Annotated in this window: 43 protein-coding genes and 1 pseudogene; 22 read left to right on the forward strand and 22 right to left on the reverse strand. The window is 72.5% G+C overall.

What is annotated here, in order from left to right; translation table 11 throughout:
• Positions 1–146: 146 nt before the first annotated feature.
• Positions 147–1427 carry an ABC transporter substrate-binding protein gene (locus V1633_RS34420; RefSeq protein WP_331218480.1) on the reverse strand — a complete coding sequence of 427 codons (1281 nt, stop codon included), beginning with the start codon at positions 1425–1427 and terminating at the stop codon, positions 147–149.
• Between the two features lie 549 nt (positions 1428–1976).
• Between V1633_RS34420 and V1633_RS34425 the strand changes: the two genes are divergently transcribed.
• Positions 1977–4937, forward strand: a complete 2961-nt coding sequence (locus V1633_RS34425) for a M36 family metallopeptidase (RefSeq protein WP_331218481.1) — start codon at positions 1977–1979, stop codon at positions 4935–4937.
• Positions 4938–5027: 90 nt separating this feature from the next.
• On the opposite strand, the gene V1633_RS34430 is transcribed toward V1633_RS34425, so the two are convergent.
• Positions 5028–5975: a hypothetical protein gene (locus V1633_RS34430; protein WP_407952161.1), complete on the reverse strand. Its 948-nt coding sequence runs from the start codon at positions 5973–5975 to the stop codon at positions 5028–5030.
• A 251-nt stretch (positions 5976–6226) separates the two neighbouring features.
• Here V1633_RS34430 and V1633_RS34435 point away from each other — a divergent pair, with 251 nt between their 5' ends.
• Together V1633_RS34435 and V1633_RS34440 are read left to right on the forward strand one after the other, a co-directional pair.
• Complete coding sequence (locus V1633_RS34435; protein WP_331218483.1) at positions 6227–6922, forward strand: class I SAM-dependent methyltransferase; 696 nt, start codon at positions 6227–6229, stop codon at positions 6920–6922.
• A gap of 9 nt (positions 6923–6931) precedes the next feature.
• Positions 6932–8095, forward strand: a complete 1164-nt coding sequence (locus V1633_RS34440) for a cytochrome P450 (protein ID WP_331218484.1) — start codon at positions 6932–6934, stop codon at positions 8093–8095.
• 42 nt (positions 8096–8137) lie between these two features.
• Here the strand turns inward: V1633_RS34440 and V1633_RS34445 are convergent, their stop codons facing one another.
• Positions 8138–8677 carry a signal peptidase II gene (locus V1633_RS34445; RefSeq protein ID WP_331218485.1) on the reverse strand — a complete coding sequence of 180 codons (540 nt, stop codon included), beginning with the start codon at positions 8675–8677 and terminating at the stop codon, positions 8138–8140.
• Between the two features lie 236 nt (positions 8678–8913).
• Between V1633_RS34445 and V1633_RS34450 the strand changes: the two genes are divergently transcribed.
• Both V1633_RS34450 and V1633_RS34455 read left to right on the forward strand, forming a co-directional pair.
• Positions 8914–9867 carry an ATP-binding cassette domain-containing protein gene (locus V1633_RS34450; RefSeq protein WP_331218486.1) on the forward strand — a complete coding sequence of 318 codons (954 nt, stop codon included), beginning with the start codon at positions 8914–8916 and terminating at the stop codon, positions 9865–9867.
• Complete coding sequence (locus tag V1633_RS34455) at positions 9864–10742, forward strand: ABC transporter permease (protein WP_331218487.1); 879 nt, start codon at positions 9864–9866, stop codon at positions 10740–10742. Before V1633_RS34450 ends, V1633_RS34455 begins: the two co-directional genes overlap by 4 nt.
• 108 nt (positions 10743–10850) lie before the next feature.
• On the opposite strand, the gene V1633_RS34460 is transcribed toward V1633_RS34455, so the two are convergent.
• The 4 genes and pseudogenes from V1633_RS34460 to V1633_RS34475 form a co-directional block, all read right to left on the reverse strand.
• Positions 10851–11486, reverse strand: coding sequence for a response regulator (locus V1633_RS34460; RefSeq protein WP_456238653.1), 636 nt, complete (start codon positions 11484–11486; stop codon positions 10851–10853).
• Between the two features lie 88 nt (positions 11487–11574).
• Positions 11575–13491, reverse strand: a complete 1917-nt coding sequence (locus V1633_RS34465) for a sensor histidine kinase (protein WP_331218489.1) — start codon at positions 13489–13491, stop codon at positions 11575–11577.
• A 64-nt stretch (positions 13492–13555) separates the two neighbouring features.
• Entirely contained in the window at positions 13556–14260 is a 705-nt protein-coding gene (bioD, locus tag V1633_RS34470; RefSeq protein WP_331218511.1) for a dethiobiotin synthase, read from the reverse strand.
• Positions 14261–14484: 224 nt separating this feature from the next.
• Positions 14485–15618, reverse strand: a pseudogene (locus tag V1633_RS34475) (8-amino-7-oxononanoate synthase); the annotation flags it as partial.
• 379 nt (positions 15619–15997) lie between these two features.
• Here V1633_RS34475 and bioB point away from each other — a divergent pair.
• The 3 genes from bioB to V1633_RS34490 all read left to right on the forward strand — a co-directional run bounded on the left by bioB (position 15998) and on the right by V1633_RS34490 (position 19642).
• Positions 15998–16993 (forward strand): biotin synthase BioB, encoded by a 996-nt coding sequence (gene bioB / locus V1633_RS34480; RefSeq protein WP_331218490.1) that lies wholly within the window; start codon positions 15998–16000, stop codon positions 16991–16993.
• An 11-nt stretch (positions 16994–17004) separates the two neighbouring features.
• Positions 17005–17220: a biotin synthase auxiliary protein BsaP gene (bsaP, locus tag V1633_RS34485; protein ID WP_331218491.1), complete on the forward strand. Its 216-nt coding sequence runs from the start codon at positions 17005–17007 to the stop codon at positions 17218–17220.
• A 457-nt stretch (positions 17221–17677) separates the two neighbouring features.
• Positions 17678–19642 (forward strand): lectin, encoded by a 1965-nt coding sequence (locus tag V1633_RS34490; protein ID WP_331218492.1) that lies wholly within the window; start codon positions 17678–17680, stop codon positions 19640–19642.
• A 53-nt stretch (positions 19643–19695) separates the two neighbouring features.
• Here the strand turns inward: V1633_RS34490 and V1633_RS34495 are convergent, their stop codons facing one another.
• The 5 genes from V1633_RS34495 to V1633_RS34510 form a co-directional block, all read right to left on the reverse strand.
• Positions 19696–20292, reverse strand: a complete 597-nt coding sequence (locus V1633_RS34495) for a GNAT family N-acetyltransferase (RefSeq protein ID WP_331218493.1) — start codon at positions 20290–20292, stop codon at positions 19696–19698.
• 186 nt (positions 20293–20478) lie between these two features.
• The gene (locus V1633_RS34500) at positions 20479–22938 is read right to left on the reverse strand and encodes a M14 family zinc carboxypeptidase (RefSeq protein WP_331218494.1); all 2460 of its coding nucleotides are present in this window, start codon (positions 22936–22938) and stop codon (positions 20479–20481) included.
• Positions 22939–23051: 113 nt separating this feature from the next.
• Positions 23052–23132, reverse strand: coding sequence for a putative leader peptide (locus V1633_RS37110; RefSeq protein ID WP_407952162.1), 81 nt, complete (start codon positions 23130–23132; stop codon positions 23052–23054).
• 106 nt (positions 23133–23238) lie between these two features.
• Positions 23239–24066, reverse strand: coding sequence for an alpha/beta fold hydrolase (locus tag V1633_RS34505; protein WP_331218495.1), 828 nt, complete (start codon positions 24064–24066; stop codon positions 23239–23241).
• Positions 24067–24151: 85 nt separating this feature from the next.
• Positions 24152–24736, reverse strand: coding sequence for a TetR/AcrR family transcriptional regulator (locus V1633_RS34510; RefSeq protein WP_331218496.1), 585 nt, complete (start codon positions 24734–24736; stop codon positions 24152–24154).
• 163 nt (positions 24737–24899) lie between these two features.
• Between V1633_RS34510 and V1633_RS34515 the strand changes: the two genes are divergently transcribed.
• From V1633_RS34515 to V1633_RS34525, 3 genes are read left to right on the forward strand one after another with little or no spacing between them, the layout of a single operon-like run.
• Positions 24900–25427 (forward strand): PadR family transcriptional regulator, encoded by a 528-nt coding sequence (locus V1633_RS34515; RefSeq protein ID WP_331218497.1) that lies wholly within the window; start codon positions 24900–24902, stop codon positions 25425–25427.
• Positions 25424–26170: an ABC transporter ATP-binding protein gene (locus tag V1633_RS34520; protein ID WP_331218498.1), complete on the forward strand. Its 747-nt coding sequence runs from the start codon at positions 25424–25426 to the stop codon at positions 26168–26170. The genes V1633_RS34515 and V1633_RS34520 overlap by 4 nt, the downstream gene beginning before the upstream one ends.
• Positions 26171–26174: 4 nt before the next feature.
• A complete protein-coding gene (locus V1633_RS34525; RefSeq protein ID WP_331218499.1) occupies positions 26175–28004 on the forward strand; it encodes an FtsX-like permease family protein in 1830 nt (609 codons plus the stop codon).
• Here the strand turns inward: V1633_RS34525 and V1633_RS34530 are convergent.
• Complete coding sequence (locus tag V1633_RS34530) at positions 28001–28435, reverse strand: ribosomal maturation YjgA family protein (RefSeq protein WP_331218500.1); 435 nt, start codon at positions 28433–28435, stop codon at positions 28001–28003. The genes V1633_RS34525 and V1633_RS34530 overlap by 4 nt on opposite strands.
• Before the next feature lie 272 nt (positions 28436–28707).
• Between V1633_RS34530 and V1633_RS34535 the strand changes: the two genes are divergently transcribed.
• The 3 genes from V1633_RS34535 (at position 28708) to V1633_RS34545 (ending at position 33117) form a co-directional block, all read left to right on the forward strand.
• Entirely contained in the window at positions 28708–30708 is a 2001-nt protein-coding gene (locus tag V1633_RS34535) for a glycoside hydrolase family 3 protein (protein ID WP_331218501.1), read from the forward strand.
• A gap of 170 nt (positions 30709–30878) precedes the next feature.
• Positions 30879–32600 (forward strand): CocE/NonD family hydrolase, encoded by a 1722-nt coding sequence (locus V1633_RS34540; RefSeq protein WP_331218502.1) that lies wholly within the window; start codon positions 30879–30881, stop codon positions 32598–32600.
• Between the two features lie 139 nt (positions 32601–32739).
• Complete coding sequence (locus V1633_RS34545) at positions 32740–33117, forward strand: hypothetical protein (protein WP_331218503.1); 378 nt, start codon at positions 32740–32742, stop codon at positions 33115–33117.
• Positions 33118–33251: 134 nt separating this feature from the next.
• Here V1633_RS34545 and V1633_RS34550 read toward each other — a convergent pair whose 3' ends face one another.
• On the reverse strand, positions 33252–36089 hold the full coding sequence (locus V1633_RS34550; RefSeq protein ID WP_407952163.1) for a glycoside hydrolase family 9 protein: 2838 nt from the start codon (positions 36087–36089) through the stop codon (positions 33252–33254).
• Positions 36090–37075: 986 nt separating this feature from the next.
• Between V1633_RS34550 and V1633_RS34555 the strand changes: the two genes are divergently transcribed.
• On the forward strand, positions 37076–38650 hold the full coding sequence (locus V1633_RS34555; protein ID WP_331218505.1) for an aldehyde dehydrogenase family protein: 1575 nt from the start codon (positions 37076–37078) through the stop codon (positions 38648–38650).
• A 179-nt stretch (positions 38651–38829) separates the two neighbouring features.
• On the opposite strand, the gene V1633_RS34560 is transcribed toward V1633_RS34555, so the two are convergent.
• Positions 38830–39984, reverse strand: a complete 1155-nt coding sequence (locus tag V1633_RS34560; protein WP_331218506.1) for a GNAT family N-acetyltransferase — start codon at positions 39982–39984, stop codon at positions 38830–38832.
• A 37-nt stretch (positions 39985–40021) separates the two neighbouring features.
• Positions 40022–40813 carry an ACT domain-containing protein gene (locus tag V1633_RS34565; RefSeq protein ID WP_331218507.1) on the reverse strand — a complete coding sequence of 264 codons (792 nt, stop codon included), beginning with the start codon at positions 40811–40813 and terminating at the stop codon, positions 40022–40024.
• A 226-nt stretch (positions 40814–41039) separates the two neighbouring features.
• Between V1633_RS34565 and V1633_RS34570 the strand changes: the two genes are divergently transcribed.
• Complete coding sequence (locus V1633_RS34570; protein WP_407952160.1) at positions 41040–42152, forward strand: phosphotransferase family protein; 1113 nt, start codon at positions 41040–41042, stop codon at positions 42150–42152.
• 53 nt (positions 42153–42205) lie between these two features.
• On the opposite strand, the gene V1633_RS34575 is transcribed toward V1633_RS34570, so the two are convergent.
• From V1633_RS34575 to V1633_RS34600, 6 genes are all read right to left on the reverse strand, one after another.
• Positions 42206–43249 carry a LacI family DNA-binding transcriptional regulator gene (locus tag V1633_RS34575; RefSeq protein WP_331218508.1) on the reverse strand — a complete coding sequence of 348 codons (1044 nt, stop codon included), beginning with the start codon at positions 43247–43249 and terminating at the stop codon, positions 42206–42208.
• 82 nt (positions 43250–43331) lie between these two features.
• A complete protein-coding gene (locus V1633_RS34580; RefSeq protein ID WP_331218509.1) occupies positions 43332–44765 on the reverse strand; it encodes a GH1 family beta-glucosidase in 1434 nt (477 codons plus the stop codon).
• On the reverse strand, positions 44762–45637 hold the full coding sequence (locus tag V1633_RS34585; protein ID WP_331218513.1) for a carbohydrate ABC transporter permease: 876 nt from the start codon (positions 45635–45637) through the stop codon (positions 44762–44764). The genes V1633_RS34580 and V1633_RS34585 overlap by 4 nt, the downstream gene beginning before the upstream one ends.
• Before the next feature lie 26 nt (positions 45638–45663).
• Positions 45664–46641, reverse strand: a complete 978-nt coding sequence (locus V1633_RS34590) for a carbohydrate ABC transporter permease (protein ID WP_331218510.1) — start codon at positions 46639–46641, stop codon at positions 45664–45666.
• A gap of 163 nt (positions 46642–46804) precedes the next feature.
• Complete coding sequence (locus V1633_RS34595; protein WP_331217845.1) at positions 46805–48118, reverse strand: extracellular solute-binding protein; 1314 nt, start codon at positions 48116–48118, stop codon at positions 46805–46807.
• Positions 48119–48692: 574 nt separating this feature from the next.
• Entirely contained in the window at positions 48693–49238 is a 546-nt protein-coding gene (locus tag V1633_RS34600; RefSeq protein ID WP_331217846.1) for a plasmid pRiA4b ORF-3 family protein, read from the reverse strand.
• A gap of 149 nt (positions 49239–49387) precedes the next feature.
• Here V1633_RS34600 and V1633_RS34605 point away from each other — a divergent pair, with 149 nt between their 5' ends.
• The 6 genes from V1633_RS34605 (at position 49388) to V1633_RS34630 (ending at position 57619) form a co-directional block, all read left to right on the forward strand.
• Positions 49388–50149 (forward strand): pyrimidine reductase family protein, encoded by a 762-nt coding sequence (locus tag V1633_RS34605; RefSeq protein ID WP_331217847.1) that lies wholly within the window; start codon positions 49388–49390, stop codon positions 50147–50149.
• Positions 50150–50287: 138 nt separating this feature from the next.
• Positions 50288–52045 (forward strand): ATP-binding protein, encoded by a 1758-nt coding sequence (locus V1633_RS34610; RefSeq protein ID WP_331217848.1) that lies wholly within the window; start codon positions 50288–50290, stop codon positions 52043–52045.
• A 16-nt stretch (positions 52046–52061) separates the two neighbouring features.
• Positions 52062–53207 (forward strand): exonuclease SbcCD subunit D, encoded by a 1146-nt coding sequence (locus V1633_RS34615; RefSeq protein ID WP_331217849.1) that lies wholly within the window; start codon positions 52062–52064, stop codon positions 53205–53207.
• Positions 53207–55690, forward strand: a complete 2484-nt coding sequence (locus tag V1633_RS34620) for an SMC family ATPase (RefSeq protein ID WP_331217850.1) — start codon at positions 53207–53209, stop codon at positions 55688–55690. Before V1633_RS34615 ends, V1633_RS34620 begins: the two co-directional genes overlap by 1 nt.
• Positions 55687–56697, forward strand: a complete 1011-nt coding sequence (locus V1633_RS34625) for a hypothetical protein (protein WP_331217851.1) — start codon at positions 55687–55689, stop codon at positions 56695–56697. The genes V1633_RS34620 and V1633_RS34625 overlap by 4 nt, the downstream gene beginning before the upstream one ends.
• A 64-nt stretch (positions 56698–56761) precedes the next feature.
• Positions 56762–57619, forward strand: coding sequence for a spermidine synthase (locus V1633_RS34630; protein ID WP_331217852.1), 858 nt, complete (start codon positions 56762–56764; stop codon positions 57617–57619).
• The last annotated feature ends 52 nt before the right edge of the window (positions 57620–57671 follow it).

Consider the following 57671-nt stretch of genomic DNA (forward strand, 5'->3'; position numbering starts at 1 on the left):
GGTGGGGGTGGGGGGGGGGGGGCCCCCCGCGGGGGGCCCCCCCCCCCGTCGTCGCGGCACCGGCCGTCGGCACCGTGGCCCGACCGTCCCGACCCGACCGACCGCACACGGCAGGGCCGGGATCCGGGCGCGCCACGGCGCCAACCTCAGCCGAGCTGGCTGGCAGCCTCGGCGATGACCCGCTTGGCACCCTCGGCGGCCGGGATGCGGCCGAAGATGACCTCGTCGTAGACCCGCTGGAACTCGGCCTTGACCGCGCCGCCGCCCTTCGGCTGGGCCGGCGGGGTGGGCAGCAGCAGGCTCGCCACCGAGCTCTCGAACTCGTACACCTTCTTGTCGTTCTCGGTCAGGCTCGGCGCGATCGCGTCCCGGACCTTGGCGTTGGCGGGCATACCCCGGGCGACGCCCTGCGCCTTGCCGGCCTCGACGTCGTTGACCAGGAAGTCGACCAGCATCGCGGCCTCCTTCGGGTGCTCGCTGCGCTGGGCCACGCTGTACGCCATCGACATCGAGGCGATCATGCCCCGCTTGGCGGTGTCGCTGGGCATCGGCGCGATGGCCAGCGGTGCGCCGTACGCGCCGACCAGGCCGGTGTAGCTGGAGTCGTAGTTGACCTCGCCGACGACGCCCTTCTTGATCAGCGACGAGTTCTGGATCGAGCCGTCGAGCTGGGTGGTCAGCGCCGCCGGGGCGAGTGCGCCCGCGTCACGCATCTGGCCGGTCATCGTCCAGAAGGCGGTCAGGTCGGCCTCGGTGAAGCCGAGCTTGCCGTCGTCGGTGTAGATCGCCTTGTCCCGTTGGCGCAGCCAGATGTCGAACCAGTCGATCGCGAAGCCGAAGTCGCCGAAGCCGGCCACCTTGCCCCCGTTGGCCTGGCTGATCTTCTGCCCGGCGGCCTGCATGTCGGCCCAGGTCCAGGTCGGGGTCGGCGCGGCGACACCGGCCTTCTCCCACAGCGCCGGGTCGTAGACGATGCCCTGGGTGTTCTGGGCGATCGGGACGGCGTACGTCGCGTCGCCGACCTTGCCGGCCGGCAGCAGGGTCTGGGTCAGGTCGGCGACCTTCAGGGTGCCGTCCTCGACGTACTCGGTGAGGTCGCGCAGCGCGTTGCGTTCGGCGTACTCACGCAGGTAGGCGCGGTCCATCTGCACCACGTCCGGGGCGTCGCCGCCGGCGATCTGGGTGGAGAGCTTCTGGAAGTACGCGTCGAAGGCCCCGAACGAGGTGTTCACCTTGATGTTCGGGTGCTTCTGCTCGAACAGGTCGATGGCCGCCTCGGTGACCTTCGCCCGGTCGTCATTGCCCCACCAGGTGAAATCGAGGGTTACCGTGCCGTCCGAGCCGCCGTCGTCGCCGCCGCAGGCGGCCAGCGGCAGCACGAGCAGCGCGGCCGCGGCGAGGGTGGCGACCCGCGCTGCGCGGGGCATGCGCCGGGTGTGCACCATGGAGGTTCTCCTTCCCGGGGCGCCCAGGTCCGACCGTCGTCACGGCGGATCGGCGGGACGTCTGGAGTGCCGGTAAGCGCTTACCCAGGACGGGCAGGGATCGCGCTCGCCGCCGGGGAACTCGCCGACGTCGACGTGGACCTGGTCGCGGTGTGGGGTGTGTATGTCGATGCTGTCAGTTGCGGGGATGAAACGATTTAACTAGTCCGGACGGTAGGGGGGCGCCCGCCGGTTGTCAAGGGACCGGGACCTCCCCCCACCAGGGGTTCCGCTGCCGCCCAGCGACCCTCCCGACCGGACCACCCCCCGTCGTCGCGCCCCCGGAAATCCCGACCGGTCCGCGATCACTTCTTGCTTTCCGCTCCCACCTGCTGATATCCACGTATCTACACGCGCTCATGATCCATCTTCGGGCCGGGCCGACCCCGGTCGGCTCCGCCGTACCCGCATCACGGACCACCCCGGTCCGCGAGCGCTCCGTCCCTCCCCGCTCACCCCCGTTCCCCGTACCCGAAGTCCAAGGAGGACCCCTTGCCACGATCCGGGTGGAGATCACCGCTCCGGAGCCGACGACGGCTCGTACCGGCGTTCACCGCGGCCGTACTGGCCGCCGCGCTGCTGCCCGTCGCCACCTCGGCGAGCGCGGCACCAACCGGCCCCACCGGACCGGTCACACCGGCGGAAGAACCCGAGTCGTACGGCGGCAGCCACGCCCACCGGGACGTCGACAACCGGGGCGGCGCGGCCGCCCCGGACGCCCGGCAGCGCGGACTGGCCAGGCAACTGGCCGGCACCGTCCGCTGGAACGCGCTCGGCACCCCGCACGCGCTGACCGCCACCGACGGCCCGCTCGCCAGCGGGCTGGACGCCGACCCGGAGACGGCGGCCCGGCAGTACCTGAGCGCCAACCGGGACCTCTTCGGGCTGGACCCGGAGGCGGTGGCCGGCCTGGAACGACTGCTGGTCCGACAGATCGGCACCGGCGCCGTGGTCACCCTGCGGCAGCGCTTCGGCGACCTGCCAGCCGGCCACGACGGCCTGGTCAGCATCGCGGTCAGCGACGGCAGGGTGCTCAACGTCAGCTCCTCGCTCTCCCGGTACACCGGGGCGCCGAGTCCGGTCACCATCTCGGCGGAGCAGGCGTACGCGGCCGCGCTCGCCGACGCCGGGCTGACCGCGGCACAGGTCACCCGGCACGAGACGCGCCAGGTGGCCGTCCCGGTCCCGGACGGTCCGGCCCGGGCCGCCTGGGAGGTCACCCTGATCTCCGCCGACAGCGCGCACCCGACCGCGTTCACCACCTTCGTCGACGGCGAGCACAGCAGCGTCCTGGTCCGGGAGGACCTCGTCGACTTCGACTCGGACAACCCGCAGTGGGCGGTCTTCCCGGCCACCCCGCCGAGCCGGGTGAAGCCCGGCCGGGAGGATTCCCGGGTGCGCTGGTGCCTGACCTGGGAGCGCGGCTGCGAGCGTACGGTGAAGGACCCGGTCAGCGGGCAGGCCTGGGACGTCGACCTGGCCACCGGCGAGCCGACGCTCACCTCGCGGGGCAACTCGGCCAACACGGTCGTCTCCTGGGGCGCGAACACCCCGGTCGTACCCGCGCCGACCAGCGAGACCCGGGACTACGTCTACCCGTTCAGCGACCCGTGGCGGACCTCGAAGTGTGACCCGGCGGTCTTCAGCTCCGCCCACCGCAACGACGCGGACGCCGCGATCGCCAACCTGTTCGCGATGCACAACCGGATGCACGACTGGACGTACCACCTGGGCTTCACCGAGTCGTCGTGGAACCTGCAGGCGGTCAACCTGAGCGGGCAGGGCCTCGGTGGCGACGCCGAGCAGGGTCGCGCCCAGCAGGGCGCGCTCAGCGGCAACCGGAACAACGCCAACCAGGGCACCCCGCGCGACGGCCTGCCGCCGACCACCAACATGTACCTGTGGCAGCCGGCCGCGGGTGGGCCGTACCCGCCCTGTGTGGACGGCGACTACGACATGACGGTGATCGGGCACGAGTACATGCACGCGGTGACCAACCGCATGATCGGCGGCCCGGACAGCGGCATCAGCGGCCACCAGGGCGGCGCGATGGGCGAGTCCTGGGGCGACCTGATGGGTGCCGAGTACCTCTTCCAGCACAACCTGCGGGCACCCGGCGAGACCCCGTTCATCACCGGCGGCTACGTCACCGGCAACCTGGTCAGTGGCATCCGCAACTACGACCTCAGCCGCAGCCCGCTGAACTACTCGGACATCGGCTACAACACGGCCGGTCCGGCGGTGCACGCCGACGGGGAGATCTGGGGCGCGACCAACTGGCGGGTCCGGTCCGCGCTGGTCGAGCGGTACGGCCTCGGCACCCCGTCCCGACAGCTCGACTGCGCCAACGGGAAGGTGCCGGTGGAGAGGTGCCCGGGCAACCGGCGCTGGTCGCAGCTGGTCTTCGACTCGTACCTGCTCCAGGCGGCCAGCTCGGTCAGCATGATCGACATGCGGGACAACATGCTCGCCGCCGACCAGCTCCGGTTCGGCGGACGCAACGCCGACATCATCTGGCGGGCCTTCGCCGAGTCCGGCCTCGGTCGGGACGCCGTGACCAACGGCGCGGCGGACACCGACCCGACCCCGAGCTTCGCCTCCCCGCACGGTCGCAACGTCACCGTCACGCTGCGCCCCGAGGGCGAGAGCGCGGCCGCGCCGGTCCGGCTCTACCTCGGCGAGTACGAGGCCCGGGCGGTACCGGTCGCGGACACCGACCCGGCGACACCGCTGCCGGACACCTTCGAGGTGGTCCCGGGCACGAGGTTCTCCTTCGTGGCGGTGGCGCCCGGGTTCGGGCACACCCGGTTCAGCAGGGAGTTCAAGGTGGGCAAGGGCCGGCACGGCGACCAGCCCCAGAAGCTGGAGCTGGAACTGCGTCGCAACCTCGCCTCCGGTGCCTCCGGGGCGGCGGTGACCGGTGACGGCGTCAACCTCGACCAGGTTGTCGACGACACCGAGGCGACCAACTGGGCGTCCCTGGACGGGGTGGCCGGCAAGCGGATCACCGTCGACCTCGCCGGGGACCGGCCGCAGACCGTCCGGCGGGTGAACGTCAGCGGGTACCTGCGTCCGTCGGTCACCACCGGCCCGGACACCGGTTCGCAGAACGCCCTCTCCGCGTTGCGGTCGTTCGCCGTACTGGCCTGCGACTCGACCCGGCGGGACTGCACCGACGACGCGAACTACCGGCGGGTCTACACCAGCAGGTCGGACGCGTTCCCCGGTGGGGCGTACCGGGCGTACTCCCGGGACATCAACCTCCGGTCGTTCGACATCCCGACCACGGTCGCCACCCACCTTCGGCTGGAGGTGCTGACCAGCCAGTGCACCGGTGGGCCGAACTACGCCGGTGAGCAGGACAACGACCCGGCGACCAGCACCGACTGCACCACCGCGAGCCCGGCCCGTAACCAGGTGCGGGTCGCGGAGTTCCAGGCGTTCGGCCGGTAACCGCCGGTTCCGCCGCACAGCGCCACGCCGCCGTCCGTCCCGGGTCGTCCGCCCGGGTCGGGCGGCGGTGCGCTGTCCGAAGTGGTCGGTTCACCAGTCGGGGAGATGGGCGGCGCGGCGCCGTCCCGTCGTCCGGGGCGGGTAGCCGGACCGGCCGCGCCGCGCCGGCGGTACCGGTTCCGGCACGGTCTCCCTGTTCCGGCTGAGTACCCGCAGCAGCAGCCCGACCCCGAGGAAGAGCAGCACGCCACCGACGGCGAAGCCGACCTGGACCGGCCCGATCCGGTCCGGCCCGGTGACCGCGCCGGCCCGGTCGGCACCCCGGGCGTCCCCGTCCCGGGGGGTGTCCGCTCCGGCCAGCCCGGCCGCACCCTCGGCCGGTTCCTCCGACCCGGTGTCGTCACCGGGCGTCGCTTCGGCCTCCTCGGCCGGCCCGGTGGCGGTCGGTGTCGCGGGGGTCGGCCGGGCGGAACGGGACGGGGTCGGTGCCGCTTTCGACGGTTTCGGGGTGGCCCGGCCGCCGCGAGCGGCCCGGGCGCCGGTCACCTCCCGGGTGGCACCCGCCTGGTCGAGCAGCCGCCCCTGTGCGTCGTACGCCTCGACGGTGAGGCTGATCCGGCCCTCCGGCGCGTCCCCGGCGACCGCGATCCGGTACTGGGCGGTGACGGTCCGGTCCCGGCAGAGGGTGCCCGGGTCCAGGTTCCGGTCGGTCAGCCGGGCGCTGTCGCCACCGGCCCGGACCGCCGTCGGAAAGGATCCGGTCTCCTCGACCCGGTCGACTCCGACCTGGTCGAGTCGCAGGCCGGACACCTGGAGCAGCAGCGCCCAACGAACCTTGCGGCAGCCGTCGTCGAGGGTGGTCGACACGACCGCGGTGACGGTACGGATGTCGCCGCCGGCCGGGAAGGCGTCCGGCACCGCCGTCAGCACGGTACGGAACCCGGGCGCCGCCGCGGCCGGCACGGCCGGCAGCAGCGTCAGGCCCACGGTCGCACCGGCCAGTACGAGCCCGAGCCGGAACACACCGCACCGCCGCATCGCCACCACCGCCTCGTCGTCGCCGGATCTCGTCGGTCGGGTCCGCCGGACGCCTGACGGACGGCACACCGACGAATCTGTGCGGAACCGACGCTATGGGCGCCGGCCGGGTGGCGGAAGAGTGGCGTATAGGCACCTTTCAGCAATCAATGGGGCAGAATTCACGGACAGTGGTGAACCGGTTACCGACACGTCGCGACACGCCGCCCCGGCACCGGACCCGGGTGTCCCGCCGGGCACAATCTGCGGTTGTGTCGGAGAGCGTCGCTGAATTCGTCCGGGCCTACGCCGGGCTCGCCCCGGTCGCGGCGGTACCCGAGATCCGCCTGCACCAGGCGGCCGAGCCGATCGGGCTGTGGGAGCTGACCGAGGGCGAGTTCCGCAGCGAGCAGCCGCCGCCGTTCTGGGCCTTCGCCTGGGCCGGCGGCCAGGCCCTGGCCCGGTACCTCCTCGACCACCCGGAGACGGTCAGTGGCCGTCGGGTGCTCGACCTGGCGTCCGGCTCCGGCCTGGTCGCGGTCGCCGCCGCCCGGGCCGGTGCCGCCCAGGTCCGGGCGGTCGACGTCGACCCGACCGCGGTCGCCGCGATCGAGGTGAACGCCCGGGCCAACGGGGTGGTCGTGGAGACCCGACTCGGCGACATCCTCGACGACGACGCCGGAGACGCCGAGGTGGTGCTGGCCGGCGACGTCTTCTACAGCCAGGCGATGGCCAACCGGATGCTCCGGTTCCTGCTCCGGGCCGCCCGGGACGGTGGCGCCCGGGTGCTGGTCGGCGACCCGGAACGGGCGTACCTGCCCCGGTCCCGGTTCCGTCGGCTGGACGGCTACGACATCCCGGTCTCGCCCGCCCTGGAGAGCGTCCGGGTCAAGCACGGCACGGTCTGGGAGTTGATCTCCGCCACCCCGGGGCCGGGGCGTACCGACCCGGATCCGCGTACTGACTAGCGTGGTGGCGTGCTGTTTCGCAGTTGGCAGGAGCCGGTCGAGCAGACCTGGCCGGACGTCGTCACCGTGCCCGACCACCTCGGGGTCGACCACCTGGTGGTGACCCGGCACGCCCTGGTCCGCCAGGTGCTCGCCGACCCCGACACGTTCCGCCCGGACAACGCGCTGGACGCGGTCACCCCGATCCCGGTCGCCTCGCTGCGGGTACTCGCCGGACACGGTTTCCGACTGCCGCCGACCCTGGCCAACAACGGCGGAGCCAGCCACCCGGAGATCCGGGGCATCGTCGCCGACGCCCTGCATCCGCACCGGGTCGCCGCACTGCGCCCCTGGCTGACCACCCTGGTCCGCGAGCGGGTCGACCGGCTGCGCGCCGCGCTCGACGCCGGCCACCCCGTCGACCTGTACGCCGATCTCGCGGCCGACCTGCCGCTGCTCGTGCTGGCCCGACTCGTCGACCTGCCGGAGGCGCCCGCCGCCACCGTCAAGGAGTTCACCCGGGCCGCCCTCGAACTGTTCTGGGCCCCGGTCGACACCGGACGGCAGCGTGCGCTGGCCGACACCGTCGGGCGGTTCCACGCCGTACTGCGGGAGTTCGCCGGGACCGGGGACGGGATGGTCGGCCGGCTACGGACCGCCGGGCACCCGCCGGAGGTGGTCGTCGGCGCGCTGTTCTTCCTGCTGGTCGCCGGCCAGGAGACCACCTCGCAGTTCCTCACCCTGCTGCTGCACCGGCTCACCCGGGAACCGGCGGTGCTCGCCGGGCTGCGCGACGGCACGGTCGGGGTCGAGGACGTGGTGGAGGAGGGGCTGCGCCTGGAACCGCCGATCGTCACCTGGCGCCGGGTGGCGGTCCGGGACACCACGTTGGCCGGCACCGCCGTACCGGAGGGAGCCAGCCTGGTGCTCTGGCTGGCCCGCGCCGGTCGCGACCCGGCGGTGGTGGCCGCGCCGGAGGAGTTCGCTCCCGGTCAGCGCGGTTCGCGGCGGCACCTGGCGTTCGGGGCCGGCGCGCACCGCTGCGTCGGTGCCCAACTGTCCCGGTTGGAGGCGGCGGTGGTGGTGGCGGAAACCGCGCCGCTGCTCACCGACGTCGCGGTACGGCGTGCCCCCTGGTGCCCGGACAATCTCTCGTTCCGGATGCCGGACGCGTTTGTGGTGGCCCGCCGCTGAGCCGTCACCCGGACCGGACCAGCCCCGGGCCGGCAGCCGGGTTCAGTGCTCGCCGCGCCGGCCGTCCAGGTCGATGCCGCGCAGGTAGAGCAGGACGATCAGCACACCACCGACCACCAGGCAGATGTCAGCGACGTTCCCGACAAAAAACCCGGCGTAGTCGATGAAGTCGACAACGTGTCCCCGGGCGAAACCGGGTTCCCGGAACAACCGGTCCGACAGGTGGGTCGTGGCGCCGCCCAGCATCAGGCCGAGGGCGAGCGCCCAGGCGCGGGAGCGCACCCGCCAGGCGGCCCGGGTGATCGCGACGACGGCCACCGCCGCGATGATCGCGAAGACCCAGGTGTGCCCGGTGCCGATCGAGAAGGCCGCCCCCGGGTTGTAGAGCAGCCGCAGGCTGAGCAGGTCACCGAGGACCTCGCGGGACCGGCCGCCGGAGAGCGCCGAGGTGGCCCAGAACTTCGTGAGCTGGTCGACCACGACGATCAGGAGCGCCAGGACGACGATCCGGGGAAACCATCGGGTACGTCCCACCGCGGTCGTCTCCTCCGGAGTCGACGAATCCGCCTCGACCTGCTGCATGACACGCTCCTCCAGCACCGCGCCGTCCACGGACCGGACCAAGCGTACGACCCCCGGCGGGTGCGGGCCGTGATCCACCCCCCGCGATTGCGACACCGTGCCCGTTACCGCCCGAGCGGGTTGACGAAAGTGGGGCCGGGTGGCCGTCGATCGTCCGCTGCGCCGCCCCACCCCGGATTCCTAGCGTCGGGGACGGCCGGATGACCGGATTCCGGACGAGTGCCCGGAAGGGATTCATGATCACGTTAACCGAACTCACCAAACGCTTCGGCACGACAACCGCGGTCGACGCGCTGACCCTGGAGATCGCGCCGGGCCGGGTAACCGGCTTCCTCGGGCCGAACGGGGCGGGCAAGTCCACCACGATGCGGATGATCCTCGGCCTGGACCGGCCGGACTCCGGAACCGCGCTGGTCGACGGGCGGCCGTACCTGACGCTGCGGCACCCGCTCCGGGTGGTCGGCGCGCTGCTCGACGCCCGGGCCGTGCATCCGGGGCGGAGCGCCCGGGCCCACCTGACCGCGATGGCCCGCAGCAACGGCATCCCGACCGGCCGGGTGGACGAGGTGCTGGCCACCGTCGGCCTGACCGAGGTCGCCGGCAGACGGGCCGGCTCCTTCTCCCTCGGCATGGGACAGCGGCTCGGCATCGCCGGCGCACTGCTCGGTGATCCCGGGGTGCTGATCTTCGACGAGCCGGTGAACGGCCTCGACCCGGACGGGGTGCGGTGGATCCGCGAGCTGATGCGGTCGCTGGCCGCCGAGGGACGTACCGTCTTCGTCTCCAGTCACCTGATGAGCGAGGTGCAGCTCACCGCCGACCAGCTCGTGGTGATCGGCCGCGGCCGGCTGATCACCGACGCGCCGATCGCCGAGGTGATCGCGGCCAGCTCGCTGACCGCCGTCCGGGTCCTCAGCCCGGAGCCGGCCGCGCTCGGCCGACTCCGGGACCGGCTGGTCGCCCGACGCCGCACCGTCGAGCCGGTCGGCGTGGACGAACTCGTGGTCACCGGTACGACCGTCGCCGAGGTCGGCGACCTGGCCCACGAACTCGGCGTACGGCTGCACGGGCTGAGCGTCCGGGAGGCCTCCCTGGAACAGGCCTACCTCGAACTCACCGACAACAGCCTGCAGTTCACCGGCTCCCCCGTCGGCGCCGCCACCCACCCGACCCGGATCGAGGCCCGATGAGCACGCCGACCGCCCGTACCACGCACCGCCCGGACTTTCCGGGACGGCCGGACTTTCCGGGACGGCCGGACTTTCCGGGACGGCCGGACTCCGCGGGGGCCCGGCACCCCGGGGGTGGACTGCCCGGTGCGATCGCCAGCGAGTGGACCAAACTGTGGTCGGTCCGCTCGGTGTGGTGGTGTCTGCTCTCCAGCGTCGTACTGATGGCCGCGACCGCCGGTCAGCTCGCCATCTACGTGCAGAACAGCAACACCAACCCCGAACCGGTCGACGACCGTGGCGTGGTCGCGATCGGCCGGATGGCGATCGACGCCGTCGAACTGACCCAGTTCGCGGTGCTCGCGCTCGCCCTGCTCGTCATCACCAGCGAGTACGGCACCGGGATGATCCGCAACACCCTGCAGTGGACGCCGTCCCGGTGGCGCCTGCTGCTGGCCAAGACCACGGTCGTCGCCGGGGTCACCTTCGCCGTCGGCACCCTGCTGGGTGTGCTCGGTGCCGTGGTCGCCGCGCCGGTGCTCGGTGAGTGGGGACGGTTCGAGGGGCCCGAAGCGGTCGGTGACGCGCTCGGCGTCGGGGCGTACCTGGCGCTGGTCAGCGTCTTCACCCTGGGCCTCGGCGCGGCGTTGCGGGGACCGGTCGGCACCCTGGTCGCGGTCTTCCTGACGCTGATGGTGGTGCCGACCATGCTGCGGCTGCCGGACCTGGCGGTGTTCAACACCATCGCCGACGTACTGCCCGGCAGCGCCGGACTGCACTTCCTGCGCGGCGACACCGACCCGTACCCGCCGGCCGTCGGTCTGCTCCTGCTCACCGGATGGGCGGGCGCGACCCTGATCGCCGGCCACACGGTGCTCCGCCGCCGCGACGCCTGAGGAGTAAGGAAGGGCCCCTTCCTATCGCTTTCCGCATATGAGGGGCCCCTTCTTAACCACTCCCCCGGTCACCGCTCCCGCGCGCCGAGCCGGGGTGCCCGACCGACGTCAGGCGGAGGCGTTGTCGTCCCCGGTCAGGCCGGCCTCGTACGCGATGATCGCCGCCTGCACCCGGTTGCGTACCCCCAACCTGGTGAAGATGCTGCTGAGATAGCTCTTCACGGTGCCCTCCACCAGAAAGAGCCGCCGACCGATCTCGGCGTTGGAGAGTCCGGCGCCGACCAGCGTCAGCACCTCGCGCTCCCGGTCGGTGAGCGCCTCGATCCGCTCCCGGGCGGCCGGGCCCCGGGCCAGCAGTCCGCCACCGAGCTCGATCACCCGCCGGGCGACCTGCGGCGACAGGTACGCCGCACCGTCCGCCACCGCCCGCACCCCGGCGATCAGCTCCCGCGGGTCACCCGACTTGAGCAGGAAACCCGCCATGCCCTCGCCGAGCGCCCGGGCGATGTAGTCGTCCTCGCCGAAGGTGGTGAGCATGATCACCGCCGTCTCCGGTACGAGTCGACGGATCTGCGCACCGGCCGCGAGTCCGTCGAGCCGGGGCATCCGGATGTCCAACAGCGCGACCCGGGGCCGGTGGGACCGGACCAGTTCCACCGCCTGGTGCCCGTCGGCCGCCTCCGCCACCACCTCGATCTCCGGGTCGGTGGCGAGGATGGCCCGTACCCCGGCCCGGATCATCATCTCGTCGTCGGCCAGTAGGACCGGAATCACCGTCGTACCCTGCCCATCCCCGTACGCGGATCGTCCGCCCCGGTCACGGCGTCCCGGCTCAGCCGGGTACGCGGTCCTTGGTCACCAGTCGCCCGTCGAGGAAGCAGAGTCGGTAGACGATCCGCCCCGTCGGGAAACTGCCGTCCGTGTAGTGCTCGCAGACCGCCCCGGCCGGCACGTGTTCCCCGGCTGGTTGGGCGGGTGGGGTGATCTGCCGCCGGGGCAGCTCGTCGCGCAGTTCGGCGCGCGGTTGCCCGAGGCGCATCCGGTCGAACTCGGCCGAGTCCAGCACGGCACCCATGGTCGCGATCGGATAGTACGCCAGGGTCAGGCCGGCGGCGATCACCGCCGGCACCGCGACCACCGCCAGCAGGCTGCGTCGCACCTGCCGACGTGCCCGCCGGAGCCCCTGCGTCGCCCCGGTGAGGGACGGGGACGCCGAAGCGACGCCCGGGTCCCGCTCCCAACCGGACAGCTCCCCGACACCGTCGGCGGCGGTGCCCGGCACATGCGGCAAATCCACCGTGACCTCGAAGCCGCCGGCCGCCGGTCCCGCCCGCAACGTCCCGCCGGCCAGGCGCACCCATTCCCGCAGACCGAGCAGCCCGGTCCCACTGCCGGGGGTCACCGGCAGCGGGCCGGCGGGCGGCAGGTCGTTCACCACCCGCAGCAGCGTCCGGTCCGGGGCGGTGCCGAGCCGTACGGTCACGGCGGCACCGGGCGCGTGCCGGTTCGCGTTGGTCAGCGCCTCCTGCACGACCCGGTAGACGGTCCGATCGACCAGCGGCGGTACGCCGGCCGGCAACCGCACCTCCACCCCGGTCGACGGCCCGGCCACGGTGCCGTTCCCCGATTCCCGGTCGGACGGCGGGAGGGCCTCCTGGCCCGGATCGAGGGGCGACCCCGGGCACTCACGTTCCGGAGTGACCGGCTGCGGAGCAGCCCGTTCCGAAAGCCTCCGCCCCGCAGCCACCACCTGCGGCTCGGCCCGCTCCGAAAGGTTCCGTCCCGCACCGACCGGCTGCCAAGCCACCTGCTCCGAAAGGTCCCGTCCCGCACCTACCGCATGCGGACCGGCCCGTTCCGAAAGGTCCCGTCCCGCACCTACCGCATCCGGACCGATCAGCAGCCGTACCGACATGCCGGCGGCGCGAGACCGCTCGACGAGTTCGGCGATCCCCTCGCCCACCGGGCGGGTGGGCGCCGGCTCGGCGTCCTCCCGGAGCACGCCGATCACCTGCCGCAGCCGCTCGGTGGCCAGCGTGACGCTGGTCCGCACCTCACCGGCGGCCCGCCGGTGCCGCTCGTCGAGATCCGCGGCGAGTTCCAGCGCACCGGCCCGGAGTGCGATCAGACTCAGGTCGTGCCCGAGCGAGTCGTGGATGTCCTGGGCGATCCGCGCCCGCTCCCGCATCCGGATCCGCTCCGCGACACCGCGTTGCTCCCGCTCCAGCAGCTCCGCCTGTTCCCAGCCGGCGAGCACCAGTGCCTGATGCTGACGCCGGTAGCGCCCGAGCAGCCAGGGCAGAACTCCCCCGAACACCAACGTGGTGGCCAGGAAATACCACATCTCGGCATCGCTGCGAAGCGGTCCGAGGTTCAGGAGCGTGCCGCCGAGGGCGATCGCGCCGAACGTGAACGCCGCCGGACCGGCCCTGGACATCCGCCGACCCACCAGGTAGCTCATCACCGGGATGGCGAAGACGAAGTTGCCGTCGACGAGGGTCGACACAATGACGATGACCAGGGAGAACAGCGGTGCCCGGCGACCCGCCAGCACCGCGACGGCCATCACCAGCAGTCCACCGCCCAGCCGGACAGCCGTCCACGACCCGTACGGCGGAGACAGCAGCGCCCAACCGATCGGCGCGCACAGCACGGCCCAGAGGAACGTGTCCAGGAGCAGGTCGCGCCGCTCGCGTACCAGCTCCAAAACGCGACGACGCCGGGCGGTGCTCCCCAGCCTGGCCAGCATCCGGCCAGGTTACCCAGCGGCCGGACGGGGCGTTACCGACGAAAGTCAGGTCCCGCGCCCCGGGTCAGCTGACCTCGTCGGCCCAGGTCCGCCAGTCGTCCAGCACGCCGTACAGGGCGGGGGTGAGCCAGCCCGGCGCGGACCTGCGGAACACACCCGGCTCCATGGTCCCGGCGCCGTCGGGCAGCGCACCGACCATGTTCGGAACCAGTTCGGTGAGGTTGGCCCAGTGCACCAGCTCCGGCTCGGCCGGCCAGGCGCCGAGGACCACCCCGGCCGGCACCGCCCGGCGGTCCAGCGCCTCCAGGGTGAGCGCGGTGTGGTTGAGGGTGCCGAGACCGGCCCGGGTCACCACCACGGCGGGGGCGCCGATGGCCACCGCGAGGTCGGCGACGGTCCACGCGTCGCCAGAGGGGCGCAGCCCCATCGGGACCAGCAGACCGCCGGCACCCTCGACCAGCACCAGGTCGTGCTTCTCCGCCTCGGCGCGTACCTCGTCGACGACCGTGTAGAGCTCCAGCGGCTCCGCGTTCGCCACCCGGGCGGCGGCCAGCGGTGCCAGCGGGTCGGGATAACTGATCAACGTGCGTGCCGTCATCGGGGCCGCCAGCCGGTTGACGGTGTCGATGTCCGAGGGGCCGCCGGTCGCCGTACCGGTCTGGCCGGGCTTCAGCACCGCCACCCGCAGGCCGGCCGCCTGGGCCGCGGCGGTGATCGCGGCGGTGACCACCGTCTTGCCCACGTCGGTGTCGGTGCCGGTGACCAGGATCGGCCCCCGCCAGCCCGTGCCCGTCACCGGAGCTCACCTCCGGCCGGTACCGCCGTCGTCGTCGGTCGCGGGGCCGTCACCACCGCACGCCCGGAGGCGGACGCCAGGGCCGCCGTACCCACCGACGTCGGGGGCGTCGCGGACGCCAGCGTCGCCGTAACCGCCGTACTCGCCGACGTCGGAGGCCTCGCGGACGCCAGCGTCGCCGTAACCGACGCCGCGGTCGGTGCGCACTCCACGATCACCTCCAGGGCCCGGTCGAAATCCGCCCTCGTCACCCCGACGTTGATGGTCAGCCGCAACCGGGAGCGGGTGTCCGGTGTCGACGGCGGCCGGAAGCAGCCGACGGCGACCCCGTGCTCCAGACAGTCGGCCGCCCAGGCCACCGCCGCCTCGGGGCCGGGCGCGGTCACCGAGACCACTCCGGCGACCGGGGTGGAGACCACAAGTCCGGCCGCACCGAGCCGACGGGCCGCGGTGCCGGCTCGGTCGACAAGTTCGGCCCGCAGCCGGGCACCGGACCGGGCGCGGCCGGTGGCGGCGAGGACTCCGGCGGCCACCGCCGGCGGCAGGGCGGTGTCGTAGATGAAGGTCCGGCCGGTGTCGATCAGATGCCGGACCAGTTCGGCCGGGCCGGCGACCACACCGCCGGCGCCGCCGAGCGCCTTGGAGAGGGTCGCGGTCACCACCACGTCCGGTTCACCGGTGAGCCCGGCGTCCGCGACGGCACCGGCCCCGTCGGGCCCGAGTACGCCCAGCGCGTGCGCGTCGTCGACCAGCAGCAGCGCCCCGTACTCGCGGGTGACCTCGTGCAACCGGGCCAGCGGCGCCAGGTCGCCGTCGACGGAGAAGACCGACTCGGTGAGCACCACCGCCGGCCGCCCCGGTGCGGCGGCCAGGGCAGAGGCGACCGCGTCGACGTCGAGATGCGGGGTGACGACCGTCTCGGCACCGGAGAGGCGGCATCCGTCGATCAGCGAGGCGTGGTTGTGCGCGTCGGAGACGAGCAGGGTACGGGGGCGGGTGAGCGCGCGTACCGCGCCCAGGTTCGCCAGGTAGCCGGAGGAGTAGACCAGCACCTGCCCGACACCCAGCCAGTCGGCGAGCGTGCGCTCCAACTCGTGGTGCGCTCCGGTGCTGCCCCGGACCAGCCGGGAGCCGGTGGCACCCAGGCCGTACCCGGTCAGTGCCTCGGCCGCGGCCGCCGTCACCGCCGGGTCCCGGGACAGCCCGAGGTAGTCGTTGCCGGCGAGGTCGACCACCTGGTCGTCGGCGGCACGCGGACGCAGCCGGCGGCTCAGACCCGCCCTGGCGCGCAGCTGGGCCCGGCGTTCCAGCCCCTCCAGCCAGCCTGACACGGTCGTCACTCCCCACGTCGTCCGCGTCCGGACCCGACGCTGTCGGGCGGAGACGCTCGGCGGAACCGTCGGATGGTGGCCCCGCAGGGGCCTCGGCGGAGACTTCCGCCGCCGTGCGATCGACGGCCCCGACCGGCGAAAATACCACCCTCGGCGGCTCCGGTAGAGGCCGCCGGGCCGGCAGCCACCGCCGGTTGTCCCGGTCGGGCCGGCGGCCCCACCCTGGCCGAGCCCTCGCCCCGACCTCGCCGAGCCCCCAGGCCGAGCCCTCGGCCGGGCCGCCGGCCCCGTGCTCCTCGGCCGGGCCGCCGGCCCAGTGGTCAGGGATCCGTCGGGTCGGCAACCATCGACGGCTGATCCGCCTTGTAGGGTACGACCCATGCCAGACATCCTCGACCAGGCACGGACCCAGGTCCTCGACGGCGGTGTCGGTCTCGACGAGGCCGGGGTGCTCGCCGTGCTCCAGCTCCCCGACGAGCGGCTCTCCGCCGCCCTCCAGCTCGCCCACGAGGTACGGATGCGCTGGTGCGGCCCGGAGGTCGAGGTGGAGGGGATCGTCTCGCTAAAGACCGGCGGCTGCCCCGAGGACTGCCACTTCTGTTCCCAGTCCGGTCTGTTCGCCTCACCGGTCCGGTCGGTCTGGCTGGACATCCCGTCGCTGGTGGAGGCGGCGAAGCAGACCGCGGCGACCGGTGCCACCGAGTTCTGCATCGTGGCCGCGGTACGGGGTCCGGACGCGCGGCTGATGAAGCAGATGCGCGAGGGTGTCGCCGCCATCAGGGCCGAGGTCGACATCCAGGTCGCCGCCTCGCTGGGCATGCTCAGCCAGGAGCAGGTCGACGAGCTGGTCGAGATGGGTGTGCACCGCTACAACCACAACCTGGAGACCTGCCGCTCCCACTTCCCGAACGTGGTCACCACGCACTCCTGGGAGGAACGGTGGGAGACGCTGCGGATGGTCCGCGCCTCCGGGATGGAGGTGTGCTGCGGCGGCATCCTCGGTCTCGGCGAGACGATCGAGCAGCGGGCCGAGTTCGCGGCGCAGCTCGCCGAACTCGACCCGCACGAGGTACCGCTGAACTTCCTCAACCCTCGACCGGGCACCCCGCTCGGCGACCAGGCGCCGGTCGAGCCGCGTGACGCGCTGCGTGCCATCGCCGCCTTCCGGCTGGCGATGCCGCGGACGATCCTCCGGTACGCCGGTGGTCGCGAGATCACCCTCGGCGACCTGGGCACCCGGGACGGTCTGCTCGGCGGCATCAACGCGGTCATCGTCGGCAACTACCTGACCACGTTGGGTCGACCGGCGAGCGAGGACCTGGCACTGCTGGACGAGCTGAAGATGCCGGTGAAGGCGCTTTCGGCGACGCTCTGAGGAGGAGCACGGTGCAGCCGATCACCTCGACCCCGACGGGTGTCGACAGGACGTGGTGCGACCGGTGCGGCGGGGCGCTGGCCGACGGGGGCCACGACACCTGCGGCCGGGCGCGGCACCTCGAACCGCCCCGGTTCTGCGCCGTCTGTCGTCGTCGGATGAAGGTGCAGGTGCTGCCGGCCGGCTGGACGGCAACCTGCGTAGAGCACGGCGACATCCACTCCTGAGCCCCGCCGCCGGGTCTCCCGGCCGTGGACGGAAGCCCTGCACGCTCCACCCACCCGGAACCACGTCAGGCCGACTCGGGCGGAGGGTTCGCCGCCGGCAACCCGTCCGCCGCGTACAGGCGGGCGTGCGGTCACACGCCGACGCCACGTCACAGGCGGACGCCGTGTAGAGGCGGACGCCACGTCACAGGCGGACGCGTTGCGGGCGGTGGGCGTGTGACCGCCGTGCCGGCTGACCGGGCGGCGAGGGCCTCGGCCCTGCCGAACCGCAGCCGGTCGTGCGCGGGGAGCGTGGCGGGCCTGCGTCGGGACGGATCACCATCGTCGGGGATTGTCGGGCGGGTCGGCCCGGTCCGATCGAACGGCACATGTTGACACTAATTAATAAAGAGTGTTACCTATTAGTGCCGGCCGGCCGCTGACCCGTTGGACTCCGCGAACAAGGGAGATCCGTCCCATGAACCCAGCAGGTACGGCGGCCACGAGTCGCCGGGCCCAGTCGTCGCGCGCCGGGCAACCGCCACGCCGAGGCCTGCAGCCGCTGCGCCGGGCCCTGCCCACCGGGCTGCTCGCGCTCTGCGTCGCCGCGTTCGGCGCGGTCGTCGGCCCGACATCCTCGGCGTACGCCGCCAACGAGCAGGTGAACGTCTGGCTCACCACCACCTCCGACTCCGGCGGCCGTACCGTCACCCGTGGCCTGCAGCAGCAGACCCCGATCGCGTTCGCCGCCACCAGCCCCGGGGCGACACACACCATCACGGTCAACGAGAACACCCGCTACCAGCAGTTCGAGGGCGGCGGGGCGTCCATCACCGACACCACGGCATACCTGCTGCGTGGTGGTGCGATCAGCGCCGCCACGCGGGACCAGGTGATGCGCCGGCTCTTCCACCCGACCGACGGGATCGGGCTCTCCTTCGTCCGCAACCCGATGGGCGCCTCGGACCTGTCCCGCCCGGGCAACGTCTCGCTCGACGACACCTGCTGCGACCTGAACGACTTCAACAGCAACGGCTACGACACCAACGTCCGACTGCTCACCGGTCAGGCGAAGTCGCTGAACCCGGCACTGCGGGTCAAGGGCGTGCCGTGGAGCGCCCCCGGCTGGATGAAGGACAACGGCCGGATGGACCAGATGGGCTGGCTCAAGTGGGAGTACTACCCGATGTACGCCCAGTACTTCGTGAAGTACGTGCAGGCGTACCAGGCGGCCGGGATCCCGGTCGACTACGTCTCGGTGCAGAACGAGCCGAACTGCTGCCAGGCCGCCAACCCGCCGGCGATGAACTACCCGGGGATGAGCTGGAATGCCTCCGGGCTGCTGGAGTTCACCAAGAACCACCTGCTGCCGGCGTTCCGGGCGGCCGGGATCACCACGAAGGTGATGGTGCACGACTGGAACTACGGTGACTGGGCCCAGATCGGCTCCGGCATCGTCGCCGACGCGGCGCTGCGCAACGACCCGCTCTTCGGCGGCATCGCCTGGCACGGCTACGGCGGCAGTCCGAGCGTCGGCACCCAGGTCCACACCCAGTACCCCTCGGTGCGGCAGTTCAGCACCGAGCACTCCGGCGGCAACTGGATCGGCAACCAGCACAACGAGGACATGGCCGACATCGTCAACTACGCCCGCAACTGGAGCGGCAGCCTGGTCAAGTGGAGCCTGGCGCTCAACCAGCACCAGGGGCCGCACAACGGCGGCTGCGACGTCTGCACCGGTCTGATCACCGTCCAGGAGGGCGGCGCCCGGGCCGGGCAGGTCGACTACACCGTCGAGTACTACACCACCGGCCACCTGACCAGGTTCGTCCGGCCGGGGGCGTACCGGATCGACTCCAGCGCCAACGGCACGGTGCAGAACGTCGCGTACGCCAACCCGGACGGTTCGAAGGCGCTCATCGCGCACAACGGCGGTACGAGCGCCCAGTCGGTCCGGGTCGTCTGGGGCGGGCAGTCGTTCACGTACACCCTGCCGGCCCGGACCAGTGCCACCTTCACCTGGTCGGGCACGCAGTCCGGCGGCGGAGGCGGCGGTGGCCGTACCGGTCAGATCGTCGGCCTGTCCGGCAGGTGCCTGGACGTGGCCGGGGCGAACCCCGCCGACGGTACGACTGTGCAGCTCTACGACTGCAACGGTTCCGCCGCCCAGCAGTGGACCCTCGGCACCGACGGTACGGTCCGGGCCCTCGGCAAGTGCCTGGACGTCCGGGACAACGCGACGGCGAACGGCGCCCGGGTGCAGATCTGGACCTGCACCGGCACCGCCAACCAGCGCTGGACGGCGACCGCCACCCGGGACCTGACCGGGGTCAGCTCCGGCAAGTGCCTGGACGTGCTGGACAACAACCCGGCGAACGGCACACCGACGCAGATCTGGACCTGCACCGGCGCCGCCAACCAGAAGTGGACCGTGCCGGCCTGACCGGTTAGGAAGGGGCCCTTCTACAACAGAAAACGATAGGAAGGGCCCCTTCCTTACAGCGGCTTCTGGAGCAGGGTGACCGGGTATCCGCTGCCGGCGCCCTCTCCCGCCGACGACTGCTCGCCGACCACGACGTATCCGGCCTCCTCGTAGTACCGCCGGAGACGGTTGTTGTCGGCCCGGCAGTCCAGTCGGCAGAACCGGCGTCCGGCCGCCGCGATCCGCCGCTCGGCCTCGGCGAGCATCCGCCGTCCGGTGCCGGGTGGGGCGGTGTGCCGATCCGTCATCAGCCGGTGGACGTACCCGGCCTCCGGGGGCTGCGGACCCCAGGCGGCGGTGTCGTCCCACCACAGCTCGAAGGCGCCGGCGACCGGACCGTCCGGTCCGATGGTGGCCAGCCACACCTCGCCGTCGCGCAGCCGGGCCCGGAAGTGCCGCTCGTCGAGTTGCGCGGGTTTCCACTGGTCGATGCCCCGGGACAGCTGCCAGCGCGCCGCGTCGTCGCGCAGCCGGACCAGCACCGGCAGGTCCCGCTCGCCCGCGCGACGGTGGACCAACGGCGCGTGCCGCAGCCCGAGGTGGGCGACCTGCGCGGATCCGGCGGTGCCCGGGGTAACGATCCACGGTTCGGTGGTGTTCTGGCTGGTCACGGAGGTGAACCTAGCCCGGCGGGGCGGGCTGCGCCGCGACGGGGATCACTCGGGACGGGATTGCCAGGGCGGACCGTCGGCGAGTTCGGGGGCAGTGGGCAGGTGGTCGACGGCGGAAGGGCCCGGACGGGTACCCGTCCGGGCCCTTCCCGGTGACCGGCTCAACCGGTCACCGCGTTGACGTCGTCACCGCTGGGCGGCCCAGAGCAGGGCCCGGCCGAGCTGCGACTGGAGGCCCTTCGGGTGCAGGCGGAACGTCGGATCGGTGCCGAACAGCACCACGCCGTTGCCGCCCGGGGTGACCCCCCGGACGATGCTGGCCTGGTTCGCCGCGGCGGCCTGCCCGTTCGCACCGGCGGCGTTCGGCGCCCACCAGCCGGCCGCCAACGGGTCGGCGGCGTACGACTGCTCCACCGTCACCCCGGCGCCGAGGTCGGTGAACCAGACCGGCTGGCTGATGAAGGCGTGCGGGATGGCCCCCGAGGTGACCGGGCCGCCCCGGTTGACGATGTTCGCCACCCCGCTGGCCAGGTCTGCTCCGGCGGTGGCGGTGACGGTGAGCAGGCCGGCGCCGTTGCTGAAGTTCGCGCCGGCGGTGCCGAGACCGACCACGCCACCGCCCCGGGCCAGGAACGCGTCCAGCGCGGCCCGGTTCTCCGGGGTGAGGCTCGCCAGGTTGACGCTGCTCGCCACCAGTACCACGTCGACGTCGTCGGTCAGCGTGCCGGCCAGCGTCGCCGCGGTCAGCGTACGGGCCTCGAAACCGGTGTCGCGCAGGGTGTCCCGCTCCTCGACGGTGCCGAGGTAGCCGACGACGACCTCGTCGAGCGGCGTGCCGTGCCACCGGGCCGGCGCCCGGCCGAAGCTGACGTCGTACTCCTCGACGACGTCCCTGACCAGTCGGCGGGTGCCCGGGGTGCTCCTGACCGCCACCGAGCCGTCGGCGAGTCGGTAGACCCGGACTCCCCTGTCCAGCAGGGTGTTCACCGCGAGCAGGTCGGCCGCGTCCTGGAGGTCCAGCCGCAGGTCGGAGTTGCCGCCGGGCAGTTCACCCTCGGCCTCGCCGTCGTAGATCCGGGTCACCGGTGTGTCGGGCAGCCGGTCCCACAGCGTGTCGACGGTGGCACCCCAGGTCAGCCCCTGGCTCCAGGCGGCCGGACCGGCGTAGAGGTCGTCCACCCGGTCGGTGAGGTCGATGCCCGGTTCTAGCAGCGAGTTGACCAGGCCGCGCTTGGGCTGGTGCAGGTCGATGACGTACGAGCCGGCGCGGTAGGACTTTCCGTCGGCCCGGAAGTCCTTCCTCGCCTGCCACACCCGGCCGCCGCTGCCGATCAGCAGGTCGACGAGGCGGGCCGCGGCGGTCTCGGAGTGCTGGCCGGGGCCGGTCGGGATGACGTACGCCCGGGGGAACGTGGTGTGGTAGTTGTCCTCCGGGCCCCAGCCCGGCACGTACTCGTCCGGGATGTCCCGCAGCGGCTCACCGGCCCAGCCACGCCGGTAGACCTCGGCCTGGTCGTGCAGCACCTCGGCCCGGTGGTCCTGGATGTACCGCAGCGACGTCTTGATCGCGACCTCGTGCACGTCGGTGTTGATCCGCGAGCGGCGGAGCTTCTCCTCCGGCGTCAGGTTGCCGCGCGGGTTGAGCGGTGCCTCGATGGTGTACGGGATGCTGCTCTGCAACATCGCGAAGGACGGTACGTAGATCGGCGGGAAGTCGTCCCACACCCCGGGCTCGTCGTCCCGGAACGGGATCCGGGCCCGCTGGGTCTCCGGGTAGCCGAGGGCCCGCAGGTTCTCCTCGATCGCCAGCGCGTTCGGCAGCCCGTGCTTGATGTAGAGGTCGTACTCGTTGTTGACGTTGTGCGGCGGGGTGCTCGGGTGCAGCAGCGTCGGGTTGACGTATCCGTGCAGGTCGAGCGTGATGATCGGCTTGGTGTCCACGATCAGCTCGCGGATCAGGTTCGTCTCCGGCTGGGCGACGATGGTCAGGTCCCGGTTGAGGTCGTAGCCGGCGGAGTTCTGCCGGGTGCCGGCGACCCGTCCGTCCGGGTTGGACGTGACGTTGAAGACCAGCCGGTTCCGCTTCAGCAGCGTCAGCACCTCGGGGTCGGTGCTGGTGGCGTACTCCTCGATGACCCGCAGCGCGGCGTCGGTGCCCTCCCACTCGTTGCCGTGGATGTTGGCGTTGACGAACAGCGGGGTCTTGTAGCCGGCGAGCAGCCGGCGGTCGGTGCGGGCCCGGACCGGCTCCTCCTCGATGAGGCGCTTCCACTCCTCCTGCTGCCGGGCCTCGGCTCGGCTCTCCGGGGCGGTGACGGTGACCGCGTAGAGGTCGTAGCCGCCGGCGGACCTCCCGGCCACCCGGGCCGAGACCCGGTCGCTGGCCCGCTGCAACGCGTTCAGCTTCGGCGCGATCTCGTCGTACGGCGTGACGCCGATCGGGATCGAGGCGTCGTCGGGGTTGTCGGGCCAGACCGGCAGCACGTTCTGCCGGGGGTAGCCCGTGATCTGGGCGAGGCTGACCGGGCGGGCCGGCTCGGTCGGCAACGCGGTCGCGTACGCCGGTCCGGTCCAGACGGCGGTACCGAGCAGCGAGGCGGCTACCGCCACCGCGCCGACGGCTCTGGCCTGGGATCTGCTGAGCATCAGGAACAGTTCTCCTGTCAGGGGTGCCGCGCAGGGCGGCGCCGCCGCAGGGCCGGAGACCTACGGGACAGGGAACGCCGCCTGCCGGCGAGGAACGGGAAGAGGACCCGGCGTCAGTGGGACGGTCGACAGGCGGCACTGGCGACGCGCAGGAGGTCGATGTGACCCCGCTTCGTCAGATGGGCGCTCCGCACAAAGTAGATCTTGATCGACGTCCGTCGGACTGTCAACCACGCAAGGAGGGGGCCCTTGTTAACGTTTCCGGTAGTAGAGGGCCCCCTGTTAACAGCTCTCGTCCGGTCACCCGACCGACTGCGTCACCCGGCTCCAGGTCAGGTACTCGACCACACCGTCCACGGTGGCCTGGTCGCGCAGGATCCGCCGGTGACCGAGCCCGTGGGACCACCGCCCCTCGGCCTCCGGCCAGGCCGCCACGATCGCCTGCCCGTCGGCGTACCGGACCTCCTTGTCCGCGTGGTCGTGCACGACCAGCATCGGCGGCAGGTCGCTGCGCCCCGCCGCCCGGGCAACCACGTCCAGGTCCGTGATGCGCCGACCGACCCGCCGTTCGAGGCGGCGGAGGAAGCCGGTCCGGACCCGTTCGCCGAAGTTGAGCGCCCGGGCGAATTCGACGGTGTACGAGAGGGGGTCCGCCATCGGTGCGATCAGGACCAGCCGCTCGGCGGCCAGCCCGTCCAGCGCCGCGAGCGCGGTGGCGGTACCGCCGGCCGAGTGCCCGATGACCGCGTACGCCGGGCCGGCGACCCGGGTCACCTCGGTCAGCGCGTCGGCGAACTCGGTGAGCAGGCCACGCCCCCGGCCGTACGCCCCGGGCGCGGAGTCGCCGTGGCTCGGCGCGTCGAGGGCGACCACCCGGTACCCGGCCGCCACCAGCGGGGCGACGAACGACTGGAACTGTCCCCGCCAGCCGCCCCAGCCGTGCAGCAGGTAGACCGTCGGACCTTCGCCCCAGGACTCGGCAACCACCCGCCGGCCGTGCACGGCGACGGTGAACCGCTGTCCGGGCGGGTCGGCGGGGCGGGCCGGACCGCGTGGCACGGTGCACCAGATCCGTTCGGCGAGTACGGCTCCCGGGGCGGGCGCCACTCGTTCGAGGATGCCGAACATTCCCCGCGCCACCTTCACAGTAACAGTACGAACGATCGTGCTTTTCTTCTGCCGCCAAGCGACCATGGTTCTCCAATCCGAGAGGTCAGATCCGGGCGTTGTCCAGCAGTGCGTCCAGCGCCCGACGGGTCCGGGTGATCGCCGCCGGATCCTCCATCAGCCGGTGGGCGTGGAACAGTCCGAGCATCACGCCGTAGAGGTCGTGGGCGAACTGCTCGGGATCGGCGTCCGGCCGGAACTCCCCCTCGGAGATCCCGGTCCGGAACATCTGGGCGATCGACTCCAGCAGGTCCCGGTGGTCGCGGACCAACTGGTCACGCACCGGTCCGGGCCGGTCGTCGAACTCCAGGTCGGCGGAGACGAAAAGACAGCCGGGGCGGCGTTCGACGCCCAGCGCGATCCAGCTCTCCACCAGGGCCCGGACCCGCCTCTCACCCCGGGGGGCGGCCAGCGCCGGCCGGATCACGGTGTCGACGAAGCCCTCCCGGGCGTACTCGAGGACCGCCAACTGCAGGGCCTCCTTGGAACGGAAGTGCCCGAACAATCCGCTCTTCGACATCTCGACCCGGTCGGCGAGGGAACCGATGGTGAGCCCGGCCAGCCCGAGCCGGTCGGCGATCTCGTTCGCCGCGGCCAGTACCGTCTGGCGGGTCGCCTCACCCTTGCCCATGCCGACATCTTCCGCACGATCGTGCTTTCAGTCAAGGCGTGGCCACCGACCGCCCACCCGCCATCATCCCGGGACGCGGCGCCACGAGCGGCGCGCGTTTCCCCGCTTGACGGCGATAGGGATAACCGTTAGACATGGGGCTAACGGTTAGAGGGGGGGTCGGATGCAGCAGGAAGTGGTCCTCGCGATGTTGGCCAAAGAGCCCTCACACGGCTACCAGCTACGCGCGCGGCTACGCGACGCACTCGGTCCGCTGGGCGACGCGTTGAACGCCGGGCAGATCTACGTGACGCTGACCCGACTGGAGAAGGCCGGCCTGTTGGCGGTCGAGAAACCCGCCGACGGGACCGACCAGTCGGACCGCAAGGTGTACACGCTGACCCCCGACGGCCAGCGACGGGTCGCCGAGTGGATCGCCGAGGTGAGCTGGCCGAAACCCGATCTCGCGGAGTTCCACCTCAAGCTGGTCGCGGCCGCCTCGGCCCGGCTGGCCGACCCGCTCACCATCGTCGACACCCAACGGCGAGAGCTGCTGCGGCGCCTGCGTGACGCCCAGCACGCCGCGATGGCAGAGCCGGACCACTCGGACGCGGCGTTGTTGCTGGAGGGCATCGTGCTCCGGCTCCAGGCGGACCTGCGGTGGCTCGAGGCGTGTGAGCAGAACTGGACCCACCGAAGGAGTGGCTCGTGAACAAGGCTGTCGACCCGCCCGTACTACGCGCCCGGGGGCTGCGGAAGGAGTACGGCCGAGGGGAGGGACTGGTACGCGCCGTCGACAAAATCGATCTCGACGTCGCGGCCGGAGAAACCGTGGCGATCATGGGGCCGAGCGGCTGCGGCAAGTCGACACTGCTGCACCTGCTCGGCGGGCTGGACCGCCCCTCGGGCGGCGAGGTGCTGCTGCACGACCGTCGCATCGACAACCTCAGCGAGAAGTCCCTGGCCCGGATGCGCGGCACCGACGTCAGCTACGTCTTCCAGTCCTTCCACCTGATGGAGGAACTCACCGCACTGGAGAACGTGGAACTGTCGGCGCTGCTGGCCGGACGCCCGTTGCGGGCCGCCCGGCGGCGTGCCGAAGAGTTGCTCGACCAGCTCGGACTCGCCGACCGGGCACACTTCCTGCCCTCGGCGCTCTCGGGTGGCCAGCGGCAGCGGGTCGCGGTCGCCCGGGCGTTGAGCAACAGACCGTCGGTGGTCCTCGCCGACGAACCGACCGGAAATCTGGACAGCGCCGCCACCCTGGATGTCCTCCGGCTCTTCGAGGAACTGCACGGGTCCGGTCAGACGCTGGTCATCGTCACCCACGACGCGCGGATCGCGGCCACCGCGGACCGGATGTTCTCGATGCGTGACGGCGTGCTCGTGGACGAGACCCGGCTGACCGGCGGCACCACCGGCAGGCTCGGCGCACTTCTCGGGCTGGGGGACTGACGCGATGGGCCGCATCCTCCTCGTGATCCGTCTCGCCGTACGGGATCTCCGGCGGCGCCGCACCGAGGCGGCGCTGCTCCTGATCGCCATCCTGGCGGCCACCACGACACTGACGCTCGGGCTGGTGGTGCGTGACGCGGCCAGCGACCCGTACCAGAGCACCCGGGTGGTGACCAGGGGACCCGACGTGGTCGCCAGCACCGGCGATTTCGCGAAACCCGCCGAACTCGAGAAGCTGGCGGCCGACCCGGGCGTCGCCGAGCACAGCGGACCGTATCCCGTCATCCCCGCGAAGCTGGAGGCGTCCGGCCGCAGCTCGGACGTGCAGGTCGAGGGACGGGACAACACGCCCGCCACCGTCGACCAGCCCGCGGTCGTCCGGGGCGACTGGGTCAGCGACGGCGGGGTGGTGCTCGAAGCCGCCTTCGCCCAGTGGCTCGAGCTGAACGTCGGTGATCCGGTCACCCTGGGCGGCAGGTCGTTCACGGTCGTCGGCCTGGCGGTCACCGCCGCCATGCCGCCGTACCCGGGGGCGTCCTGCATCGTCTCCGTGGGTTGCGTAAACGGCGCTGTCCCGAACGACCGGAACCTGCCCCCCGGACTCCTCCACAACCCCGGGCTGCTCTGGCTCACCCGGGCGGACGTACGGAGTCTCGCCCCGACAGCGGGTTCACTGTCGTACGTGATCAACCTGAAGCTTGCCGACCCGGACGGGGCCGAGGCGTTCGTCGAGGCGAACAGTGGCGACCACGGCGGGACCATGATGCCGATGCAGACCTGGCGGAGCGTCCTCGCCGACGCCACCGAACTGGCCAGGGACTCCCAGATCCTGCTGCTGATCGGCGCCTGGCTGCTCGGGCTGCTCGCGGTGGCCAGTCTCTCGGTACTGGTCGGTGGCCGGATGGCCGACCAGACCAGAAGGGTCGGACTGCTCAAGGCGGTCGGCGGCACACCGGGCCTGGTCGCCGCCGTGCTGCTCGCGGAGTACCTGCTCGTGGCCGTCGTCGCGGCCGCGGCCGGCCTGATCATCGGCGCGCTGACCGCGCCACTGCTCTCGGGGTCGAGCGCGGGCCTCGTCGGTAGCCCGGGGACGCCGACGTTGACCTGGTCCACCATCGGTCTGGTGACCGCCGTGGCACTCGGCGTCGCGGTCGTGGCGACCGCCGTCCCGACCCTGCGCGGCGCCCGCTCCAGCACCGTCAGCGCGCTCGCCGACGCGGCACGTCCGGCCCGGCGCACCGGCTGGCTGATCACGCTCTCGGCGCGACTACCCGTCCCGCTGCTGCTCGCGCTGCGGGTCGCCGCCCGCCGCCCGCGACGGGTCGTGCTGGCCGTGTTCAGCATCGCGGTCACGGTCAGCGGGATCTACGTCCTCCTGGTGCTCAACGCCGTCCTTGGAGACCTGCCCGGCACCGGCGCGTACAGCGAGGCGCAGGTGGGCGTGCTGCGGCAGGTGCTCGGAGTCTGGACGGTCATCCTGCTCTCCCTGGCGGCGGTCAACGCCATCGTCATCACCTGGGCGACGGTGCTCGACAACCGGCACGCGTCGGCGGTGGCGCGGGCCTTCGGCGCGACCCCGAGGGAGGTCACCGTCGCCCTGGCGACCGCGCAGGTGCTGCCCGCGCTGCTCGGCGCCGTCCTGGGTGTCTTCCCGGGAGGCTTCCTGGTGTTCGCCGCCATCATCGCGATCACCGGCGGCGACAGCGACCGGGCCACGCTTCCCGGGCCCTGGCAGCTGATCACCCTGGTCCTGACCACCGTGCTGGCGGTGGCCGCGCTCACCGCCGTACCCGCCCGCCTCGGCGGTCGCCGTCCGGTGACCGGGGCCCTCTAGCCCCGGGCGTCGCTTCCGCCGGGCCGCAGCCCGCTCCGCGTCATCCGACGCTGCGCGAGCCTGGTCAGCAACCAGGGCACGGCGACCAGCGGCAGTACACCGACCGGGTACCAGGCCAGGTCAACCGGGTCGAACCGCACCCCGAGCACCAGCCTGGCCAACAGACTGCGGGCGGAGAGTGCGGCCGGCACCCCGGTCAACTGCGCGACCTCGACCAGCCAGCAGAAGGCGGTCGCGATGACACCGGCCCGGACCGGACCGAGTCGCGGAGCCACGAACAGCACCGCGACGTACACCATCGACCCGTACAGCAGGGTGCCGGAGTGCTGTGCCACCGCACCGTCGTCGAGGGCCCGGATCACCATCGCCACCACCAGGAATCCGGCGGCCGCGCCGACCATCGACAACCGGAACCGCCATGACGTACCCACGCGATCGCCACTCCCTGGGGGTTCACACATTCCGGACCGGTCCGGACCAGTGTCCCCGCCCGACGACCAGTCCCGTCACGGGTACCGGTGATCCACGGTCACCCCGACGGCGGCCCAGCCGGGACGGAGTCCAATCAGGTCGATAACCGGGCACAACACCCCCGAGAGAGCGCTCTCAAGAAGGAATCTTTACCATTGAATATTGACGTCGTCTTATCGACATGGGAAAGATCGGTCCTGGCGCGCACCCGATCATTGATGGAGGGCACGGCATGCGTCCACACCCGCGACCCCGAACACCACTGATAGCCCTGCTCGCCGGCCTCCTGGTCGTCTCGCTCCCGCCCGCCGGCGCGGTGGCGGCACCGACCGACACCGCCACGCGAGGCGGCGGCCACGGCACCGGCAAGCCCGCGTACCTCAACCCGAAGCTCCCGGCCGACCGCCGGGTCGACGACCTGCTCGGCCGGATGACCCTGGCGGAGAAGGTCGGCCAGATGACCCAGGCCGAGCGGGCCGCGGTCACCGACAACCCGGCGGTGATCGCCGAGTGGAACCTCGGCTCGCTGCTCTCCGGTGGCGGCTCCGTGCCGACCCCGAACACCCCCGAAGCCTGGGTGGAAATGATCAACGGGTTCCAGCGGCAGGCGTTGGGCACCCGACTCGGCATCCCGATCATCTACGGCGTCGACGCGGTACACGGGCACGCGAACGTCTACGGCGCCACCGTCTTCCCGCACAACATCGGTCTCGGTGCCACCCGCGACCCGGACCTGGTCCGGCAGATCGGCCGGGCCACCGCCGAGGAGGTCAAGGCCACCGGCATCCCGTGGAACTTCGCCCCGTGCCTCTGCGTCGCCCGCGACGAGCGCTGGGGCCGGACGTACGAGAGCTTCGGCGAGGACCCGAAGCTGGTCGGCCAGATGGCCAGCTACATCGCCGGCTCGCAGAGCGCCGGCGTGCTCGCCACCGTCAAGCACTACGCTGGCGACGGTGACACCGTCTACGACCAGGCCGCCGCCGACAACAACGCCACCCTGCCGCCGGCCAACCAGGCGTACGTCATCGACCAGGGCGTCACGGTGACCAGTCGGGCCGACTTCGCCCGGACCAACCTGGCGCCGTACTGGGACGCGATGCGGCGCTACGACGTGCGGAGCGTGATGCCGTCGTACTCCAGTGTGGACTGGACCGAGGACGGGGTCGGCAACCCGGTCAAGATGCACGCCCACAAGGAACTGCTCACCGACGTCCTCAAGGGCGCCAAGCGGTTCCAGGGCTTTGTCATCTCCGACTGGGAGGGCATCCACAAGATCCCGGACCCGGCCGAGCCGACCAACGCCGGCCTCACCCCGTACAAGGTCCGCGTCGGGGTCAACGCCGGTATCGACCTGTTCATGGTGCCGCACAGCGCGAAGCAGTTCATCGACCTGCTGACCGCCGAGGTCGAGGCGGGCCGGGTCAGCAGGGCCCGGATCGACGACGCGGTACGGCGGATCCTGCGGGCGAAGTTCGACCTCGGCCTCTTCGAGCGGCCGTACGCCTCGGCCGACAACGTCGACGAGGTCGGCAGCCGGGAGCACCGCGCCCTGGCCCGCCGGGCCGTCGCCGAGTCGCAGGTGCTGCTGAAGAACAGCGACCGGGCGCTGCCGCTGCGCAGGGACGCGAAGCTGTACGTCGCCGGCCGCAACGCCGACGACATCGGCAACCAGGCCGGCGGCTGGACGATCCAGTGGCAGGGTGTCTCCGGCGACGTCATCCCCGGCACCACGATCCTGGAGGGCATCCGCGAGGTCGCTCCCCGAGCCGAGGTGACGTACAGCGCCGACGCCTCCGCCCCGACCGACGGTGCCGACGTCGGCGTCGTGGTGGTCGGCGAGACCCCGTACGCCGAGGGTTTCGGTGATGTCGGTGGACCGGAGTGCACCTGGTGCTCCACGCCGCAGCACGAGGAGAAGTCGCTGTCGCTGCAGCCGGCCGACAAGGCGGTCGTGGACAAGGTCTGCGGCGAGATCGACACCTGTGTCGTGCTGGTCGTCTCCGGCCGTCCGCAGGTGCTGACCGACCAGCTCGGTGAGATGGACGCGCTGGTCGCCTCCTGGCTGCCGGGCAGCGAGGGGGCCGGCGTCGCGGACGTGCTGTTCGGCCGGCGTCCGTTCACCGGCAAGCTCTCGATGAGCTGGCCGCGCAGCGAGGCGCAGGTGCCGATCAACATCGGTGACCGCGACTACCGCCCGCTCTTCCCGTACGGGTACGGCCTGCGCACCCGCTGAGCCGGATCCGTAGCCGTCGCCGCCGTCGGCGCCCGTGACCCGGGCACCGGCGGCGGCGCGTCGCGTCCGGACCCACCCTCCGGCGGCTTTCGCGGCGTAGCTCACATCGACTCCCGTCACATCGCTGTGCTTCGATGGTCGGGCGCACGCGATCTGAACGGGGAGGCACGATGCGCCGACGGACCAGCATCGCCATGGCAGCCGCCGTGGTCGGCACCATCACGATCACCGCACCCTCCGGGCCGGCAGCCGCTTCGGCCGCCCCGCCGGCCCATCCACCCGGCCTCGTGGTCTCCGACGGCACCACCCGGCCGGTGTTCGCCCGGGACGCCGCCGTCCAGGAGACCGTCCAGATCACCTCCGCCATGGACAGCGACGACGACGGCCAGCCCGACCAGATCATCGCCCGGGTCATCCGGCCCGCGGAGACCGACGCCGGTCTCCAGGTGGCCACAGTGCTGCACGCCAGCCCCTACTTCGGCGACAACGCCGCGCCGCGCGGCAACCTGATCGTTCCGGCGCACTTCACCGCCTGGTACGACGACTACTTCGTACCCCGCGGCTACGCCGTCGTCGAGGTGGAGATGCAGGGCACCGCCGACTCGGACGGCTGCGCCGCGATCGGTGGCCCCGAGGACACCCTCAGCGCCGCCGCCGCGATCGACTGGCTGAACGGGCGGGCCGCCGCGACGTACCCCGACGGCAGCCCCGCGGTCGCCGACTGGAGCACCGGATCGGTCGGGATGATCGGTGTGTCGTACGCCGGGACACTGCCGATCGCGGTCGCCGAGACCGGCATCGACGGGCTGGAGACGATCGTGCCGATCGCCGGCATCTCCGCCTGGTACGACTACGCCCGCGCCCAGGGCATCGCCTACGGCGGCTTCGGCGGCCGGTACCCGGAGTCGCTCGCCCGGTACGTCTCACCGGCCGCCACCGAGGCCCGGTGCGCCGACGAGTACACCGCTCTGGGCGACCAGGCCGACGACGCGACCGCCGACCAGAACGCCTTCTGGCAGCAGCGCGACTACCGGGACGGCGCCGGTCAGGTCGACGCCTCCGTCTTCCTGGTGCACGGGCAGCAGGACGGCAACACCAAGACCACCCACGCCGGCCGGTACTGGGACGCGATCGCGGCGGCCGGCGTACCCCGCAAGCTGTGGCTGCACGACGGAGGGCACAGCGACCCGTTCGGCAGCGACCTGACCGGACGCGACACCGTCGGCCGGTGGATGGACCACTGGCTCTACGGCCTCGACAACGGGATCATGGACGAGCCGCAGGCGACGATCAAACGCCCGGACGGCAGCACCGCGACGTACGCCGCCTGGCCGGCGCCGGAGGCGACCCCGACCCGGTTCCATCTCGGCGGCCCCGGCAGTGGTGCCGCCGGCACGCTGCTGCCCGCCCCCGGGCCGACCGCCGCGCAGTCGTTCACCGACAACCGGGGACAACTCGAGTACGCCATGGTCAACACCCCGGAGACCGCCAAGCCGAACCGCCTGGTCTTCCTCGCCCCCGCGTCGACCGGCGCCCGGCGGCTCTCCGGCGCCGGCACGGTCGAGGTGACGTTCAGCGCCACCTCGACCAGCACACCACTGACCGCGATGCTGGTGCACTACACCGACGGGTTCCCGACCCGGGTGGTCACCCGGGGCGCGCTGGACACCAAGAACCGTGCCTCGCTGACCACCGGTACCCCGCTCACCCCGGGCGTCGGGTACACCGCGACCGTTCTGCTGGAGCCGAAGGACTACGTCTTCCCGGCGGGCAGCCGGATCGGCCTGGTGCTCGTCGCCAACCACGGCGAGTACCTGACCACCGACCCGCTCGCGGCGGGCGTCACCGTCCAGTTGGCACCGAGCCGGCTCACCCTGCCGCTGACCCCCTGAACGACGGTCGGCCAGCCCTGACCCCCCTGAACCCCGGCCGACCGGCGTACGGGGGCGCCGGGTCGGGACTTCCGGCCGGGCAGGTACCGGCCACACGTGGGCGCGGCGGGGCTGGCGGGCCCGTGGCAGCATGTCGCGCGTGACTCTCAGACTCGACGTGCGTCGCCTCGCCGCCATCGACATGTGGGGGTCGGCCGGCGTTCGCTGGCGGCGGTGGGTCATCCTCGCCGAGTTCCTCCTCGGCGTCTTCGGTGGCGGCGCACTCGGTCTCGCGCTCGCCTCGTCCGGCGGAGGCGTGCGTACCGGGTTGGGGTTGTGGCTCACGGGCGTGGCGGTCAACTACGTGCCGCTGTCGGCACACGCCCTCACGCTCGTGCGTCCGGGTGCCCTCGAGGCCGAGATCCGGGAGGTCGACGTCGCTGCCGAGTTACGCCATTACACGACGGCGCAGTTGTGGGTGGTGGTGCCGCTGCTGCTGGTGGTGCTCGCCGTCCGGCGAGGACACCGCCCCCGCTGATCACCTGGTGCGGGGCGTGTCATGGCCGGGCCGGGGCAGGCCGGCCGTCAACCCGGGAGCCGCGCGCCGGGCCGGGGCCGCCGGGCAGCCTGCCGGTGCTGCCCAACGGCCCCGGGGACCGGCCGAGGGACGGTTCAGCCGGTCGTACAGGCCGCTCCGTTGAGCGTGAACGTCGCCGGCCTCGGGTTGCTGCCGGTGTGGGAGCCGTTGAAGCCGAAGCTCGTCGAGGCTCCCGGGGCGAGCGTGCCGTTGTAGGAGAGGTTGGTCGCGGTCACCGTCGTACCGGACTGGGTCACCGTGGCCGACCAGGCCTGGCTGATCCGCTGTCCGGCGGCGTACCCGAAGGTCAACGTCCAGCCGTTGATCGCGGTGCTGCCGGTGTTCGTGATGGTGATCGTGCCGGTGAACCCGCTGCTCCAGTCGGTCGTGGTGTAGCCGATCCGGCAGCCGCTGGTCGGTGTGCTGCCGGTGGTCACCGAGACCGGGGCCGACGCCGCCGAGGCGTTGCCGGCAGCGTCCACCGCGACCACGTGGAACTGGTACGTCGTCCCGGCCGTCAACCCGGTCACCGGGTACGTCGTACCGGTCACCGTGCCGAGCAGGGTGTCGGTGGCGCCGGCCTCCCGGTAGACCCGGTAGCCGGTGACGCCGACGTTGTCCGTCGACGCGGTCCAGGTCAGGGTCGCCCCGCTGGTGGTGACGGCGGACGCGGTCAGCCCGGTCGGCGTACCCGGTGGGGTGGTGTCCCCGCCGCCGCCCGTCGCGGTGGTGACGGTGACCGGCGCGGAGGCCGCGGACCGGTTCCCGGCGCCGTCCCGGGCCACCACGTGGAACTGGTACCGGGTGTCCGGGGTCAGCCCGGTCACCGGCAGGGTCGCCGCGCTCGGCGAGCCGACCAGCACGTCGGTGCTGCCCGCCTCCCGGTAGACGTCGTAGCCGGCGAGGCCGCTGCCGCCGGTGTCGGTCGAGGCCGCCCAGCTCAGGGTCAGCCCGGTGGCGGTGACCGCGGAGGCGGTCGGGGTGCCGGGCACGCTCGGCGCGGCGGTGTCCGGGGTCGGCGGGGCCGGTTCCGCGCCCCAGACCAGGGTCTCCCCCTCCCAGAGCGCCAACTTCGGGTTCGGCCCGGCGGTGGCCTGGTACGACGGGTCGTTGGCCGGGTCCCAGGTGCCGCCCTCGGGTACGCCGATCTTGAACTGCACCTCCATCCGGTGCTGTGACTGCCCGGCCGGGGCGATGGTGTGTCCGGAGCAGTCGACCTCGACGTACCAGATGTCGCCGGAGTACTGGCGGGCGCTGGTCGGTGCCGGGCAGCCCTGGGTGTAGCCGCTGGTCACCTGGATCGCGCTGGTGCCCTCCGGGCGGAAGTAGTACCGGAACCGGGAGTCGGTGAGCGCCCGGGCCGGGAACGCCGACTTGTTGTAGACGATGGCCTTGATCCCGGTGGCCCGGGGCTCGTTCTGCATCACCGTGGTCTCGACGGTGATCTCGTTGATGTCCGGGGACTCCGGCTGCGGGAAGTTCGCCAGCGGGGTGCCACCGTACTCGGCGTAGAGCCGGGCCAGCGCGGAGGTGAAGCCGGCGTTGTAGTCGGTGGCGACCTCGTTCATCACGTAGTCGCCCCGGCTGTCGGTGTACGCGTCGTTCGGCGCGGACGGTCCGCCGACCAGCGCGCCGTACAGCACGTGCCGGGTCGCCTCCGGCACCTGCTGACTGTCCCACCAGGAGCCGTGCGCGGTGCGGTGGTGGGGGTTGCGCGGCGGGTTGGCCCCGAAGCCGATCACGTAGCTGGAGTTGCGCGGGTTGTCGCCGAGCGCGTAGTTGATCTGGCGGACCGCGAAGTCGTGGTAGCGGGCCTTCCGGGTGGCGTCGGTGGTCCTGTCGCTGTAGACCAGCGCGGCGAACGCGGTGTTGGCGGCGTAGCGCAGCGCGCCCCAGGTGTCCAGCACGGCCATCCCGCCGGGCGAGGTACGCACCTTTTCGCCGTTCACTCCGACGGTCCAGTAGTCGAGCCAGCGGTTGGCGTCGTCGACGTACTTCTGCCGGCCGGTCAGGTTGGCCAGCAGCACGTACGTGCCGAACTGCTTGTTGTCCCAGGCGACCGTCCACTTGTAGAGCCGGGTGGTGGACTGCGGTTCGGTGCCGAGCCGGTCGTACTCGGTTTCCGCCTTCGTCAGGTAGCTGGCCTCGCCGGTCGCCCGGTGCAGCCAGATCGCGCCCCAGACGAGTTCGTCCTGGTAGCCGCTCCAGGAGCGGTAGAAGCTCGTCACGTCGGTGATGCACTCGTGGTAGGCCCGCCGCACGGTGTCGGCGAAGGTGTAGAGCTGGCGGGCGTGGGTGACCAGCCGGTCGGCGTAGGCCGGGTCGGTGGGCCGGAAGACCATCGAGGAGGCGGCCATCGCGGCGGCCGTCTCGCCGGCCAGGTCCGCGCCGCCGCAGCTCGCGTCGATCCTGTACGCCGGCCGCGCCATCGGCATCACCTCGGCCGGTCCCCACCACTTGTGGTCGTCGTCGCCCTTGCCGACCTGGCCGTAGAGGACGTTCGGCGACGGGTGCGCCTTGATGAAGTAGTCGTTGACGAAGCGCAGGTTGTTGAGCAGGTGCGGCAGTTGCCCGGAGCCGGCGTACGCGTCGCGGTACTCGACCGCGCCCCAGGCGAGCATGGTGGCGCTGAACGCCATCGGGAAGCCGAACTTGACGTGGTCGCCGGCGTCGTACCAGCCGCCGGTGAGGTCGACACCGACGTCGGCGCCGTCGGTCAGCGCGGAGTCGCCCCGCCAGGAGACCCGGTTCCAGTCGGGCAGTCGGCCGGACTGCTGTGCCTCGTAGAAGAACAGCGACTTCTGCAGTGCCTCCGCGTAGTTGAAGGCGGGCGCGGCGGCGGTGCCGGCGGCGGCTCCGAGGTGCGCGGGGGCGCCGACCGTACCGGTGGACGCCGGTGCGGCGAGGCCGGCCTGTGGACCGCCGAACAGCAGTCCGACCGCGGTCAGTGTGGCGGTGGTCAGGACTGCCGCGAACCGCCCCGCCGTCCGCTCGTACCAGCGGCCGGGCCGCTGGCCCCGGTCGGGGCGCTGCCGGCCGTCCGGTCGCTGCCGGCCGTCGAGCCGGTGCCGGACCTTCGGCCTTGGGCGTGGACCGGGCCGGGGACGTTGCCCGTTCGGCCGGGCTGGGGCGATGCGGTCGCGCACGAGAATCGCTCCTGTCCGTGGAGCCGCGCGCGGCGACGCGTAGCGGAGGACATCAGGGGCGGATGTGGGCGCATCCGCCTCTTCCCCTGCGCGATGCACGACGCGGGTGCTGGTGGTGGGCGTTCGGGTCGGGCCGGTGGGGGTGCCGTTCGGGGAGTTTCATCGGCCTGGTCGGAGCGCCGGGAGCGCTCCCATGGACAGCCAACAATGTAACCGCGCGATTGCCGGTTTGTGAAGGACCAAACCGGTGAGCCCGGCACTCCACCGGGTCGACGGGACCGCCGCCGGAGCCACTGAGGAAAGCCCTTTCCCACTCCTTGACACTCCTCACAACATCCATGATCACAAATATCTTTCGCCTGTCCCCCCAGGTCACGGCCGGCCGTCGTGCGCCGTACGCGTGAATCACCGACCCACCAGGCGGACCGGGCGTTCCGGCATACGGGCGTACGGTTGCCGCCGCCGACCGGGACGGGAGACAGTACGCCCAGATCAGCGGTGCCACTGTCGCCGCCGCGCAGCTCACCGCGGCCCTGCCGGAGCACCGCCCACCCAGTGCGGCACACCGGTGCAGGACCGCCCGCCACCCACGGCCCTCCCGGGATACGCCGGCACGCACGGCCCTCCGGAACGCCGTTCACCGCGCCCGCCCCGTGTCCGCTCGAACGGACCCGCGCCCTGACCGGCCCGGGCCCCGACCGGGACCGCGATCGCGGGGTGGCCACTGGAACCGCGCCGGCCGACGTGCCGGCGACCGACCTTAGGAGACAGCGATGGCACTGCGCCTTGCCGACGGCACCGCCTGGCGGGAGATCCTCGCCCGGGCGGTGGAGGCCACCCCCGAAGCGTTCGACCCGGGGCACCCGGACCGCACCGTCACCCTGCGGAACCTGACCGAGGGGGCCTGGCAGTCGGTCGGCGCCCCGACCGCCGTCCGTACCCCGGTGGACAACACGGTGCTGGTGAACCTGCCCCGGCTCGACGCCGAGGCGGCCCGGGCCGCGGTCGCGAGCGCGTCAGCCGAGCACCGCGACTGGGCCGCCACCCCGCTCGCCGAGCGGAAGGCCCGGGTCGTCGCCGCGCTCGACGAACTGACCCTGCACCGCGACCTGCTCGCCCTGCTGCTGGTCTGGGAGATCGGCAAGCCGTGGCGGTTGGCCTGCGCCGACGTCGACCGGGCCCTGGACGGGGTCCGCTGGTACGTCGAGGAGATCGACCGGATGCTCGCCGACGGCCGCGAACCGCTGGCCGGCCCGGTGAGCAACATCGCCAGCTGGAACTACCCGATGAGCGTGCTGGTCCACGCCGAGCTGGTGCAGTTGCTCGCCGGCAACGCGGTGATCGCCAAGACGCCGTCCCAGGGCGGTGCGGTCTGCCTCACCGTCGCGCACGCCCTGATGCGTCGCGTCGGACTCCCCGCGACCCTGCTCTCCGGCAGCGGCGAGGAACTCTCCGAGGTGCTGGTCCGGGCCCCGGAGATCGGTGCGGTCGCCTTCGTCGGCGGTCGGTCCAACGGCGGCAAGGTGGCCGCCGCGCTGCTCGACACCGACAAGCGGCACATGATCGAGCAGGAGGGGCTGAACGCCTGGGGCATCTGGGAGTTCTCCCAGTGGGACAGCCTCGCCAAGCACCTGAAGAAGGGCTTCGAGTACGGCAAGCAGCGCTGCACCGCGTACCCCCGGTTCGTGGTCCAGCGGGAACTGGTCGACGAGTTCCTCGACATGTACCTGCCGGTGGTCCGCTCGGTACGGTTCGGCCACCCGCTCGCCGTCGACGACAGCTGGGCCGAGGGCGACCCGCTGCCGGAACTCGACTTCGGACCGTTGATCAGCGGCGCCAAGGCCGACGAGCTGCGCCGCAAGGTCGACGAGGCGGTCCGGGGCGGTGCCGTCCCGCTCTACCGGGGCAAGCTCGACGGCGCACCGTTCCTGCCCGGCCAGGACACCTCGGCGTACGTGGCGCCGTCGGTGCTGCTCGCCCCGCCGGGGCGGTCCCGGCTGATGCACGCCGAACCGTTCGGTCCGGTCGACACCATCGTGGTGGTGGACACTCCCGACGAACTGCTGGCGGCGATGAACGCCTCCAACGGCGCACTGGTGGCGAGCCTCGCCTGCGACGACGAGGACAAGGCGGCGAAACTCGCCGTCGACCTGCAGGCGTTCAAGGTGGGCATCAACAAGCCACGTTCCCGGGGTGACCGGGAGGAGCCGTTCGGCGGCCGGGGCGCCTCCTGGAAGGGGGCCTTCGTCGGCGGCGACCTGCTGGTCCAGGCGGTCACCGTCGGCTCCGGAACGACCCGGCGGCTGTACGGCAACTTCCCCGACTACAGCAGCTACCCGACGACCTGACGGGCCGGCTGGCCGGGCCGCCGCCCGGCCCGGCCAGTCGATCACCCGTGCGACGTCGTACGGTCGGAGGGCCCCGCCGCCCTGGCGGGACCCCTCCGACCATCCCACCGGACCGGGCCGTTGCCGCCCCGGTCACGCTGACCGGCGGTCCGGACCCGAACCGGGACCGGACCGCTGCCTCAGGCCCGCGGCGCCTCGACGGCGGCGGGAGTCCGGTCGAGCTGTGCCGGGACCACGGGTGGCGCAACCGCCGCGACGGTGCCGCCCCGCGCCGCCAGTGGCACGGTCAGGGTCAGCAGGTTGCCGTCCCGTTCCACCGCCCCCGGCCGGTAGAGCCGGTCCAGCAGACGCAGCATCCCCACGTTGTCCACCGGGGTGTACGCCGACAGGGCGAGGTATCCGGCCCGGGTGGCGTACGCGACGAGCCGGCGCAGCAGCGCCCCACCCACACCACGCCGCTGCCAGCCGTCCTCGACCAACAGGGCGACCTGTGCGATCGGCCCCTCGGCCACCAGGTTGGCCATCGCCACCACCCGCTCCGGCGGTGCGTCCGGCGCCCCGGCCAGATCCGGGCCGGACGGCCCGGACGGCTCGTCGGTCGTGGCCAGCAGCGTCACCCCGCGCTGCGGGGCCAGCAGCCGCTGCAGCCGGGCGCCCTCCGGGCGAACCGCCGCCGCCGGGTAGCGACGGTGCAGGGTACGCGCCGAGCAGCGCCCGTGCATCGCGCGTACCGCCGGCAGGTCCTCGGAGAACGCCGGGCGTACCACGAGTTCGGTGCCCTCCGGGAGGACCAGGGTGACCTCTTCGACGCCGCGACGCAGCACCGTGCCGGCCAGCTCCAGCAGTGCCTGGGCGCGGGCGAACTCGGCCGGGGTGAAGCTCGGCGCGGACCGGACCACCTCGAACATCCCGCCGTCCGGGTCCGGCAGCCGCATGCTGCCCCGGTCGTAGCCGGGACCGTCGAGGGCCGGCATCGGACGCCAGGTCACCGCGTCGGCGTTGAGCAGGGCGCGCAGGGTCTCCCCCAGCGCGTCCGGATCACGGACCAGCCGGGTCGCCAGGCCGAGCGCCCGGGTCGGCTGGTCGGCCAGGCCCTGCGCCTCGCTGCGCGCCACCCAGCAGTCCCGGCCGCGTCCCTTCTCCACCGCCGCGACCAGGTCGTCCGCGGTCAGCTCGGCCGGCGCGTCCACCAGGAAGTCGTCGACCGCCCCGGCCTCGGTGGTGTGCACCTGGACGGTAAGGATGTTGACCCCGCGCAGTGCCAGACTCGCGGTGAGCACCGAGAGAAAACCGGGCCGGTCGGCCACCGTCGCCCTGATCCGCCATAGCGTCATGTTGGCTCCTTCCCGGTTCCAGCCTGCCCCTGGACTGTTACCCGGCTGTTGCCGAACCGGCCGCGGCGGCCGTGGTCCCGGTCACCACCGCGGCCAACGCGCCGTCCGGTTCGAACGCCGGACCCGCCGCGCTGACCAGGTCGAGCCGGTCACCGAGAATCGTCGCGGCGGCACGGACCAGCTGTGCGATCCGGTCCACCTCGGTGACGTGGAAACCGGCCGCCGAGAGGCCGTCACCGTCCACCCGGGCGAGCATCAGCACCAGCCCGGCCCGACCGAACGGCGCGACCGCGTAGTGGGTGCCGGCCGGCCCGTCCAGCGCCCGGGCCCGCAGTGGGGTCACCTCCGGCAGCACCAGCGGTTTGGGTGAGCGCCAGCTGGCGTACGCCACGGCGGGTGAACCACCGCCCCGGAGGGCCCCGGCACCCGAGCCGCTGCGGGCCGCCCAGTCGGCCGGTACCACCGCGGCGGCGGCCCAGTCGGCGGCGAGCAGCCCCGGTACCGCGTCGACCAGGGTGCCGAGCCCGTCGCCCGGGTTCGCCGCGATCTGGGCCAGCAGTTCGGCGTCCTGTCCCCCACCGGTCGGCGCGCCGATCGCCCGCCACATGCCGTTGACCCGTACGCCCGGGATGGCGGCGAGCCCGGCGGAGAGCCGGTCGACCCGGGCCGCCCCCGGCCACACGACGGTGAAATCGTCCACCGCCCGCCCGCCCAGCCGTTCCAGGACCACGACCTGGACGATGTCGGCACCGGCGACGCCCAGCGTACGGGCGACCTGTCCCAGCGTTCCCGGTCGATCCGGCAGGGTTACCCGAACCCTCAGCAACATGTCCGTCCCCTCCGTCGGCGGACCGGCGCGGGTTGCCGCCGGTGCTGGTATCAGGCTGCCCCATGACCATTTCGCCCCTGTTGCCGCGCCATGTCCCGACCGCAACAACCCGTGTTCGTCCCGGAGACGCGCAGTGCCGACCGATGCCCCGGGAACCGGACGATGACGGACAACCGCCCCCTGACCGGGCCTTGACTCGGCGGACCGGATGCCATCAACTGGCCGGGTGACCGATCCCCTGGCCGGTGCCGCCCGGTCCGAGCCACCCCCGGGGTCGCCGTCCGGGCTCGACCTCGACCGACTCGCCGGATACCTCGGCCGACACCGCCCCGACCTGCTCGCCGGCCCGCTGCGGGCCGAACTGCTCACCGGTGGGCGGTCCAACCTGACGTACCTGGTCCGGGGCGGCGACCGTGAGTTCGTGCTCCGCCGGCCGCCGCTCGGGCACGTGCTGGCCACGGCACACGACATGGGCCGGGAACACCGGGTGATCACCGCGCTGGCCGACACCGCCGTGCCGGTGCCGGCCGCATTGGCGTACTGCCCGGACGAGAGCGTGCTCGGTGCGCCGTTCTACCTGATGGAGCGGGTGCCCGGGACGGTGTACCGGAGCCGGGCCCAGACCTCGGCGCTCAGCTCCGGGCAACGCCGACGGCTGGCGCTGCTGATGATGGACGTGCTGGCCGCGTTGCACACCGTCGATCCGGCGGAGGTCGGGCTGGCCGACTTCGGTCGCCCGGACGGTTTCCTGGCCCGACAGGTACGTCGTTGGGGTGGTCAGCTCGACCGCTCCCGCAGCCGGCCCCTGCCCGGCATCGACGAACTGCGCGAGCGGCTCGCCGCGCACCCGCCGGACGGCAGCGGCGCCGGGAACCGGGGGCGGATCGTGCACGGCGACTACCGGCTGGACAACCTGATCGTCGAGCTGCCCGCCGACCCCGCCGGTGTTTCCGGGCGCGTCCGGGCGGTGCTCGACTGGGAGATGGCCACCCTCGGTGATCCGCTCGCCGACCTCGGCCTGCTGCTGACGTACTGGGAGGTACTGGGCGGCGCGGAACCTCCGGTGGTGACCGGACCCGTCGACGGGCTCGGTCCCGGCGCCGGTTTCCCGACCGGGGCCGAACTGATCGACCGGTACGCCGCCCGCGGCGGCGTCGACGTGGGTCCGCTGGACTGGCACGTCGCGCTGGGCTGTTTCAAACTCGCCGTCATCTGCGAGGGGATCCACTACCGGCACTGCCTGGGGCAGACCGTCGGCGCCGGCTTCGACCGGATCGGCACCCTGGTGGCCCCGCTGGTCGCGCACGGCCTGACCGCGTTGCGCGCCGGCCCGGTCTGACCCGCCGTGACCGTCCCCGCCCACGCCCCGCGGGCGCGGGACGGGAGGCGGGGTCAGGCCGAGGTGCGGTGCACCAGGTGGGTGTCGAGCAGGACGTACGGTGCCTCCCGGTCCTCGTGGCGGATGCGGGAGACGAGCAACCGGGCCATCTGCCGGCCCATCTCCTCCATCGGCTGGAAGACCGTGGTGAGCGGCGGTTCGGTCTGCCGGGCGATCGGCGCGTCCTCGAAGCCCACCACCGCCACGTCCTCGGGGACCCGGCGGCCCGCCTCGCGCAGCGCCCGCAGCGCCCCGCAGGCCATCAGGTCGGAGGCGACGAAGACCGCGTCGAGGTCGGGGCAGCTGTCCAGCAGCCGACGCATCGCCGCCGCGCCGCTGCTCTCGCTGAAGTCGCCGTACGCGATCAGCGCGTCGCTGACCACCGCGCCGCTGTCCCGCATCGCCTCCCGGTAGCCGGTCAGCCGGGCCACGCCCACCCCCATGTCCTGCGGGCCGGCGATGGTCGCCACCCGCTGGCGTCCCTTGCGCAGCAGGTACTCCACCGCGAGGCGCGCCCCGCCGGCGTTGTCCACGTCGACGAAGAAGGCGCCGTCCGGGTCGTCCAGCATCCGGGCCGGCCGGCCGCCGAGCACGGTCGGCAGCCCCCGCTGTTCCAGCAGGGTGGGCAGCGGGTCCGCGTCGTGCAGGGAGAGCAGGAGTACGCCGTCCACGTGCTGGTTGGTCAGGTGGTGCTCCACCCGTTCCCGCTCGGCCGGCGACTGGGCCATCGCCAGCCACAGCTGCATCGGGGTCTCCAACAGGGCGGAACTGATCCCCCGCACGATCCCGGCGAAGAACGGCTCGCCGAAGACCCGTTCCTCCGATTCGGAGACCACCAGGGCGACCGAGTCGGTCCGCTGGGTCACCAGGGCCCGGGCTGCCCGGTTCGGCACGTAGCCCAGTTCGGCGATCGCCCGTTGCACGGCGGCCCGGGCCTCCGGGCTCACCTGGGGCGAGCCGTTGACGACGCGCGACACCGTGCCCCGTCCCACACCCGCGCGGGCGGCGACCGCGTCCAAGGTTGGCCGCCCGAGCGAGCGGGTGCGCTGCGTTGTCATCGTCTGCTCCTCCGACGTCGGGCGGCCGGCACCGACCTGGTTCGGGCCGGTGCCGGGCACTCCCAATACTGGCTGACCACGCCTATTGTGCGGCCAAACCGTTACGTCGGATCACCTTGGCGTACCACTTGGCGCTCGACTTGGGAATCCGCAGCTGGCTGTCGTAGTCGACGTGGATCATTCCGAAGCGCTTCGTGTAGCCCCACGCCCACTCGAAATTGTCCATCAGGGACCAGGCGAAGTAGCCACGCAGCGGCACGCCGGAGCTGATCGCGGCGTGGCAGGCGCGCAGGTGGGCGTCGAAGTACGCCAGCCGGTCGGTGTCGTCGACCTCGCCGTCGACCACCTCGTCCACGAAGGCGGACCCGTTCTCGGTGATGTAGAGCGGCAGTTCGGGGTACTCCCGGTGCACCAGTTGGAGGATCTCGACCAGCCCGGGCGCGTCGATCTCCCAGTTCATGTCGGTGACCGGCACGCCCCGGGTGACGAACCGGACCTGCTCGCTGCCCGGCCAGCAGGACTGCGCCCGCCAGTACGGCTCGGGTTCGACCCCCTCGACCGGGCCGGCGACCACGTGCCGGCTGTAGTAGTTGATGCCGAGGAACGAGTTCGGGGTACTGATCACCTCGAGGTCGCCGTCCTGGACGTGGCCGAAGTCGGTCACCTCGGCCAGGTCCGCCACCACGTCCGTCGGGTAGCTGCCGCGCAGGATCGGGTCGAGGAAGAACCGGTTCGCCAGTCCGTCGATCCGGCGGGCCGCGTCGGTGTCGGCGGCCGAGTCGCTCTGCGGGGACACGGCGTAGAGGTTCAGCGTCACCCCGACCTCGTGGTCCGGCGCGGCCGCGCGCATCGCCTGGGTGGCGAGCCCGTGCCCGAGCATCAGGTGGTGGGCCGCCCGGACCGCCGCCGGCGCCTCGGTCCGCCCGGGGGCGTGCACCCCGGAGCCGTAGCCGAGGAAGGCGGAGCACCAGGGCTCGTTGAGGGTGATCCAGTGCCGGACCCGGTCGCCGAGGGCGGCGTGGGTCAGCTCGGCGTACTCGGCGAACCGGTGGGCGGTGTCCCGGACCGGCCAGCCGCCGGCGTCCTCGAGTGCCTGCGGCAGGTCCCAGTGGTAGAGGGTCACCCAGGGCTGGATGCCGTGCTCCAGCAGCTCGTCGACGAGCGCCCGGTAGAAGTCCAGGCCGGCCTGGTTGGCCGGGCCGGAACCGTCCGGCTGGATCCGGGGCCAGGCCACCGACAGCCGGTACGCCTTCAGCCCCAGCTCGGCCATCATCTTCACGTCGTCCGGGTACCGGTGGTAGTGGTCGCAGGCGACGTCGCCGGTGTGCCCGTGCAGGACCCGGCCGGGGGTGTGGCTGAAGGTGTCCCAGATCGAGGCGGTACGGCCGCCCTCGTGCACCCCGCCCTCGATCTGGTACGAGGCGGTCGCCGCTCCCCAGAGGAAGCCGGGCGGGAAGCTCAACCCCTGGTCCTCCAGAAGGAGCTGGGCGGACTGGGGGCTCGTGGAGTTGCTCACGACTTGACGGCGCCTTCCATGATGCCGCCGATGATCTGGCGGCCGAAGATGATGAACACGATCAGCAGCGGCAGGGTCGCCAGCGCGGTACCGGCGAACAGCGCGGTGTAGTCCGTCTGGTACAGCCCCGACGAGAGGATCTTGAGGGAGTACTGCACGGTGGGTGTGTCGGGGGTCAGCACGACGAACGGCCAGAGGAACTCGTTCCAGGTCTGCATGAAGGTCAGCAGGCCGAGCACGGCCGCCGCCGGGCGCAGCGCCGGCAGTACCACGTTCCAGTAGATCCGCCAGGTCGAGCAGCCGTCGAGCCGGGCCGCCTCGATCAGTTCGTCGCTGATCGCGGAGAGCGCGTACTGGCGCATCATGAAGACCCCGAAGCCCTGCACCAGGAACGGCACGATGACCGCCTGGAGGGTGCCCGTCCAGCCCAGCTCCACCATCATCAGGTAGAGCGGGATGATGCCGAGCTGGGTGGGGACCATCATGGTCAGGATGATCACCAGCAGCAACGCGTTGCGGCCACGGAACCGCAGCTTGGCGAAGGCGAACCCGGCCAGGCTGGAGAAGAAGATCACCGAGACGGTGACCACGGCGGAGACGACGAACGAGTTGGCCAGTCCGTAGAGGAACGCGGCGTCCTCGTTGGCGAGCATCCGGCTGATGTTGTCGCCGAACTTGTCACCGGGCAGCGGCGGCATCTCGTAGACGGCGCTGTTGTCCTTGGACGCGATCAGGAACGACCAGATGATCGGGAAGATCGACAGGACGCTGCCGAGGATCAGTGCGAGGTAGGTGAGCGGACTCGCCTGCCACAGCTGCGCGCCCGGTACCGTACGGCGGCGACGCCGCGTCGGGGTCGGGGCGTCGGCCAGCGGCCGAGGGAGGGTCTGCAGGGTGCTCACTTCATGTCCCCCTTGACCGAGCGTCGAACCAGCGCGAAGTTGACCACCGCGAAGATGATGATCATGAGGAACATCAGCCAGGACATGGCGGCGCCGACGCCGTACTCGAAGTTGCCGGTGAACGTCCGCTCGTAGATGTACATCGCCAGGGTCTGAAACTGGTGGTCGGAGCCGCCGCGCACCATGCCGTAGCCGTACATCAGGGGCTCGGTGAAGAGCTGCAGACCGCCGATGGTCGAGATGATGATCGTGAAGAGGATGGTCGGCCGGATCAGCGGTACGGTGATCCGCCAGAACTGTCCCCAGGCCGAGGCACCGTCGAGTGAGGCCGACTCGTAGAGGTCCTTCGGAATCGCCTGCATGGCGCCGAGATAGATCAGCGCGTTGTAGCCGGTCCACCGCCAGTCGACCATGAACGCCACCGCGATCCACGAGGCGAAGCGGTTGTCCCGCCAGGCGATGGGGTCGAAGCCGATGCCGCCGAGCAGCCAGTTCACCAGTCCGTACCGGTCGGCGAAGATCATCCCGAAGATGATGCCGACGGCGGCGACCGAGGTGATGTTCGGGATGACGATGCCCATCCGCAGCAGGGTGCGGGCCCGCATCTGCCGGTTCAACAGGTTGGCGATCATCAGCGCCAGGATCAGCTGCGGCACCGTGCTGACCACGAACATGCCGACGGTGTTGTACACCGCGTTCCAGAACTGGGCGTCGGCCAGCACGAAGCGGTAGTTCTCCAGGCCCGAGTACTCCTTGGTCCCGCTCAGCAGGTCGTAGTCGAAGAGCGAGACGTAGACCGTGTAGAGGACCGGGAACAGCCCGAAGACCCCGAAGAGCACGAAGAACGGCGCGATGTAGAGGTAGGGCGAGTACTTGATGTCCCACCGGCCGAGGCGGAACGACCGCTGGGGGCGCTCGGGGCGGCTCGGGGAGGGGGCGGCGTGCCGCGGGCGGGTGCCGACAGCAGAACTCATGGCAGGTCCTTCCGGGGAGGTAGGCGGCGGTGACCTAGCGGCGGGGGGGGGCCCCCCCCCCCCCGGGGGGGGGGGCCCCCCCCGCGGGGGGGGGGGCGGCCCCCCCCCCCCCCGCCGGTCCGCGGGCGGCGTACGCCCGCGGACTCGGCAGGTCACCGGCGACTCAGCTCGTCGCCTTCTTCGCCTCTTCGATGGCCTTGGCCCAGGCGGCGTCCGCGGCGATCTGGCCACGCTCGGCCGCCTGCATCTGCGGCTCCACGATGGTCTCCCAGACCTGCTGGTGCTTGGCACCGAGGAAGACCGGCTTCATGTTCTTCACGCTGTCGCTGAAGATCTGGCCGATCGGAGCGTCGCTGAAGTACTCGCTCTTCTTGTCCTTGAACGCCGGGTCCTCCAGCGCCGGGATGCTGGACGGCATGGCCCCGGCCTCGGTGAACGCGGCCAGGTGGCCGGCCTTGCTGGTCAGGTACTTGGCCAGCTCGAAGGCCTCCTTCTTGTGCTTGCCCTGCTCCGGAACGGCGAGGTACGAGCCGCCCCAGTTGCCGCCGCCACCCGGGATGGTCGCGATGTCCCACTTGCCGGCGTTCGACGGGCCGGACTTCTGCGCGATGATGCCCTCGGTCATCCACGCCGGGCACGGGATGGTGGCGAACGCGGAGTTCTTGAACGCGGCGTCCCAGTCGGCGCTCCAGCGCTGCGCCTTGGCGGTCAGCCCGTCGGCGGCCATCTGCAGACCAAGGTCCCAGGCCTGCTTGACCACCGGGTTGGTGTCACCGATGAACTTGTTGTCCTTGTCGAAGAAGAAGGTCTCCGAGTTCTGCATGATGTACGGCTGCATCAGGCTGGTGGCGCTGTCCAGCCAGGCCGCCTTGGCCTTGCCGCTGGCCTTGTACTCCCGACCCAGCGCGACGTAGTCCTGCCAGGTGGACATCCGCTGGGAGACCTGCTGCCGCTCGGTCGGCAGACCGGCCTGCTCGAACAGGTCCTTGCGGTAGCACATCGCCAGGCCGCCGACGTCGGTGCCGAGACCGATCAGCTTCTTGCCGTCCGGCGTCAGAGCGTTGTTCCACTTCCACTCCGGCCAGTTGGCCTTGATGTCCGCGGCGCCCAGGTCGAGCAGGTTGGCGAACTTGTCGTGGTTCTGCACGTACTGCAGCAGCACACCCTCTTCGAGGCCGACCACGTCACCAGCACCGCTGCCCGCGGCCAGCCACTGCACCAGCTTGGGCTGGAAGTCGCGCAGCTCGCCCATCCGCTGGTGCTCGACCTTGATGTTCGGGTTGGCCGCCTCGAAGTCCTTGATGGCCTGGTCGTAGCCGAAGTTGCTGAAGGTCTGCAGGACCAGCTTGACCTGGCCGCCCTCGCCGGTCGAGCCCTCGCCGTCGTTGCTCTTGCTACACGCCGCGCTGCCGAGAGCCATGCTCACGGCGACCGCGGCGACCGCGGCGGTGCGGAGTCGGCGCCTGATGACGCTCATCCCTGACCCCTCTCAGGTGGGTAACTCGTGGTGTGGTGGTGGTGCCGTACGTGTGACCGTGCCCGGTGGCACCGGGGGTGTTCCGGATCTTTCGGGTGTCGCGGATCGTTTCGGTGTCTCCGCCCGCCGACGGCTCCGGGGCTGTCGCCCCGGAGCCGTGCGGTGGGATCTCGGTTTGGGACGCTGCCGCGACGTGCTGTGTGGCCTGTACCACAAACCGCCGGGAGCGCTCCCATGAGATTGCCGGCGGGTTACCGGAGTGTCAATGGGCCAGTGGGAGCGTTCCCATTTCGTTACCGACGGCGCCCGGTCACTCACCCGCAAAGCGGGCGTTATCCCCGAGGTAACGGCCACCACGACCCGTACCGGGCCATCGACGGGACCGCACGGTCCCGTCCACGATCCAACCCGGCCGACGAGGTTCCGCCGGAAGGCCGACGGGCCGGGCCGGATTCGCCGGTCGACGGGGTCTCCAGACCGGCCGGACCGACCTGCCCGGTGCCCGGCGGTCAGTCAGGGCCCCGGGCGACCGGGTCAACTCGGCCGGCGGTGCACCAGCTACCGGGCGACCGGGTCAGCTCAGCCGGCGGACCAGGGTGCTCGCCCGGTCGACGTCAAAATCCGTCGGTTCGAACGCCCGACCGAGCCAACTCCGCATCGACTCGTGCTCCGGATGACCCGGGTCGACCCACGCGGCCAGGAACTGCCGGTAGCCGAACGGCCCGCCGACGTCCTCGGGCGGACACGCCCCCGCCCCGCCGGCACAGAGCGGGTACCGCTCCTCGGGATCGGCGCCGAAGACGTCCTCGACGGCCACCTCGTGCTCCCACCAGTCGCCGAAGTCGTAGGTGTAGAGGAAACGGGCCCCCTTGGTCGCCACCGCGTCGAGCCGGGTCTCCAGCTCGTCACGGAAGGTCAGCTCACCGTCCGGATCCGGCTCGCCGTACTGCGTCCCGTTGATGTCGAACGAGTGCAGGTGACAGTCCTGCCAGCCCATCGCGCACTGGAACACCCTGTGCACCCGGTCCAGCGTGTAGCCGCCCGGCACCAGCACCCGCCGCCACACCTCCGGCGTGACGTCGGCCAGGGCCACCCTGAGCTGGAAGATCTGTCGCGACACGGTCTCCGACCCTCCCGGCATAGGCTTACCGGCATGATCTGCCGAGCGTGCCGGGAGGCACGGCACGACAACTGCCGGGGCCGCAACTGGTGCGACTGCCAGCACCGTACCCCCGTACCGACGCCTCCGGTCACTGGTCCGGCCAGCGAATGACGGAGAATGTCGCGATCACCCGGCTCTGGCCCCTTCCGGACGCGGGTCCGCTGGACGACCCGACGCTGGCCGGGCTCTATCCCCGCCTCGCCATGCCGCACCTGCGGGTGAACTTCGTCGCCAGCATCGACGGCGCGGTGGAACTGGAAGGACACTCGGCCGGACTCTCCGGTCCCCCGAACGGCCCGGACAAGCGGGTGTTCGGTCTGCTGCGGATGCTCTGCGACGCACTGGTGGTCGGCGCCGGCACGCTACGGCACGAGGCGTACCGGGCGCTCCGGCTCGACGAGCGCCGCCGGTCCTGGCGCCGGGAACAGGGGCTGTCGGAGTACCCCACCCTGGTCGTGGTCTCCCGGACGCTGAACCTCGACCCGGAATCCGCGGCGTTCGCCGACGCGCCGGTCCGGCCGGTGGTGCTGACCCACGCCCGGGCCACCGCGCCGAGCGGTCTCGACGCCGTCGCCGACCTGGTACGTCGTGGCGACGAGCGGGTCGACCTGGCCGCCGGGCTGGCCGAACTGCGACGCCGGGGCCACGGCCAACTGCTCTGCGAGGGCGGCCCGCACCTGTTCGGTTCACTCACCGCCGACGACCTGGTGGACGAGATCTGCCTGACGGTGGCACCGCTGCTGACCGGACCAGGTGCCGCCCGGATCACCGCCGGACCGACCACCCCACCCCGCGGTATGGCGCTGCGCCACGTCCTCGCCGGTGGGGACGACTCGCTGCTGCTCCGGTACACCCGGGCCGACGACTGATCGCGGCCACCCGGCGGCCGGGTGGGAGTGTGACCGGCACACCCCGGACGCCGCGTCGCGTGGCGCGCTGTCGTACCGGTGAGGCAGGATGCGACTCGTGTGTCTTGACCAGATTCCTACCCTGACCGGGTCGCTGCGGTGACCGACACCCCGCCGGCGGCGCCCGAGACGGCGGTCGGTCGGGTGCTCGGCACCGCCGACGCCACCCCGCTGCAGTTCTGGACCGCGGTCACCCCCGGCAGCTACCTGCAGCTCGACGACGTGGTGGTGACCCGGCGGGAACTGCCGGACCGTGAGCCGGTCACCATCGCGGGAGTGGTCACCCAGGTTCGGGCCCGGCACGAGGGCGCCCAGTTCGACTCCGACGTCTTCGCCATCGCCGACGGCACGCTGCCCGCCCTGGTCCAGGAGGCCGCCGAGATCACCACCACCCGGGTGGACCCGGAACTCTACGTCCCGCCCTCCCCCGGCGCCCCGGTGTTCCGGGCCGAGGGCGACGCCCGGTCGGCGGCACTGCACTTCGACCGGATGGAACGCCGGGTGCCGATGGGGATCGGCCGGGACGGCGTACCGGTCTTCCTCAACGCGGACTTCCTGGACGGCACCCGGGGCGCACACGTCTCGATCTCCGGCATCTCCGGTGTGGCGACCAAGACCAGCTTCGCCACCTTCCTGCTCTACTCGGTCTTCCGCTCCGGGGTGCTCGGCGGCGACGCGGTCAACGCCAAGGCACTGATCTTCAACGTCAAGGGTGAGGACCTGCTCTTCCTCGACCACCCGAACAGCCGGCTGGACGAGGCGACCACCGCGACGTACGCCAAGCTCGGGTTGAGCGCCGGGGCGTTCCCGGACGTCCGGGTCTACGCGCCGCCCCGGGCCGGGGACTCCTCCGGCACCCCGGACGTGAGCAGCCGCCTGACCGGGGTCGACAGCTTCTACTGGACGCTGACCGAATTCTGCGCCGACCGGCTGCTGCCGTACGTCTTCGCCGACGCCGACGACGAACGCCAGCAGTACACGATGGTGGTGCACTCGGTCGCCGCCCACCTGGCCCGGTACGCCCAACCGGCGGACGGCGGGGTGAGCATCGACGGGACCAGGATCAACTCGTACCCCGATCTGGTGGACTTCGTCGTCGAGCGGCTCACCGACGAGGAGACCCGCTCCGATTGGGCCGGCAGTGCGATCAACACCGGCACGGTCAACGCCTTCGCCCGGCGGCTGATCGGCAGCAAGAAGGACCTCGCCCGGCTGATCCGGGGTGACCTGGCCACCCGCCGGCCGCACAGCATCAACACCTCCGAATCCGCCCAGGTAACCGTGGTCGACCTGCACAACCTGCCGGACCGGGCACAGCGTTTTGTCGTCGGCGTGACGCTGAAGAGCGAGTTCGAGCGCAAGGAGAAGGCCGGCACCGCCAAGCCGCTGCTCTTCGTCGTGCTCGACGAGCTCAACAAGTACGCCCCCCGGGAGGGCTCGTCACCGATCAAGGAGGTGCTGCTCGACATCGCCGAGCGGGGCCGCTCACTCGGCGTGATCCTGATCGGGGCGCAGCAGACCGCGAGCGAGGTGGAGCGGCGGATCGTCACCAACTCGGCGATCCGGGTGGTCGGCCGGCTCGACCCGGCCGAGGCGTCCCGCCCGGAGTACGGCTTCCTCCCCACCGCCCAGCGGCAGCGGGCGCTGCTGGCCCGCCCCGGCACCATGTTCGTCAACCAGCCGGACATCCCGGTGCCGCTCTGCCTGGACTTCCCCTTCCCGGCCTGGGCGACCCGGGTCTCCGAGGCCGGGCCGACCCCGTCCGGGACGCTGCGCTCGATCACCCAGGCCGCCGACCCGTTCGTCGTGGTCGGCTCCGGCGCCGGGGCGCTCTCCGACGACGACATCCCCTTCTAGCCCCCTAGGGACGCGTGTGAAGATCCTGCACACCTCCGACTGGCACGTCGGGAAGGTCCTCAAGGGACAGTCCCGGCTCGGCGAGCAGAAGGACGCGCTGGCCCAACTGGTCGAGGTCGCCCAGGCCGAGTCACCCGACCTGGTGATCGTCGCCGGTGACCTCTACGACACCGCCGCGCCGACCCCGGAGGCGACCCGGCTGGTCACCCGGGCGCTGTCCGCGCTGCGCCGGACCGGCGCCCAGGTAGTGGCGATCGGCGGCAACCACGACAACGGTCCGGCGCTGGACGCACTGCGGCCGTGGGCCGAGGCCGCCGGGATCGCGCTGCGCGGCGGGGTCCGGGACACCCCGGCCGAGCACGTCATCGACGGCAGCACCGCCGACGGGGAGCCGTGGCGGCTGGTCGCCCTGCCGTTCCTGTCCCAGCGGTACGCGGTCCGCGCCGTCGAGATGTACGAGCTGACCGCCGCCGAGGCGGTGCAGACGTACGCCGACCACGTGGGGCGGCTGCTCGGCCGGCTCACCGAGGGCTTCGACTCGGCCGACCGGGTGCACCTGGTCACCGCGCACCTGACCGTGGCCGGGGCCCGTACCGGCGGCGGTGAGCGGGAGGCGCACACCGTACTCAACTACGCGGTGCCGTCCACCGTCTTCCCCGGCAGCGCGCACTACGTGGCACTCGGCCACCTGCACCGGGCCCAGCCGGTGCTCGGCCCCTGCCCGATCCGGTACAGCGGCAGCCCGCTCGCCGTCGACTTCGGCGAGGAGGAGAACATCCCGTCGGTGACGATCGTCGAGGTGAGCACCGCCACCTCGGCCAAGGTGCGGGAGGTGCCGATCACCGGCGCCGCGCCGCTGCGCACCGTACGCGGCACGCTGGCGGAGTTGGCGCGGTTCGCCGACCCCACAGCCTGGCTGCGGGTGTACGTCCGGGAGGCCCCCCGGGCCGGGCTGCGCGAGGAGGTGCAGGAACTGCTCCCCCGGGCACTGGAGGTACGGATCGACCCCGACCTGCTGCCCGCGCCGGGTGCCGGCCGGGCGGCCCAGCGTGCCGGCCGCTCGCCCCGGGAACTCTTCGGCGACTACCTGGACAGCCGGGGGCACGCCGACGACGGAGTCCGCGAACTGTTCGACGAGCTCTACGAGGAGGCGACCAAATAGTGCGTCCGCTCCGGCTCGACCTGGCCGGCTTCACCGCCTTCCGGGACGCCACCACCGTCGACTTCACCGACGCGGACTTCTTCGCCCTGGTCGGCCCGACCGGGGCCGGCAAGTCCAGCGTGCTCGACGCGATCTGCTTCGCGCTCTACGGGACGGTGCCACGCTGGGGCGGTGCCCGGGGGCTGGCGAACGCGCTCGCCCCGTCCGCCAGCGAGGCCCGGGTCCGGCTGGTCTTCGAGTCGGCCGGCGCCCGGTACGTGGCGACCCGGGTGGTCCGGCGGGACAGCCGGGGCACGGTGAAGACCGGCAACGCCGGGCTGCAGCTGATGCCGCCCGGTTTCGACGTGACCAAGCTCGACACCGGGCTCAGCCCGGACGACCTCGGCGAGGTGATCGCCGGCACCCCGGCCGAGATGGACGAGGCGGTGCTGGACGCCGTCGGGCTGCCGTACGAGCAGTTCACCAGCTGCGTCCTGCTGCCGCAGGGCCAGTTCGCCGACTTCCTGCACGCCAAGCCGGCCACCCGGCAGCAGATCCTGGTCAACCTGCTCGGCCTCGGCGTCTACGAGGACATTCAGAAGCTCGCCACCACCCGGGCCGGAAAGGCCGAGGCGGCACTCACCGCCGTCGACCGGGTCCTCGCCGGACTCACCGGGGCCGACGACGAGGCGTTGGCCGCCGCGTCGACCCGGGTCGAGGAGGTACGCGGCCTCGCCGCCGAGGTCGACGCGGCCGTACCCGAACTGCGGCGGGCCCGGACGGCGGCCGGCGCCGCCGAGCAGGCACTCGCCGCGCTCGACGCCGAACTCGCGGAACTCGCCCGGGTCCGGCCCCCGGCCGACCTGGCCACGGTCGCCGAGGCGGTCGCGTCGGCGCGGGCCGAGGCAGCCGAGGCGACCGCCGCGGTGGCGGTCGCCGAGGAACGCGAGGAGAAACTTCGCGGCGAACTCACTGCCGCCGGCGACCCGGCCGCGCTGCGGCTGCGCCAGCAGGAGCACGCGGACCGGGACCGGACCGCCGCCGAGGCGACCGCGCTGGCCGAGGCGTCGGCGGCCGCCGAGGCCGACCACCGGGCCGCGGCGGCCGCGCTCGAGAAGGCCCGGTCCGCCGCCGGGCGGGCCGCCCAAGAGTTGGAGGAGGCCCGGGCCGCGTACCAGGAGGCGCAGACCGCCGACCGGGCCGCCGCGCTCCGGGCGCACCTGCACGCCGGCGTGGCATGCCCGGTCTGTGCCCAGCCGGTGACCGAGGTGCCGGCGCTGCCGGCGGGCTCGGCGGTGCCGGCCGCCGAGGCGGCCGGCAAGGCCGCCCGGGCCGCCGCCGACGCGGCGGACCGGCTGGTCGCCGAACGGGAGCGGGCCGCCCGCGACCTGGAACGCACCCTGGACGCGGCCCGGGCCCGACACGAGCAGCTCACCGCCCGGCTCGCCGAACTGGACGACCGGTTGGCCGGCTCCCCCGGCCCGGCCGCGCTGCGCCGGGAACTCGACGGCATCAACCGGCTGCGTCGGGACCTGGAGGCCGCCGGGGGCGCCGTCCGGGCCGCCCGGGACGCCGCCCGGCGGGCGCGGACCGGCGTCGACGCCGCCGAGGAACGGCTGCGCGGCGTCTGGCGGACCTTCGACACGGTCCGGGACACGGTCGCCCGGTTCGGCCCGCCGGCCGCCGAGCGGGACGACGTGGCCGCCGCCTGGACCGGGCTCTGCGACTGGGCGGCCCGGGCCGCCGACGAGCGCCGGGCCGGCCGGGCCACCGCGGTCGAGGCGGTCGACGCGGCGCACGCCGAGGCCGACGCCGTGCTGGCCCGGATCGGCGCGCTGTTCACCGCCGCCGGGCTGGACGCGCCGGCCACCGACCACGACCCGGTCCGGCTGGCGGCGGTCGCGGTGGAACGGGCCGAGGCGGAACACCGCCGCCTGGAGGAGCGCCGCGAGCAGGCCCGGGAGCTGACCGAGCAGCGCGCGGGTCACGAACGGGAGAGTCAGGTCGCCCGGACCCTCGCCGGACACCTGCGGGCGAACAACTTCGAACGCTGGCTGCTCGCCGAGGCGCTCGACCTGCTGGTCGACGGCGCCTCCCGGATCCTTCGGGAACTCACCGGCGGGCAGTACGACCTCGGTCACGACAAGGGCGAGTTCTTCGTGGTCGACCACCACGACGCCGGGCTGCGCCGCAACGTGCGGACGCTGAGCGGCGGGGAGACCTTCCAGGCATCGCTGGCGCTGGCGCTGGCCCTCTCCGAGCAGCTCGCCGGGATGTCGACCACCACCGCCAGCCTGGAGTCGATCGTGCTCGACGAGGGCTTCGGCACCCTCGACGCGGCGACCCTGGACACCGTCGCCGCCACCCTGGAGAACCTGGCCGCCCGGGGCGACCGGATGGTCGGGGTGGTCACCCACGTACCGGCACTGGCCGAACGGATCCCGGTGCGCTTCGAGGTCCGCAAGGACGCCCGGGGCGCCCACGTGGAACGGGTCGGCCGGTGAACCCGGGCGGCGCGGAGCCGGGCTTCCGGACCGACCGGCCCCGGCTCTACGTCGATGCCTGGGACCCGGCGTACGGCGCGTCGTTCGAGGCGGCGGGCGGTCCGGCGGCGCCGAGCAGTGCCCAGGTCGACGCCGGGGTGGAACTGCCACCGGACGAGTGGCGGCCGGTACCCGCACCGGACGGGGTCGAGGCGCCGGACGTCGTCCTGCTGGTGGACGGGGTACGCCGGATCGACGCCAGCCTGTGGATCGAGGAACCGGACGGCGGGGCGTACCCGGGGATCGCCGCCTCGTACGCGGCCGGAGTGGTCCGGTGCGACCTGCGCCGGGGCGCGGCGGAGCTGGCCGGCGCACAGGTCGAGCGGGGTCTGTTCACCGCCAGCCCGTCGGCCGGGGACGTGCTCGCCGGGCAGATCCGGTACGCCGTGCACCGGCTCGGCGGCAGCGGCGAGTTGAGCAAGCTGCCGGCGGCGGTCCAGGGTCCGTTGACCGCGCTGGAGGTCAAGGTGTCCGGCGCGGTACGCGACGACGGCGACCTGCTGGTCGTCGACGGGCCGCTGCGCAACCGGCGGCAGCTGCCCCGCACCATCGGCTACATCAAGACGCAGCACAGCCAGTACCTGGACGCCCGGCTGAGCGCGGTGGTGACCGGGTTGCGGGCCCGGGAACGGTCCCCGGTCTTCCGGCTCGGCACGGCGTGGGGCGGCTACTCGTGGTACCTGCGGCTGCCCGGAGCGGCCCGGGGTCCGTGGGCCGGGATCGTCCGGGTGGAGTGCTCGGCCGACCTCGACGAGCGGGAGGCGATCGAACTCGCCGACCTGTCCCTGGTCACGCTCCCCCGGTTCGCCTCCACCGCCTACAAGGACCCCCGGGCCCCGCAGAACCTGATCCCGATCGCCGGGCTGGAGCGCCGGCTGCGCGCCCGGCTCGGCGACGGCCGACTGCTGCACCGGGCGCTGACCTTCGCCACCGCCGGTCCGCCCGGCCGGGCCGCCCCCATCCGCTGACCGGGCAAGGGCCACTTCCGGTCCTGCTCGGTTGACCAGGCGCTTTCCTCCGTACACTTGATCAGTGGGGCGGAAGAGGCGGACCGATCTGATCGCGGCACGGGTCGACGGCGGGTTGGCGGAGGTCTCCCCCGACCCGGACCGGCCGCACGCGTACACCCTGCTGGTGGACGGGGCGCCGCAGTCGCACGTCGACCTGACCGACCCGACCCATCTGGAGTTCGAGTACGTCCGCCGGATGGCGATCGTCATCGACCTCGCCGCCCCGCCCGGGGAGCCGCTGCGGGTGCTGCACCTCGGCGGTGGCGCGTTGACCCTGCCCCGGTACGTCACGGCCACCCGACCGGGCTCCACCCAGCGGGTGGTGGAGGTCGACGCCGCGCTGGTGGAACTGGTCCGGCGGGAGCTGCCCTGGCCGGCCGACCCCCGGCTGCGGGTCCGGGTGGGTGACGCCCGCGCGGTGCTCGCCTCGGCACCGGACGCGGCGTACGACCTGGTCGTGGCGGACGTCTTCGCCGGTGCGCGGACGCCGGCACACCTGACGTCGGTCGAGTTCGCCGCCGAGGCGGCCCGGGTGCTCCGGCCGGACGGCACCTACCTGGTGAACATCGCGGACGGGCCGCCGCTGCGACACGTCCGGGCCCAGGTCGCCACGGTGCGGACGGTGCTGCCGGAGATCTGCGTGGTCGCCGACTCGGCGGTGCTGCGCGGCCGGCGGTACGGCAACCTGGTCCTCGTCGCCGCCCGGACCGGACTGCCGGTGGCCGACCTGACCCGGCGCGCCGCCGGGGACTGGTTTCCCGGCCGGGTGCTGCACGGCGGCGAGCTGGAGCGTTTCGCGGCCGAGGCCCGGGTGGTCCCCGACAGCGCCGCGCAGCCGTCGATGCCGCCGCCGCCCGGCACCTTCCACGTCGCCCGCTGACCCCGCCGGACACCCTTCACGTCGCCCGCTGACCCCACGGGACACCCGCCAC

Origin of the sequence: Plantactinospora sonchi, assembly GCF_036422035.1 — a bacterium.
Taxonomy (GTDB): Bacteria; Actinomycetota; Actinomycetes; order Mycobacteriales; family Micromonosporaceae; genus Plantactinospora; species Plantactinospora sonchi.

What these genes read in the sequence shown, in the direction of transcription:
- V1633_RS34420 (WP_331218480.1), bottom strand. Translation starts at nt 1,427, where the DNA reads ATGCCCCGCGCAGCGCGGGTCGCCACCCTCGCCGCGGCCGCGCTGCTC.
- V1633_RS34430 (WP_407952161.1), bottom strand. Translation starts at nt 5,975, where the DNA reads ATGCGGCGGTGCGGTGTGTTCCGGCTCGGGCTCGTACTGGCCGGTGCG.
- V1633_RS34445 (WP_331218485.1), bottom strand. Translation starts at nt 8,677, where the DNA reads ATGCAGCAGGTCGAGGCGGATTCGTCGACTCCGGAGGAGACGACCGCG.
- V1633_RS34450 (WP_331218486.1), top strand. Translation starts at nt 8,914, where the DNA reads ATGATCACGTTAACCGAACTCACCAAACGCTTCGGCACGACAACCGCG.
- V1633_RS34455 (WP_331218487.1), top strand. Translation starts at nt 9,864, where the DNA reads ATGAGCACGCCGACCGCCCGTACCACGCACCGCCCGGACTTTCCGGGA.
- V1633_RS34460 (WP_456238653.1), bottom strand. Translation starts at nt 11,486, where the DNA reads ATGATGATCCGGGCCGGGGTACGGGCCATCCTCGCCACCGACCCGGAG.
- V1633_RS34465 (WP_331218489.1), bottom strand. Translation starts at nt 13,491, where the DNA reads ATGCTGGCCAGGCTGGGGAGCACCGCCCGGCGTCGTCGCGTTTTGGAG.
- bioB (WP_331218490.1), top strand. Translation starts at nt 15,998, where the DNA reads ATGCCAGACATCCTCGACCAGGCACGGACCCAGGTCCTCGACGGCGGT.
- V1633_RS34490 (WP_331218492.1), top strand. Translation starts at nt 17,678, where the DNA reads ATGAACCCAGCAGGTACGGCGGCCACGAGTCGCCGGGCCCAGTCGTCG.
- V1633_RS34500 (WP_331218494.1), bottom strand. Translation starts at nt 22,938, where the DNA reads ATGCTCAGCAGATCCCAGGCCAGAGCCGTCGGCGCGGTGGCGGTAGCC.
- V1633_RS34505 (WP_331218495.1), bottom strand. Translation starts at nt 24,066, where the DNA reads ATGTTCGGCATCCTCGAACGAGTGGCGCCCGCCCCGGGAGCCGTACTC.
- V1633_RS34510 (WP_331218496.1), bottom strand. Translation starts at nt 24,736, where the DNA reads ATGGGCAAGGGTGAGGCGACCCGCCAGACGGTACTGGCCGCGGCGAAC.
- V1633_RS34515 (WP_331218497.1), top strand. Translation starts at nt 24,900, where the DNA reads ATGCAGCAGGAAGTGGTCCTCGCGATGTTGGCCAAAGAGCCCTCACAC.
- V1633_RS34525 (WP_331218499.1), top strand. Translation starts at nt 26,175, where the DNA reads ATGGGCCGCATCCTCCTCGTGATCCGTCTCGCCGTACGGGATCTCCGG.
- V1633_RS34535 (WP_331218501.1), top strand. Translation starts at nt 28,708, where the DNA reads ATGCGTCCACACCCGCGACCCCGAACACCACTGATAGCCCTGCTCGCC.
- V1633_RS34540 (WP_331218502.1), top strand. Translation starts at nt 30,879, where the DNA reads ATGCGCCGACGGACCAGCATCGCCATGGCAGCCGCCGTGGTCGGCACC.
- V1633_RS34555 (WP_331218505.1), top strand. Translation starts at nt 37,076, where the DNA reads ATGGCACTGCGCCTTGCCGACGGCACCGCCTGGCGGGAGATCCTCGCC.
- V1633_RS34560 (WP_331218506.1), bottom strand. Translation starts at nt 39,984, where the DNA reads ATGACGCTATGGCGGATCAGGGCGACGGTGGCCGACCGGCCCGGTTTT.
- V1633_RS34565 (WP_331218507.1), bottom strand. Translation starts at nt 40,813, where the DNA reads ATGTTGCTGAGGGTTCGGGTAACCCTGCCGGATCGACCGGGAACGCTG.
- V1633_RS34575 (WP_331218508.1), bottom strand. Translation starts at nt 43,249, where the DNA reads ATGACAACGCAGCGCACCCGCTCGCTCGGGCGGCCAACCTTGGACGCG.
- V1633_RS34590 (WP_331218510.1), bottom strand. Translation starts at nt 46,641, where the DNA reads ATGAGTTCTGCTGTCGGCACCCGCCCGCGGCACGCCGCCCCCTCCCCG.
- V1633_RS34595 (WP_331217845.1), bottom strand. Translation starts at nt 48,118, where the DNA reads ATGAGCGTCATCAGGCGCCGACTCCGCACCGCCGCGGTCGCCGCGGTC.
- V1633_RS34605 (WP_331217847.1), top strand. Translation starts at nt 49,388, where the DNA reads ATGACGGAGAATGTCGCGATCACCCGGCTCTGGCCCCTTCCGGACGCG.